Raw genomic sequence first — 57,671 nt, 5'->3', positions numbered from 1 at the left:
GAGGGATAGAACGGCAACAGCCAAATGGTGTTGACGCCCAGATCGGCAATGTAATCGAGTTTGGCGATAAGACCGGGAAAGTCGCCGATCCCGTCATTGTTGGAGTCGAAAAAAGACTTAACGTGAACCTGGTAGATAACCGCATCCTTGTACCAGAGCGGGTCCTTGATAAAGGTGGCTGCCTTGGGTTTCTTCGCCATTTGAAACTCCTGTTGAAAACTGGAAACGCCTCGGCCCAGATCGTTCCCACGCTCTGCGTGGGAATGCCTCCACGGACGCTCCGCGTTCGGCTCTGGATGGGACGCAGAGCGTCCCGGGCTGCATTCCCACGCAGAGCGTGGGAACGATCAGTGCTAATCAGTGCTAAACGGTAATTCGCCAGATCCCGAACGGTTGATGCGCCGGGTCGATCCGCATGAATTGGTACTTGCCGTGCCAGGTCCAGCGATGACCGCTCATCAAGTCCTCGCCCTGGGTGCTGGCGTCGTCGGGCAAGCCCATTTCCCACAGCGGCAATTCGAAATTCGCTTCCTGGACGTTATGCGGATCAAGGCTGACGGCCACCAGAATGAAATTGCTGCCATCCTCGCTGCGTTTGCCGAAATACAGAATGTTGTCGTTCCAGGCGTTGTAGACCTTCAGGCCCAGATGCGTCTGCAGTGCCGGGTTCTGCCGGCGGATGCGGTTGAGCTGGGCGATTTCGGCAATGATGTTGCCCGGCGCGTTGAAGTCCCGTGGGCGGATTTCATACTTCTCGGAATTGAGGTATTCCTCCTTGCCCGGCACCGGTGCCGCTTCACACAGTTCGAAGCCTGAATACATGCCCCACAGGCCGGAGCCCATGGTGGCCAGCGCCGCGCGGATCAGAAAACCGGCGCGCCCCGACTCATGCAAAAACGCCGGGTTGATGTCCGGTGTGTTGACGAAGAAGTTCGGCCGGAAGCATTCGCGCCACGGAGACTCATTGAGCTCGGTGAAATAGGTGGCCAGTTCGGACTTGTTGTTGCGCCAGGTGAAGTAGGTGTAGCTCTGGGAGTAACCGACTTTGCCCAACCGCGCCATCATCGCCGGGGTGGTAAAGGCTTCGGCGAGGAAGATCACCTCAGGGTACAGCGCCCGTACATCAGCGATCAGCCACTGCCAGAACGGCAGCGGTTTGGTGTGAGGATTGTCGACGCGAAACAGCTTCACGCCCTCCTCGACCCAACCCACCACGATGTCGCGCAACTCGACCCACAGACTCGGAATCGCATCGGTGGCATAGAAATCGACGTTGACGATGTCCTGGTATTTCTTCGGTGGGTTCTCGGCGTATTTGATGGTGCCGTCCGGCCGCCAGTTGAACCAGCCCGGATGCTGCTGCAGCCATGGGTGATCCTGGGAACACTGAATCGCGAAGTCGAGGGCGACTTCCAGCCCATGGTCCGCAGCCGCTGCGACAAGCCGACGGAAGTCCTCGCGGGTGCCCAGTTCGGCGTGAATGGCTTCATGCCCGCCCTCTTCGCTGCCGATGGCATACGGACTGCCCGGATCGTCCGGCCCGGCGGTCAGGGCGTTGTTCGGGCCCTTGCGGTAACTGCAGCCGATCGGGTGGATCGGCGGGAAGTACAGCACGTCGAAGCCCATGTCCTGGATCATCGGCAGCCGCGAATGCACATCGTTGAAGGTGCCATGACGGGCCGGATCGTCTGTGATCGAACGCGGAAACAATTCATACCAACTGGCGAACTGTGCCAGGTCCCGTTCGACGTCGAGCGGGTACTCAGGGCTGATGCTCAAATAGGCACGATGATCGGCCTGCGTCATCAGCTCGGCGCTACGCTGGTGCAGAAACAGCTCGACCTGTTCGATTTCGAGCAGACCCGACAATTCATGGTGCAGTGCCGCCAATTGTTCACTCAGCTGCCCTTCGGTGCGTTCGGCGGCTTGCTGGACCAGCGTTCGCCCCTCCTGCAACTCCAGGCTGATCGGCACCCTGGCGGCGTGTTTTTTCTCCAGCTCATAACAGAAGCTGGCGAACTGATCGATCCAGGCTTCGATGCAAAACACATAACGGCCCTGGCGCGCGACCCGGAACTGGCCTTGCCAACCGTTATTGCCCAGTTCAGTCATGACTTCGCTTTGCCAGGTTTCCTCACCCTCGGCGTGCCAGCGCACTCGCACGGCCAACTTGTCGTGACCGTCGGCAAACACTTTGCTGGTCACCACCACGTCCTGGCCCACCACGGCTTTGACGGCGAACTGCCCGCCGTCGAGGGTCGGCATGGTGTTCTCGATGGCGATGCGCGGTAGCAATAAGGCCTGCGACAGCGGCATATGAGGGTTGTAGTTCAGCTCTGTCGGTTTTTCAGCAGTCATCGAGCATCTCTCCTTTACGCCCCATGGACGCTCTTGTGCCTGTGGCTTGTAACTGGATAGCCATCCCGCAGGATCGTCCGCCCCGGAATGAACTCACTTAGGTTCCGAGCGACAGGCGCCGGTAAAAGTTCACGAGGAATTGCCTGGGCCTTCGCAGGAATCAATTCCTTTGCACGGTGGTCAACACACTTAAGCACGACTTACGCCATGTGCCACTGGAGGCTAAATTCATGAGCATTCCGATCCCTGCCGAAACACCTGATCCAAACATCGACAGCCCGACCATTCCGCCGACCGAGCCTGCACCTGTGCCTGAGCAAGACCCGCCCGGTACCACCCCGCCACCGCGTGAAGACCCGCCAGAGACGATGCCGCCGGTGATCGTTACACCGGAGTAACGATCGCGTAGTGATCGTTCCCACGCAGAGCGTGGGAACGATCATCAGTTCACGGATTTTGATCCTTGTCCTTGTCGATCAATCGCACAACGGCGGGCATCACACTGAAAATCGCCAACGCCAGCAACGTACTGAGCACCGCCGTCGCCTCTCGCCCCAACCCGGCCGAAACGCCGATGGCGGCGGTCATCCACAATCCGGCGGCGGTGGTAAGGCCTTTGACGTGCCCCTCGTCGCCCTCGTTGTTTTTCAGAATAGTCCCAGCGCCAAGAAAGCCGATCCCCGCGATCACACCCTGCACCACCCGACTCATGGCATCAGCCTGTGAGCCGGACATTTGCGGCACCAGCACAAACAGCGCGGCGCCGAGGGCCACCAGCATGTGGGTGCGAACCCCGGCGGCCTTGCCCTTGTGCTCACGTTCGAAACCGAGAATCCCGCCCAACACCGCAGCCATCAGCAAACGCACGGTAATGCGCGTCAGTTGTGAAGCGTCGCCAACGTCGGCGAACTCCGCTTGCAAGGTCACCCAAACCTCATGCCACCAGGCGTTCATGGTGTTGTCCTTGTTAAGGGTCGTTTCAGGGGGGACCGCGTCGACCATTAATCAGTTGCACAGAACGATGATCCTCGGCTGTGCCCTAACACTTTAGAACCCGCAGAAAAAAGGACACCTCCATGACTGTGCGCATCGAAAACCAGACCTGCTTCTTCATTACCGAGAACGGCGAAGAAATTCGTTTGTGTCCCGACGTCACAATCATTACCGACTCGGAAAAATCCATGTCGGCGGTGGAGCTCAATGACCAGCGCTTCTACATTACCGAAGCAGAAGCCGACGCATTGACCGTAGCAGGCGCAGTCGACGGGCGTAAGCATTTGAAGGCCACCGACAGTGATTCGGTGATTTGACTGACCCGGATCAATCACCCCCGCAGACGCTTGATATAGGTGTCTGCGACCCGCTGTAGCGGGTGCATCAACTTGTCGCAGGCAGCGGATCAAAGTCCATCTGATCCGCTTTTTATTGCAATAGGTGAGTCTGTTATGCAAACAGATCGCCGCTCATAGTGCTCAGGCCTGATGGAGGCTGATGAGCGAAAGACCATGAGCGATAGAATCCCCGTCCGAACCGTAGAAACCGCCCCTTTAGTACAGAACCCTTCCGTGCAGAGCTATGAGCCTTCGCGTCCAAAGATGAAGGCCAAATCCAGCGACAACCTGATCCACACCCGCAGCTTCACCGGTTTATTCCGCACCTTGCGCCTGAGCGGCGCAGGGTTTCTGTTTTTGCTGTTCTTCGGCACGGTGTGGTTGAACTGGGGCGGCCGCCAAGCCGTGCTCTGGGACCTTTCCGAAAGCAAATTCCACATCTTCGGCGCGACCTTCTGGCCGCAGGATTTCATCCTGCTGTCGGCGCTGCTGATCATTGCCGCGTTCGGCCTGTTTGCGATCACCGTGTTCGCTGGCAGGGTCTGGTGCGGCTACACCTGCCCACAGAGCTCCTGGACCTGGATCTTCATGTGGTGCGAGAAGATCACCGAAGGTGAACGCAACCAGCGGATCAAGCTGCAAGCCGCACCTTGGGGCCTGAACAAACTGTTCCGCCGCTCGGCCAAGCACACCTTGTGGCTGGCCATCAGCCTGTTGACCGGCCTGACCTTTGTCGGCTATTTCACCCCGATCCGGCCGCTGGCCGAAGAACTGCTGACGTTGCAGATGGGCGGCGTCAGCCTGTTCTGGGTGCTGTTCTTTACCGGCGCGACTTACATCAACGCCGGTTGGCTGCGTGAAGCGGTGTGCATGCACATGTGTCCGTATGCGCGGTTCCAGAGCGTGATGTTCGACAAAGACACCCTGACCATCTCATACGACGTTGCCCGTGGCGAAAACCGTGGCCCGCGCAAACGTGATGTGGCCCCGGCAGAAGTCGGCCTCGGTGATTGCATCGACTGCCAGGTGTGCGTGCAGGTCTGCCCGACCGGCATCGACATCCGCGACGGCTTGCAGATGGAATGCATCGGCTGCGCCGCGTGTATCGACGCCTGTGATTCGATCATGGACAAAATGGGCTACGCCCGCGGGCTGATCAGCTACACCTCCGAGCATCAATTGCAGGGTGGCAAGACTCATCTGCTGCGGCCTCGATTGATCGGCTACACCGCGGTCCTGCTGGTGATGATCGGTGCGCTTGCCCTGGCGCTGGTGGAGCGGCCGATGGTGTCGCTGGACGTGAGCAAGGACCGTGGCCTGTTCCGCGAGAACAGTCAGGGGCAGATCGAAAACATCTACAGCCTGAAAGTCATCAACAAGACCCAGCAACGCCAGGATTACCGTCTGACCCTGGTCGACGGCGAAGGCTTCCTGCTGCAAGGCAAGACCGAACTGAGCCTGGCACCGGGCGAGATTGTGGATGTGCCGGTGTCGGTGGCGATGACCACGGAACGGCCGAGCAGCAGTTCGCAGGCGATCAGTTTCAAAATTGTCGACAGTGATGAGCCTGAGATTTATAGCGTGGCGAAGAGCCGGTTTGTTGCGCCGATGAATCGTTGAGCCTTTAAGATGGCGAGCGGTCAGAGGCGGGATTGAGTTTTGTGCATGATCTGGAAGCCACCCCTCACCCTAACCCTCCCGAAACGTCGGACCGCCCCAGAGGGGCGAGGGGACTGATTGGGGGATATTCAAGGTACGGCGACCTGAAAAATCTGCTTTGAATCCATAGTCGACTTGGTGTTTCAGGTCGCCGTAATTCGCTGGACACCTCGGTCAGTCCCCTCGCCCCTCCGGGGAGAGGGTTAGGGTGAGGGGTCGATTTCCCTGACACACCACACAACAACCTGGCGACAAGGCCCCCCGATGAAACGCTACGAAAAATTCGCCGACGACATCGCTGAACTGATCCGCTCCGGCGTTCTCGGCCCCGGCCAGCGTGTGCCATCGGTGCGCTACGCCAGCCAGACTTATGGGGTCAGCCCGTCCACGGTGTTCCAGGCCTACTACCTGCTCGAACGCCGCGGCCTGATCCGCGCCCGCCCGCGTTCCGGCTACTTCGTCAACGCACACGCGCCGAGCCCGTTCTCGGAGCCGGTGATCAGCAGTCAGGTCAATGAGTCCACCGAAGTCGACGTCAGCGAACTGGTGTTCTCGGTCCTCGACTCGATCAAGGACCCGAACACCGTGCCCTTCGGCTCGGCCTTCCCCAGCCCGACCCTGTTCCCGCTGCAACGCCTGTCCCGTTCCCTGGCCAGCGCCGCCCGCGAAATGGACCCACGCATGGTCGTCACCGACATGTCGCCGGGCAACCCGCAACTGCGTCGACAAATCGCCCTGCGCTACATGGTCGGCGGGCTGATGCTGCCCATGGAAGAACTGCTGATCACCAACGGCGCGCTGGAAGCGCTGAACCTATGCCTGCAAGCGGTCACCGAGCCCGGGGACCTTGTGGCCATCGAAGCCCCGGCGTTCTACGCGTGCCTGCAAATCCTGGAGCGGCTGAAGCTCAAAGCCGTGGAAATCCCTGTGCATCCGCGCGATGGCATCGACCTTGGCGTACTCGCGCAAACCCTGGCACGGCACCCGATCAAGGCTGTCTGGTGCATGACCAGCTTCCAGAACCCGATGGGCGCGACAATGCCCGAGGCGAAGAAACAGGAACTGGTTGAGCTCTTGCGCAGCCATCAGGTGCCGCTGATCGAAGACGACGTCTACGCCGAACTGTATTACGGCCAACAGGCGCCGAAACCGGCCAAGGCTTTTGATACCGAAGGGCTGGTGATGCACTGCGGTTCGTTCGCCAAAAGCCTGGCCCCCGGCTACCGCATCGGCTGGGTCGCCGCCGGGCGCTACGCGCAGAAGATCGAACGGCTGAAACTCATGACATCGCTGTGCGCGTCGATGCCCGCCCAGGCGGCCATCGCCGATTACCTGCAACACGGCGGCTACGACCGGCACCTGCGAAAACTGCGCTACGCCCTTGAAGAACAGCAAAGCGCCATGCTCGCCGCGATCGCGCGCTACTTCCCGACGCAGACTCGCGTCAGCCAACCGGCCGGCGGCTACTTTTTGTGGCTGGAATTGCCACCGCAGATGGATTCACTGAAGTTGTTTCAAATGGCGTTGGCGCAAGGGATCAGCATTGCGCCCGGGCCGATTTTTTCACCGACCCAGCGCTTCAGGAATTGTATCCGCCTGAATTACGGCAGCCCCTGGGATGAGACAGCCGAGAAGGCGATGGAGACGTTGGGCCGGATTGTGCGGTCGTTCTGAGGGTTTGGTGGCGTCTGGTCTACCGCCTTCGCGAGCAGGCTCGCTCCCACAGGGGAATGCGATCAACTGTGGGAGCGAGCCTGCTCCGGGCGGCGTTCCGACGATGAAGCCAAATCCAGCGATACAAATCCTAAGGGTTAACGCCCGCCGCCGAGGTCGACAAACGTCCCGGTCGCATAGGAAGCCTTGTCCGACAGCAACCACACAATCGCCTCAGCCACTTCTTCCGGACGCCCGCCCCGAGCCATCGGAATCCCCGACTCCAGCTTGCTGACCCGATCCGGGTCACCGCTCAACGCATGGAAATCGGTGTAGATGTAACCAGGGCGCACGGCGTTGACGCGGATGCCTTCGCCGGCCACTTCTTTGGACAGGCCGATGGTGAAGGTATCGAGCGCACCTTTGGAGGCGGCGTAGTCGACGTACTCACTTGGCGCCCCCAGGCGTGAGGCCACCGAGGACACGTTAACGATGCTGCCACCCTGCCCGCCATGCTTGGGCGACATGCGCAGGATCGCGTGTTTGGCGCAGAGAATCGGCGCCAGGACGTTGGTTCTGAGGATTTTGAGAATACGGAATTCGGACATTTCATCGACTCGGGACTTATGCCCGACGGTGCCGGCGTTGTTCACCAGTGCCGTGACCCGGCCCAACTCAGTGTCCACGCGGTGGAACAGGGCGATGACTTCGTCTTCGATGCTGACGTCAGCGCGCACCGCGATGGCTTGCGCGCCCAGCGCCCGGACTTGCTCCAGCACCGTTTGCGCAGCCGATTCATCGGCCAGGTAGTTGATGCAGATCCGATAGCCTTGTTTGGCGGCCAACAGGGCTGTGGCGGCGCCGATACCGCGGCTGCCGCCAGTGATGACGATGACTTTGTCCATGCGAAACTTCCCCCATTCCAAGCGTTAGCAGTCGGGGCCAAGAATAACCGTCATCGCTGGCTTTTGCATGGGCTCAGATCAATCACATTGTTCTCAATTCACCGCCAATTGCTCTGCGCGGAGAATATCTACCATGAAGCGTTCGGCGGGCAGCGGGTGCCCGAGCAGATAACCCTGAAGCGAATCACAACCGAGTTGCGTCAGGAAGTCTTGCTGCGAGTCGGTTTCCACCCCTTCGGCGACGATCCGCAACCCCAGTGCCTGGCCGAGGGCGACGATGGCGGAAACGATGGCGGCATCATCGCTGTCACGCTCCAGATCGCGGACAAACCCCCGGTCGATCTTCAGTTCGTTGGCGGGCAAGCGCTTGAGGTACATCAAGCTCGAATAGCCGGTGCCAAAGTCGTCGATGGACAGGTCGACCCCCATTGTCGACAGCTCCTGAAGCACCGTCATGCTCGCATCGGCATCGCTCATGGCGGTGGTTTCTGTGATCTCGAGGGTCAGGCTGTTGGCCGGCAAATGGTGAGTGGCCAAGGCTTTGGCGACGCTCTGGACCAGGCCTGCGTGGCAGAACTGCAGGGCTGAAAGATTCACTGCGATGCGCCAGTCGGTGTACCCGAGCACGTACCACTCGCGCATCTGACGGCAGGCTTCGTTGAGCACCCACTCGCCAATCGGAATGATCAGCCCGGTCTTTTCCGCCAGTTCGATGAACTTGTCCGGCAACAGCATGCCCTGGGTCGGATGCACCCAGCGCAGCAACGCCTCGGCACCGACCGGTCGGCCATTGTTGGCATCGAACTTGGGTTGGTAATAGAGACTGAATTGCTGCTGATCAATGGCGATACGCAAGTCCTGCAACAACTGCAGCTGTTTGCGCGCGTTGCTGTTCATCGAGGCATCGAAGAAGCTATAGCCGTTTTTCCCGGCGCCCTTGGCGTGGTACATCGCCGCGTCAGCGTTCATCAGCAATTCCTCGGCGGTTTCACCGTTGCCCGGATATATAGCGATGCCGACGCTGGCGGAAATCTGCAAGTCATGTTCGCTGACTCGGAACGAACGCCCGATCAGCCCGACCTGACGGGCCGCCAGGTTCAATGCGTCATTCTGCTCGCCGAGTTGCACCAGCAATACGAACTCATCACCGCCGATCCGCGCCAGGGTGTCCTGGCTGCGTAAATCCTCGCGCAAGCGCAGACCGACTTCACGCAACAACAGATCGCCCATGTGGTGACCGAAGGCATCGTTGACGGGTTTGAAACCGTCCAGATCGATGAACATCAACGCGAAACAACCGCCCTGCTCCTGCACCATCGACATCGCCTGATCGATGCGGTCAGCCAGCAACACGCGATTCGGCAGGCCGGTCAGGGTGTCATGCAGGGCCAGTTGGGTCAGTTCGCGGTTGGCCTCGGTCAATGAGTGGGCAAGTCCTGCGGTGCGAGCCTCAAGGCGCGCATCGAGGATCGAGGTCAACAAGGCAAGGCTCAACACGGCCAGGGTGGTGATCAGCACCAGATTGTCCAGGCCCTTGCCGTTCAGGCCGCTGACGGCCGCACCACAGAAGCTGCCATCCGGGAAACGCGCCGCCGCCATGCCGGTGTAATGCATACCGACGATCGCGAACCCCATGATCACCGCCGCACCGCCACGGATCAGGCCGACATAAGGCGTGTGCTGGCGCAGGCGGAAAGCGATCCACAACGCGGCGCCCGAGGCGACTACGGCGATCAGCAGCGAGGCGCCGAATAGCGTCGGATCGTAATCGATACCCGGCTGCATACGCATGGCGGCCATGCCGGTGTAGTGCATCGCGCTGATCCCGACGCCCATGACCAGCGCGCCGATTGCCAATTGCCAGGCTGGCAATTGTGGCTGGCTGACCAGCCACAGGGCAAAGCCGCAGGACAGGATGCCAATCAGCAGTGACAGCAATGTGATACCGACGTCGTAACCGAGGTCGATGGGCAATTTGAACGCGAGCATGCCGATGAAATGCATCGACCACACGCCAACCCCCATGGCAAAGGCCCCGCCAGCCGTCCATAGATGCACGGCCCGGCCCTTGGCCGTGGCGATGCGTTCGGTCAGGTCGAGCGCGGTATAGGAGGCGAGAATCGCCACAAAAAGCGAGATGATAACCAGCGTGGGGGAATAGCTACCGATAAGCATGAGACTTCTCGCGACCGCCCTCCGTACTGCTTCCATTCTCGGGGGGCAAATCGGGCGATTGTACTGATTGCGCAAAAGAACGCACTGACAAAATAAGCAAATGGCCATCAAGCCGATGAAACGCTTGTTTGACACCTCGCGACGGCCGCGTCCAACCGTAGCAGCTGCCGAGCCTGCGAGGCTGCGTTCGGCGGCGAAGCCGTCGTGAAATCAGACGGTGCGGTGTTTCAGTAGGATCCGGTACTCAGGGTTTACGACGGCTTCGCCGCCGAACGCAGCCTCGCAGGCTCGGCAGCTGCTACAGGGGCCTTACTCTTTTTCGCTCACTTGCAACGCGCCATCCCAGCCACCGCCCAGTGCCGCGATCAACTGCACGCTGGCAATCAACCGGCTCTGCAACAGGCTCAGCACGCTGCGTTCATTGTTCAACGCTGTGGCCTGAACGACCACCACGCCCAGATAAGCGATCACACCGGCCTTGTACTGGTTCTGGGTCAGACGCAAGGATTCACGCGCCGCGTCCAGTGCTTCCTGGCGCACGCCCGCTTCGTCTTCCAGGACCTTGAGCTGCACAAGATAGTTTTCCACTTCACGGAAGCCATCGAGCACGGTCTGGCGGTACTTGGCCACTGTTTCGTCGTAGGCCGCTTCGCTGCGGTCAACTTCCGCGGAGCGCTGACCGCCGTCGAACAAGGTCATGGCCAATTGCGGTCCGACCGACCAGAAGCGGTTCGGCACGCTGATCCAGTTGGCATAGGTGCTGCTGCTATAGCCACCGTTCAGACTCAGGGTGAAGTCCGGGTAATAGGCCGCCTTGGCCACACCGATGTTGGCATTAGCCGCCATCACCGAGCGTTCGGCGGAGGCGATGTCCGGGCGGCGCTCGAGCAATTGCGAAGGCACGCTCAGCGGTATCTCGGGCAACGCAGGAATGTCTTTGGTTTCAGCCAGGCTGAACTCGGCCGGCGGTAGCCCGATCAGTACGGCAATGGCATTCTCGAATTGAGCACGCTGCCAGATCAAATCAACCATGTCAGCCTGGGTGCTTTTGAGCTGAGTCTGGGCCTGGGCCACCGCATCCTTGCCGGAGACACCGGCGCGGTACTGGTTTTCAGTCATTGTCAGCGAGCGCTGATAGGCCTCGACCGTCGCTTCCAGCAGGCGCTTCTGCTCGTCGATCACGCGCAGTTGCAGATAGTTCTGCACCAGTTCCGACTGCTGGCTCAAGCGCATCGCCGCCAGATCAGCAAAGCTCGCCTCGGCGTTAGCCGTGTCGGCTTCCAGTCCTCGGCGCAGTTTTCCCCAAACGTCGGCCTCCCAACTGACTCCGGCCTGTGCGGTGTAAGTGTCGCGAATCCCGCTGGAAGAACTGGTCAAACTCGAACTGCTGCTGCCGGTGCCCTGGCTGGAACGGTTTTTCCCTACGGTCAGGTCCACGGTCGGAAAAAACGCGCCACGAGCACTGCGCACCAAGGCCTGGGCCTGACGGTACTGGGCCTCGGACTGCGCAACGGTCTGGTTGGCACTGTTAAGCTTTTCGATCAGGCCATTCAACTGCTGATCGCCATACAACTCCCACCAGGCGCCACGTGCTAAAGAATCGCTGGGTTTGGCCTGACGCCAGCCTGCCGCTTCCTTGTACTGCGCCGGCGCAGCCGCTTGCGGGCGCTGGTAATCCGGGCCGATGGCGCAGGCGCTGAGCATCGCCACGCACAACGCCAGGCTCAACAAACGCGAGCCTCGGGCCGTTACCAGCGGTGCAGCCAGAGTGATAAGCGAACGGTCAGTCATAGCGGAGTTTCCAGAGCAGCATCGGTACGCACCCCACGCCAGTGGTTGAAGCGATGGCGCAGTTTGTCGAGATAGAGGTAAACCACCGGAGTGGTGTAAAGGGTCAGCACCTGGCTGAAGATCAGCCCGCCAATGATGGTCAGGCCCAGCGGCTGACGCATTTCCGCACCTTCGGCGCGGCTCAGCAGCAACGGCAACGCGCCGAGGATCGCTGCCAGGGTGGTCATCAGAATCGGCCGCAGACGTTGCAAGCAAGCGCTGCGAATCGATTCCAGCGGCGCCATGCCCTGATGCCGTTCCAGCTGCAAGGCCAGGTCGATCATCAGAATGGCGTTTTTCTTCACCACGCCGATCAGCAGGAACAGCCCGAGCAACGAGATCAGGCTGAACTCACCGCCCAGCGCGTAAATCGACAGCAACGCGCCGACACCGGCCGACGGCAAGGTCGAAAGAATGGTCAGCGGATGGATGTAGCTTTCGTACAGCACACCGAGCACCAGATACACCGCCACCAGCGCCCCGAGAATCATCCACGGCTGGCTCTTCTGGGTCGCAGCAAAGGCGTCGGCAGTGCCGGCCATTTTCACGATCACGTCTTCCGGCATACCCAGTCTGGCGATAGCCCGCTCGATGGCCGCGGTGCCCTGCTCCACCGTCACGCCTTCGGCCATGTCGAAGGAAATGCTCTCGGAGGCGAACTGGCCTTCGTGGCTGACGCGGTCGTCTTCCAGGCTGTTTTCGTAATGAGCGATGGTCGAGAGTGGAATGCGCGCACCGTCGGCGGTGATCACCTGGACCTGTTTGAGGGTGATCGGGTCCTGGGCATATTTCGGATTGACCTCCATGACCACCTGATACTGGTTAAGGCTGTCGTAAATCGTCGAAATCTGCCGCTGGCTGTAGGCGTTGTTCAGCACCGCGGTGACCATGTCCATGTCGACGCCCAGGCGTTTGGCCTGATCACGGTCGACGATCAGGGTCACCTGTTGGGCGCCGCGCCCTTCACGGGCGTCAATCGCGGTCAGCTCCGGCAAAGCCTTGAGTGCAGTAACGACTTTCGGATACCACTCGCGCAATTCACCAAGGTCGGCGCTTTGCAGGATGTAGGAATACTGCGACGTAGTCTGTTCACGACCGCCACCAAACTGCAGGTCCTGATCGGCCATCAGCATCAGCTGCGCACCGGCGACCTTGGGCATTTCCTTGCGCAGGCGTTCAATGACTTTTTGCGCAGAAATGTTGCGCTCCTTGATCGGTTTCAGCCGCACCAGCATGAAAGCATTGTTGGTGCCGTTGGTGCCGCCGATGAAGCCGGCGACGCTTTGCACCGCGTCATCCTTGAGCACCGCGCGGCGGAAAGTTTCCATTTTTGGCTGCATCACACTGAATGACAGTCCGTCGTCGCCGCGCACGTAACCGATCAGCTGGCCGGTATCCTGTTGAGGCATAAATGTTTTAGGAACAACGACATACAGCACAATGTTAACGCCGACTGTCACGACAAGACTAAGCAAGGTCAATCGGCGATGACGCAGCACCCAGTCGAGGCTTGTGGCGTATTTGCCGACCATCCACTCGTTGGCGCGCTGACTCCAGCGCTGCAAACGGTTTTCCTCACCGGGTGTATGCGGCTTGAGCCAGCGGGCGCAGAGCATCGGGGTCAGCGTCAAGGAGACCACCAGCGACACCACGATGGACGCCGCCAGCGTGATGGAAAACTCGCGAAACAGGCTTTCGACAATCCCGCCCATAAACAGGATCGACAGGAACACCGCCACCAGCGAGACATTCATCGACAGCAAGGTAAAGCCGACTTCCTGCGCCCCTAGGTACGCGGCCTTCATCGGCGGTACGCCTTTGTCGATGTGCCGCGAAATGTTCTCCAGCACCACAATGGCATCGTCCACCACCAGCCCGGTGGCCAGAATCAGCGCCATCAGCGACAGGTTGTTCAGGGAGAATCCATAGAGGTACATCACCGCAAAGGTGCCGACCAGAGACACGGGCACCGCAAGGGTCGGAATCAACGAAGCGCGGAAGTTACCGAGGAACAGGAACACCACCAGAATCACCAGCGCCACGGCAATCAGCAGGGTCATTTCCGCTTCGTGCAAGGTCGCCTTGATCACCGGCGACCGGTCCATCGCCACGTTCAGCTTCACGCTGGCCGGCAACACGGCCTGCAGCGCAGGCAGTTGAGCCTTGATGTCGTTGACCGTCTCGATGATGTTGGCGCCGGCCTGGCGGTTGATTACCAGCAGAACCGCCGCGTCGTTGTTGAAGAAACCGCTGTTGTAGCGGTCTTCGACGCCGTCGCTGACCTTGGCCACGTCCTTCAGGCGCAGGGCCGCGCCGTCCGCGTAGTGGATGATCAGCGACTCGTAATCCTTGGCTTTCTCCAGCTGGTCGTTGGCCTGAACCTGCCACAACCGCTGACTGTCTTCGACCGAGCCCTTGGGCCGGCGCACGTTGGCATTGGCGATGGTGTTGCGCACATCGTCCAGCGCTAAGCCGTACTGGTTGAGCGCCTGCGGTTCGAGTTCGATGCGCACCGCCGGCAAGGAACTGCCGCCGATCTGCACTTCGCCGACGCCCTGCACCTGAGACACGCTCTGGGACAGGATCGTCGAGGCCAAATCGTAGAGCTGGCCCTTTTCCAGTACGTCGGAGGTCAGTGACAGCACCATGACCGGCGCCTGGGACGGATTGACCTTCTTGTAGGTCGGCATGCTGCGCATCCCGCTCGGCAGCAGGTTGCGCGAAGCGTTGATCGCCGCCTGCACTTCCCGCGCCGCACCGTTGATGTCGCGATCCAGGTCGAACTGCAAAATCACCCGGGTCGAGCCCTGGCTGGAGCGGCTGCTCATGGTGTTGACCCCGGCGATGGCGCCGAAGGAGCGTTCCAGCGGCGTGGCCACCGTCGAAGCCATGACTTCCGGGCTCGCACCGGGCAGACTCGCCTGGACCACGATCACCGGGAAGTCCATCTGCGGCAGCGGTGCCACCGGCAACAGGCCGAAGCTCACGCCGCCCAGCAGCAGGATCGCCAGGCTCAGCAACATTGTCGCGACCGGGCGCTTGATGAAAGGTCCGGACAGGTTCATGGCTGTTCTGCCGCTTCCACGGCTTCAGGCTTGCGACCCCAGCGCCGACCGAGGCGGTCGAAGTACAGGTAGATGACCGGAGTGGTAAACAGCGTCAGCACCTGACTCACCAACAAGCCACCCACCATCACCAGACCCAACGGTTGACGCAGCTCCGCACCTGAACCGGTCGCCAGCATCAGTGGCACCGCGCCGAACAACGCGGCCAGCGTGGTCATCAGAATCGGCCGGAAACGCAGCAGCGCCGCCTGATAGATCGCCGTTTCCGGGTCCATGCCCTGATTGCGTTCAGCATCGAGGGCGAAGTCGATCATCATGATCGCGTTCTTTTTCACGATACCGATCAACAAAATGATGCCGATGATCGCGATCATGCCCAGGTCATTGCCGCTTAACAGCAACGCCAGCAAGGCACCGACCGCCGCCGAGGGCAAGGTCGAGAGAATGGTGATCGGGTGGATGTAGCTCTCGTACAGCACGCCGAGCACGATGTACATGGTGACCACCGCTGCCAGAATCAGCAGCAAGGTGCTCGACAGCGACGCCTGGAATGCCTCGGCCGCGCCCTGGAACTGGGTCTGCACGCCGATCGGCATACCGATGTCCTTCTGCACCTGGTCGATGATCTCCACCGCATGCCCCAGCGCCACGCCGGGCGCGAGGTTGAAGGACATCATCACCGCCGGAAACTGCCCGATATGAGTGATCGCCAGTTGTGCCTGACGCTCCTCCATGTGCGCCAGACTGGACAGGCGCACTTGCCCGCCGTCGGTGGTTTTCACGTGAATCTGATTCAGCGCCTCCGGGCCGATCTTCTCGCCGGCCTGCGATTGCAGCACCACGCGGTACTGGCTGGCCTGGGTGTAGATGGTGGAAATCTGTCGCTGACCGAAGGCGTCGTACAGCGCATCGGTGATGTTCGACACCGACACACCGACCCGCGACGCCGCATCGCGGTCGATCACCAGATACACCTGCAGGCCTTTGTCCTGCAAATCGCTGGCGACGTCGGTCAGCTCAGGCCGTTGGGCCAGTGCTTCCACCAGTCGACCACTCCACAGACTGAGCAGCTCGGAATCCGGCGACGACATGCTGAACTGATATTGAGTCCGGCTGACGCGGTCTTCGATGGTCAGGTCCTGCACCGGTTGCATGAACAGGCGAATGCCGGTGAGTTTGTCCAGTTCCGGTTGCAGACGTGCAATCACCTCGGTGGCGCTCAGGTCGCGATTGCTGTGGGATTTGAGGTTGATCAGCAGACGACCGCTGTTCAGCGTCGAGTTGTCACCGTCGACGCCGATGTAGGACGACAAGCTCTCCACCGCCGGATCCGCCAGGATCACTTTGGCCAGTTCCTGCTGGCGTTCGCTCATGGCCGTAAAGGAAATCGACTGCGGCGCCTCGGAAATGCCCTGGATCACCCCGGTGTCCTGCACCGGGAAAAAGCCCTTGGGCACGACCATGTAAAGGAACACGGTCAACGCCAGCGTGCCGATGGCCACCATCAGGGTCAGCGGTTGATGCTTGAGAACCCACTTTAACTTGCGCCCGTAAGCCGCGATCATCCAATCAATTGTGGCGCCGCTGGCCCGGTAGAAACGGCCCTGTTCTTCTTCCTTCGGTTCACGCTTGAGCAGCCGCGCGCACATCATTGGCGTCAGGGTCAGGGAGACGACAAGGGAAATCAGGATCGCCACCGCCAGAGTGATAGCAAATTCACGGAACAGCCGCCCCACCACGTCGGCCATGAACAGCAGCGGAATCAGTACGGCAATCAGCGACAGGGTCAGGGAGATCAGGGTGAATCCGATCTGTTTGGCGCCCTTGAGCGCCGCATTCAGGGGGCTGTCGCCCTCTTCGATAAATCGGGAAATGTTCTCCAGCATGACGATCGCATCGTCCACCACGAAACCGGTGGCGATGGTCAGTGCCATCAGGGTCAGGTTGTTGACCGAGAAACCCGCGAGGTACATCACGCCGAAGGTGCCGATCAGCGACAACGGGACCGCGACCGACGGAATGATCGTGGCGCTGGCCCGACGCAGGAACAGGAAGGTCACCATCACGACCAGCGCAATGGCGATCAACAATTCGTGCTGCACGTCGGTGACCGAGGCGCGGATAGTCTGGGTGCGGTCGGTGAGTACGGTGACGTCGAGACCGGCCGGCAGGTTGTCGGTGATGCTCGGCAGCAGGGCTTTGATCCGGTCAACCACTTCGATGACATTGGCTCCAGGCTGACGCTGGATGTTCAACAACACCGCCTGGTTTTCATTGGCCCACGCCGCCAGACGTTCGTTTTCCGCGCCATCGACGATCTCTGCCACGTCCTTCAACCGCAACGGCGCGCCGTTGGCGTAGGCGAGGATCAGGTTGGCGTAGTCCTTGGGCGAGGTCAGTTGATCGTTTGCATCGAGCATCGACACCCGGGTCGGGCCGTCGAAGTTGCCCTTGGGCTGGTTGACGTTGGATGCGCCAATCAAGGTGCGTACGTCCGACAGGTTCAAGCCATTGGCCGCCAGCGCCTCGGGGTTGACCTTGATCCGCACGGCCTGACGCTGGCCGCCGGCAATGCTGACCATGCCGACACCGCTGATCTGGGCAATTTTCTGCGCCATGCGCGTGTCGACCAAATCATTGAGCTTGGGCAGCAGCATGGTCTTGGAGGTGATGGCCAGGGTCAGCACCGGGGTGTCCGCCGGGTTGACCTTGTTGTAAACCGGCGGCGCCGGCAGGTCCTTGGGCAGCAAATTGGTCGCAGCGTTGATCGCCGCCTGCACCTGCTGCTCGGCGACGTCCATGTTGATGTCGAGGCTGAAACGCAGGGTCAGCACCGAAGCGCCGCCGGAACTGGTCGAAGCCATCTGGGTCAGGCCGGGCATCTGCCCGAATTGACGCTCAAGGGGCGCGGTCACGGCGCTGGTCATGACATCCGGGCTGGCACCGGGATACAGCGTCATGACACGGATGGTCGGGTAATCGACCTGAGGCAATGCCGACACCGGCAACAGCCGATAGGCGATCACGCCGGCCAGGATAATGGCCAGCATGCTCAGGGTCGTGGCGACCGGACGAAGGATGAACAGCCGCGAGATGTTCATGCGCCGCCCTTTTTCGCCTTGTCGGTGGTTGTCGCGTCAGGCACCGTGGCGGCCGATTTGCCTTGCAGATGCTCGGTCGGGGTGGTCGGTACATCCTTGGTGTCGTTGACCACTTCCACTTCGCTACCTTCCTTCAAGCGATCGGTGCCTTCAAGGACCACGCGATCCCCGGGGGCGAGGCCTTCGGTAATCACGGTGTTTTCACCGTCACTGGCGCCGACTTTCAACTGACGAATCGCGACTTTCTTTTCGCCGTCCAGGGCGTAGACAAACGTGCCGTTGGTGCCGAACTGAATCGCTGCCGAAGGTGCGAGCACCACGTCTTTGAGGGTGTCGGCCAGCAGGTGGACGTTGACGAACTGATTCGGGAACAGCGCCTGATCGCGGTTCTCATAACGAGCCTTGAATTTCAGGGTGCCGGTGGTGACGTCGATCTGGTTGTCCAGGCTCTGCAAGACGCCGGTGGCCTGCAACTTGGTGTCGCCACGGTCCCAGGCTTCGGCGGGCAGTTTGGCGCCGGCGCGATAACGGGCCAGCACGGTCTCCAGGACGTTTTCCGGCAAGGTGAAGGCAACGCTGATCGGTTGGGTCTGGGTGATGATCGCCAGCGCTGTGGTGTCGTTGGCTGCCACCAGGTTGCCGACATCCAGCTGACGCAAGCCCACACGCCCGGCAATCGGGGCGCGGATTTTGGTGAATTCCAGATTGAGCTTGGCGTCGTTGACCGCCGCCTGATTGGTTTTGACCGTGCCCTGATACTGGCCCACCAGCGCTTCGGCGGTGTCCAGGGTCTGCTTGGCGATACTGTCTTCGCGATACAGCCCGCGATAGCGTTCCACATCGACCTGGGCGTTTTTCAGTTGTGCCTGATTCTGCAGCAACGTGCCTTCGGCCTGAAGCAAGGCGTTCTGGTAAGGACGCGGGTCGATTTCAGCCAGCAAATCACCAGCCTTGACCATCTGCCCTTCCTCGAATGAAATCTTCATCAGCTCACCACCGACGCGGCTGCGCACATTAATGGTGTTCAGCGCCGTCACGGTGCCCAGCGCCTTGTAGTACAGCGGGAAGTCACCCTTGACCGCTGACGCGACACGCACTGGAACAGGCCCGGTCGCCCCGCCGAAACCGGGACGCATCCCCCCCGACCTGCCGGTGTGCCCGGCAACGGCTTTTTGCCCTGCGCCCTCTTTTTGGGCACTGCCGGCGGGCCAGAATTTCCAGCACAGGCCAGCGATGACCAACAGGACTAGCAGGCCAAACAGCCAGCGACGGGGACTACGGGAAACGGAGGATTGCATGGAATGATCAACCATTGGGCGCGTGGGCTTCTTCTACAGGAGGCTGAACGATAAGCACTGGCGGGTATTAAGCAAAGCGGCTTTACCGGCAATTTACCTTTGGCTTACGTAACAGGATGTTTGGCCAAGACACTGAATCACAAATGAAAACGGCCTGGACAGAGGGGGCGTTCTCACTGAATTTCCCCGCCGCGCCGGGTCTGCTGTTGTGCAGGGCAAGGCGCGAGAAGCGTGGTTTGGTCATTCCAAACAAGCTTCGAGCAACGCAGCCCTGCACAACAGCAGGCCCGGCCCTTCGGGTTGTGCCTTAAAGCGGGCCAGCCTGCGTTGCAGGCCTTGGGAAGGGAACAACCATTACCAGCGGCCTGCGCCTTGCCTGGCCCGCTTTAAGGCGACAACGCGGCGGGGAAATTCAGTGAGAACGCCCCCTAGGCCGTTAACAATTGTAATGCTTTACTTATTTAAGAACGGCAAGTGCCGCTTCGTAGTTCGGTTCTTCAGCGATTTCCTTGACCAGTTCGCTGTGCAGAACGTTGTCGTTTTCGTCCAGAACCACGACGGCACGGGCCGTCAGGCCTTTGAGCGGGCCGTCAGCGATGGCAACGCCGTAGTTCTCGATGAACTCGGCACCGCGCAGGGTCGACAGGTTCTGTACGTTTTCCAGGCCTTCGGCGCCGCAGAAGCGAGCTTGAGCGAACGGCAGGTCAGCGGAGATGCACAGCACGACAGTGTTGGCGACATCACTGGCCTGGGCGTTGAACTTGCGAACCGAAGTCGCGCAGGTCGGGGTATCGACGCTTGGGAAGATGTTCAGCACTTTGCGCTTGCCGGCGAAGCTCGCCAGGGTCACGTCGGACAGATTGCCGGCAACCAGGGAAAAGGCTGGCGCCTTGGAACCGGCTTGTGGCAGTTGGCCGTTGACTTGAACCGGGGAGCCTTTAAGAGTGACTTGAGCCATGAACGGAGTCCTTCTGAACGTTGTTGTAGAGAATTTTGAAGAGGCCGAAGTTAACCACGAAATGGCCCGACGACCTATGCCCAGATACAAATTGTGAAGTCTCGTCGCACACATTGGATACAACCTGCCCCATCACCGCATAGCGAGTTTAGTGTCGAGAAACAAATCCGCTTTTCGGCGATCTTCCGTAAGAAGCGCTGTCGATTCAGGCGACGGCCATTCGACTAGTCAGTGAGTCACTCACATCCAGCGGAGATAAAACCATGCGATTCATGATCATTGTCAAAGCCAGCCAGGATTCCGAGGCCGGTGTGATGCCCAGCGAGGAACTGATGACGGCGATGGGCAACTACAACGAGGAGCTGGTCAAAGCCGGCATCCTCATCGAGTGCGATGGCCTGCAGCCCAGCAGTAAAGGCGCCCGCGTGCGTTTCTCGGGTGACAAACGCACGGTGATCGACGGCCCGTTCGCCGAAACCAAGGAGCTGATTGCCGGTTACTGGCTGTGGCAGGTGAAGTCGAAGCAAGAGGCGATCGAGTGGGTCAAGCGCTGCCCCAACCCGATGCCAGGCACCGACGCCGAAATCGAGATTCGCCAGGTGTTCGAGGCTGAAGATTTCGGGGACGAGTTCACACCGGAACTGCGGGAGCAGGAAGAACGGGTGCGTGCGCAGATGAACAAGCCCTGAATTGCCCAGTCATTGTGGCGAGGGGCATGCCCACTCGCCACATCAGCAGTCCGCCAATCCCCCCCCGGTTCGTAATAACTTTTTAGTAAACAGAACTCACGCAAACGTGGAGGAAAAACCAAAGGTTCCCCCTTCGACTGGCGAACCCGGCGTCAGCTGCTAGCTTCAACAGAAGTGTCCGACAGGCCCGGCCCCACCTTCTGATTACACGCCCAAGCTTTACGACACCAATGCCCACACCAATGACGTTCTGATGCGTGGCACCTTACCCCTCTGCTCCCGGCGATTTTATTGGCGTGCCGCAGTTACTACGCGCCACCGTGCCGATCAGCGCCGACCATGATCCAAACGGCGGCTACAGCACCGGCGATGGCCTACCGCAGTTCGCACTGTTCACCGGGATCAACGTCATCTTCGGCAAATAAGGACTTTGATATGCACATTGCAATTCGCGCAGCCGGTTTCAGCCTGATGATGATGTTCGTCAGTTGCGGCGTCGGTGCTCAAGAGCTTGATACGCGGATCGGCAAGATCGCGGTGGAAGACGAACTGCCGGCCCATGAATCGATCGCCAGGCTATGCCGAACCGGACTTCCAACAGGCGATTCGACGATGGGCCTCTCAGCTTCAACACATCATTTAGACTTGAGCTTCAAATACGACTGATGCAGATCCGAGGCCCAGCCATCGATGACACCCTTCACGTCATCGGCCTTCATGACCTGAGACTCGTTTTCCAAGGGTTTGCCCGTGCCTTTGCGCACGACCTGCGCCAACACATGATTGTTGGCGCCGTCGAGAAACACCGCTTCAGTGGCCAGGTTGGTTTCCTGATCGCGAATGCCACTGGCCGTACTCACAGCCGCCGCGACCAGGGCGATCGGGATCACTTCATACGGCTTCAGACCTTCGGTCTTGCTGCTCACGGCGGTGATGGCAGCGCGCACAACGATCACACCCGGGCCGGGGCCTGCGGCCAACGGCAGGGATTTACCCACTTCGCGCTTGAGCGCCTGATCGTAATAACCGGTGATTCCGTTGAGAGTGGCCTGGGGGATTTTCACCGTCGGTTGAGGTTTTGGATAAAGCTGGGTCGGCTCAATGTAAATGCTGGTGTACTTGTTGATGTCGAGCTTGGGATCTACCCAGCGCATCACCGTGGCACCCGACGGTGACTTGGCTTCCTTGAGCTGGCTGTAGTCTTTGAGAAACCCCGAATACTGGTCCGGTTCAACCACTTTACTGGCGCAGCCCACCACTCCGATCGAGGCGATGCACAGAGTGCTCATCATTAACGCTAGCTTCATGCTGTAACTCCTGTAAGTCGGTCGACAACGGTACAAGTCAGGGAGTTACAGGTATAGCCAATACAGCGCATTCAGTTTTCAAAAATCACAATATTCATCTAACGCTGCACAGTGGATCACAACCGTCGTTTGACAGACGCCGGCCATCCGGCAAAGCTGCGTCAAGCTTGAACGCGCGCCTGACGGCAAACGCACCCGGACTATGGAAGTCGCAATGCCGAAACATAAAAATAAAGCGGTGCAGACAAATCCTGATTCGCCACCGACCTTGATTAACCGTTACCTGTTTCCCGTCACCCTCGGCGTTTTGCTATTGGCCGTCGCGGGCATCGGCTGGTTTCTGTTCAGCAGCAAACCGGCCCCCGTGACTTATGCACCGGTCAGCACGCCGGCCGCTCAGCCGGCCAAACCGCAACCGGTCGCCGTGGCGCCGGCAACCATGGTCGATGAGCAACAATGCCAGGGCTGCCACAGCGAGCAGGTCAAGGACTGGCAAGGCTCCCATCACCAATTGGCGATGCAGGAGGCCAATTCCGAAACGATGCTCGGCGACTTCAATAACGTCACCTTCAACGCGGAAAAAGAAACCACCCGCTTCTCGCGCAAGGGCAACGAATTCTGGGTCAACACCCCCGGCATTGATGGCAAGAATGCCGACTTCAAGGTCGCCTACACCTTCGGCATCGCGCCGCTGCAGCAATACCTGATTGAGGTCGGCGAAGGTCGGTTGCAAGCCCTCGGCGTGGCCTGGGATACCGAGAAGCACCGCTGGTTTCACCTCTATCCGGGCCAGGGTGTGAACTTCAAAGACCCGTTGCACTGGAGCAAGCCGAGCCAGAATGCCAACTTCATGTGCGTCGAATGCCACACCACCGGTTACAAGCGCAATTTCGATGCCGCGAAAAACACCTTCGACAGTCACTGGAACAGCCTCGGTGTCGGCTGTCAGGCTTGCCACGGCCCGGCTTCCAATCACCTGGAATGGACAGCAAAAAAAGGTGACTTGGTCCATGCCGGTTTTGCCGTCGACCTGAAGGACAAGAACGCCACTGTCGAAATCGAAACCTGTGCCCGCTGCCACTCGCGCCGCGCGCCACTGGGCGACGGCTTCACCGCCGGCAAGCGCCTGATGGATGACTACCTGCCGAGCCCCCTGACCCGCGAGTTGTACGCATTGGACGGCAAGATCAAGGACGAAGTGTTCGAACACGGCTCCTTCGCCCAGAGCAAAATGTTCGACAAGGGCGTGCGCTGCAGCAACTGCCACAACCCGCACAGCACCGAGCTCAAGGCACCGGGCAACGGTGTCTGCCTGCAGTGTCACAACAACGCCGGCAAAACTTCAGTCGCAGGTGTTGACGGCACAGGCCTGCAAGCGAAGAACTACGATTCCATCGAACACACCCGCCACACCATGGGCCAACCGGGTTCGCAGTGCGTGGATTGCCACATGCCCGGCAAGTTCTACATGGGCAATGACTTCAGGCATGACCACAGTTTCAGCATTCCCAACCCTGAGCGGGCGAAAAAACTTGGCACGCCGGACGCTTGCCTGACCTGTCACCAGGGCAAGGCTGGCGACAAGGTCACGGAGCAATTCAAGCTCTGGAACACCACCACCGCGCAAGCACCGCGTTACGACGAAAGCCTGTGGCTGATTCGCAATGGTCAGCCCGGCGCGGCACAAGCCTTGTACGAACAGCTTCAACGCAGCAATTTGCCAGCAATTCAGCGCGCAACCCTGCTGGCCGAGTTGCCGCTGTATCCAAGCGAACAGGCGTTGAAACTGGCTACCAAAGACTTGAGCCACCCAGCCCCGCAAGTGCGTGAAAGTGCTGTTAGGGCGATCAGCGCGTTCCTGCCGCCACCGGAACGCGCGCCGCTGTTGACGCCGTTGCTGCATGATCCGGTGAAGGCTGTGCGGATTGTCGCGGCTCGGGACTTGCTGAGCGTGGCCCGTAATGGATTGGGCAGCGCCCAGGACCACTGGAACGCGGCCATCGCCGAGTACGAGGCGGTCCAGAAGAGCCTGGCCGAACGCGCTGAAGCCAACCTCAACCTGGCCATGCTCTATCAGGCCAGCGGTCGTAGCGGTGAAGTCGAAGCGCTGCTGCGCACAGCCCTCAAGCGCGATCCGGATTTCTATCCGGCGCTGGTGACGTTGGTGCAATGGCTGGAGGCGAATGGGCGCACTCAGGAAGCTCAGACGCTGCTGGAGCAGAGCCTGAAAGAACATCCGGATGCCGCCCTGCTGCAACACACTCAAGGCCTGTCGCTGGTGCGTGCGGGCAAATCCGCCCAGGCCATGCCGGCCCTGCGCAAGGCCGCGCAACTGGAACCTCAGAATGCTCAGTACGGTTACGTGTTGGCGGTGGCGTTGCACGACAGCGGCAAGGTCGATGAGGCCTGCCAAGAGCTGGAGCGGCAGCTGAAAGTGCAACCGGCCAATCGCAATGCTCGGTTGACGTTGATCCAGTACTACCTGAACAACGGGCAGGAACCGAAGGCACAGGTGCTGTTGCAGGGCTGGAAGAAAATGAACATGGGGGATCCGGCGTTGAAGTGAGCCTTACGCCAGGTCTGTAGCAGCTGCCGAGCAACGCGAGGCTGCGTTCGGCGACGAAGTCGTCGTAAACCCTGCAAACGCGGTTTTCCTGTAAACCAGATAGCCTGACTTCACGACAGCTGCCTCCGAACGCGGCCCGCACCGAACGCAGCCTCGCGCTGCTCGACAGCTGCTACATAGACGGTGGAATCACCAGGACGAACCGCTTTTGAGTGCCAACTCGCGCCGACTATTCGCCCGCATCGCCTTGATCAACGATACCGTCCCCACCAGTAAAATCGCCGCGCCAAACAGGAAGTCAATGTTGTACAGCTGAAAGTCCTGCAACGGTCCCACCAGAAACACGCGGATCGCCCCGATACTCACCAGCGTGGCGAGAAAATCAATGCCCGGCTCGTCGCGATAAAACACGTGCATCAACGGCAGACAAATGACCAGAAGCAACAGCAATACAATCACCTTGAACGAGCCCTTGCGCTCGACGTTGAACGCGCATTCGTTGGCGGCGTAAGGCTTGTAATCCTCGTCGCGAACCAGCGAGTTTTTCTCGTTGATGTACTCGACCCGGTTGAACTTCTGAATGGGCGTAAAGGTGTTCGACATCTCCATCACCGTGGTGATGTGGCGAAAGCGCAAGTCGATGCGCTCATTGCCCTTGAGGTAATACAGCACCGGTTTGTAGCCATAGCGGTAGGTGTCGAAGGGAAACTCGGTGGCGCGCCCCTGCACGCCAATCGGTCGCGGCTCGAGCTCCGCGTAGGCGCTTTTGTTGTCGGAGGCGAGGTTACGGCTCAGGGGTTTGATCCTGACCTGTTCGAGGAAAATCGGCGTGGCGCCGTAGGACCATTGCAGCGGTTCCAGGCGCAGGCGCAGCTCGTTACGGCCCAGGTCATAGCGATTGAAGGTACGTTCGGAAACAATCACCGCGCCGCTAAGCAGGAACTCGCCACGCAGATTGTTGGTAATGCGCAGGGTCAGCTGATCCTTGCCCAGCGACAGCGCATCCGCGGCCGGTGGCGTGCCGCACCAGGCATAACTGTCGAACGCGCCCCCCAACTGACCGCCGCGGTTCTCCTGGAACACATAAAAGTAAGCGCCCCACAGGGTCAACATCAGCAGAAACGCGGTTAACCCTAGAATTTTCTTGCCCACACTCAAACCAGACTCCTTTTGGTACGACTTCCTTATGAGGTGCGGACTCTACCAAAGTGCCATCATCGACCCAAGTACAAATGCCTTGCGCCACCACACAGCATTTCCCTCGGCGTGCGGCAAAGCCGGATTTATTTAAATTCCGGATGATGGCGCACTGCCATTAGTGCTAGAGTCCGCGCCGGGCAGTCAGCCCCCAATATTCACAACGAGGCGACATGAAGCGTACCTCGGCCAATGACGGCAAATCCCGGTCTCAAGGATCATCAATGAAAGCTCTCCGCACGCTGTTCACCGTTTCAGCCCTGACCGCCACCCTGCTGACTTCGGGCTGTGCAAGCATTGTTGGCGACAGCAAATACCCGGTGAACGTATCGAGCACTCCAAGCGGTGCCGACTTCACCATCAAGAACAAGGACGGAGTCGTCGTTCATAACGGTTCCACGCCCAATACCGTTACCCTGCCTTCAGGTCGTGGCTACTTCAAAGGTGAGGCCTACACCATCACCTTTAAGAAAGAAGGTTATGCCGATACCAGCGCTACGCTGGAAACCAGCATGAGTGGCTGGTACTGGGGCAATCTGTTGCTCGGTGGGTTGATTGGCATGCTCGTTGTCGATCCACTCACTGGCGCGATGTACAAACTTCCCGCCGACGCTGCGGGCAATCTCGGCAACCCACTGCCTGGTGAACCGCCAAAAAGCCTGACACTGCTCGAAATTGATCAGCTTTCTCCAAGCGATCGAGCGGCTCTGGTCCGCATCAACTGACAGCACTCGGCGCATCCTTGCTCTACAGGATGCGCCCTCCTCACCGGCGTTCTACTGACGCCGTCGAAACAACGGCCGCGGCTCAATCACCGAACGCCCATACAACACGCTCATCCCCGCCAGCCCCTTGAGCGCATCTTCGGCGGACTTGTCCTCGCGCACCGCGAAGCTGTCGAATCCGCATTGACGCATGTGGCTGAGTTGATCGCGCAGTACATCGCCGACGGCGCGCAACTCGCCCGTCCAGCCCAATCGGGTGCGCAACAAGTACGCCTGACTGTAACCGCGACCATCACGGAAACTCGGAAAATCCAGGGCAATCAGCGGCAGGTGTGAAAACCACGGCTTTAGGCTTTCCACCTCATCGTCCGGCCCCAACCACACGCCCTTTTGCGGTGGACCTTCAAGCCAACGGGCCAACGGCAGAATCACTGCACCCGCCGGCCATTCATCGTTGACATCCCTGACCAGGGTCCAGGGATCATCAGCGACAATCCGCGCCACACCCTCCTCCAGCCGCAGCAAATTGTTCATGCCGACACCTCCAGCAGCTTCGGATAGACCTGCTCTTTGAACGGTTCCAGACCGATGCGCTGCAAGGTGTCGACGAACACTTCCTCGCTCTCGCGATAATTGACGAACGTGGCGATGATCTGCTCGATCACCCCGGGCACTTCGGCGGCGCTGAAGGACGGGCCGATGACTTTGCCCAACGCACTGTTCTTGCCCTGAGCACCGCCGAGGGTGATCTGGTACCACTCGCTGCCGTTCTTATCGACCCCCAGAATGCCAATGTTGCCGATGTGGTGGTGGCCGCAGGCGTTCATGCAGCCGGAAATGTTCAGGCTGATGTCGCCCAGATCATGCAGATAGTCGAGGTCTTCGAAGCGTGCCTGAATGGCTTGCGCGATGGGGATCGACTTGGCATTGGCCAGCGCGCAGAAGTCACCGCCAGGGCAGGCGATGATGTCGGTCAGCAAACCGATGTTGGCGCAGCCCAGGCCCTGTCCGCAGGCCAGGCACCAGAGCTCGTAGAGATCAGCCTTCGGCACGTCGGGCAACACAATGTTCTGTTCATGGGCGATGCGAATTTCGCCAAAACCGAACTGCTCGGACCAGTCGGCCACCGCCTCCATCTGCTCGGCCGTGACATCACCCGGCGGCGAGGCAATGCCCGGTTTGGTCGACAGCACCACACTGGCGTAGCCCGGCACTTTGTGCGGCTGAACGTTGCGCGAAACCCAACGGGCGAAGGCCGGGTTTTCGGAAAGACGTGTGCCGAAATCGAGGTCGGCATCAGCCAGAACTTGGTAGTCCGGTGGCACAAAGGCACTGGCCACGCGCTCATACTCGACGTCGGTCAACTGCGCCGGGCCGTCCTTGAGGTACTGCCACTCCTCCTCCACTTCCCGGGCAAAGGCTTCGATGCCCAGCGCCTTGACCAGAATCTTGATCCGAGCCTTGTACTTGTTGTCCCGCCGGCCATGTCGGTTATAGACGCGCAGCACCGCTTCGACGTAGGACAGCAGGTGCTGCCACGGCAACTCCTCGCGGATCTGCAAACCGAGGATCGGCGTGCGCCCCAACCCGCCGCCGACGATGACCCGCAGCAACATCTGTCCGTCGGCTCCCGGGTAAAGATAGAGGCCGATGTCATGCATCATGATCGCCGCCCGGTCCTGTTCCGCCGAGCAGATCGCGATCTTGAATTTACGCGGCAGGAACAGAAATTCCGGGTTGATGGTCGACCACTGCCGCAGAATTTCCGCCAGCGGCCGCGGGTCGATCATTTCGTCCGCCGCCACCCCGGCAAAGGCTTCGGTGGTGATGTTGCGTACGCAGTTGCCGGAGGTCTGGATCGCGTGCATTTCCACGTGTGCCAGACGTTCGAGGATGTCCGGCACCTGGGCCAGTTCGATCCAGTTGAACTGCATGTTCTGTCGGGTGGTGAAGTGGCCGTAGCCACGGTCGTAATCCCGGGCGATGCTCGCCAGCGTACGCATTTGCGGCGCGCTTAACGTGCCATAAGGAATCGCCACGCGCAGCATGTAGGCGTGTTTTTGCATGTACAGGCCGTTTTGCAAACGCAGCGGCAGGAATTCTTCTTCGCTCAACTCATCCGCCATGAAGCGTTCGACCTGATCGCGAAACTGCGCGACCCGCTCAAAGACCAGGGCCCGGTCATAGTCATCGTACTGATACATGTGGCTACCTCATCAGGATTGATCGGGCTCTGCACAACCCCTGTGGGAGCGAGCCTGCTCGCGAAGACGGCGGCACATTCAACATTGATGCTGACTGATCCGACGCCTTCGCGAGCAGGCTCGCTCCCACAGGGACTTCAGTGAGCTTGGAGCTCTATGACCCGTTTTCTTGAGGCGACTATGGACCTGCGGCGCAGCACGTTACAGATTCAGCTAAACACTAAAAAACCGTATCAGACTGCGGCTGATCACCGCAGACATTCGCTTTATCTGATCCGCATAAACTCGGTTTTTCTGAGCCTGTTTTGTTTCCGGCAGGGTTTCTACAGTGCATGACATGCCAGTCCGGGTGGCCTGGCAAGACTTTGCAACCGTGGAAGCATTGACCATGAGCACAGCAACAATCGGACAGGCCTATAACTACAAGGTCGTCCGCCAATTCGTCGTGGCAACCGTGGTTTGGGGTGTCGTGGGGATGGCGATGGGGGTGTGGATCGCCTCGCAACTGGTGTGGCCACAGATGAACCTCGACCTGCCATGGACCACCTTCGGCCGCTTGCGCCCGCTGCACACCAGCCTGGTGATTTTCGGCTTTGCCGGCAGCGCGCAATTCGCCGCCAGTTACTACGCGGTGCAGCGCACCTGCCAGGTGCGGTTGTTTTCGGACAAGCTCGCGGCATTCACTTTTTGGGGCTGGCAGTCGGTGATCGTGGTGATGCTGATCACCCTGCCGCTGGGCTACACCACCACCAAGGAATACGCCGAGATCGAATTCTCCGGCGCGGTGTGGATGACGGTGGTCTGGGTCGCTTATGCGATTGTGTTTTTCACCACCGTGGTGCGACGCAAGACTAAACACATCTACGTCGGCAACTGGTTCTTCGGCGCGTTCATCGTGGTCATCGCCATGCTGCACGTGGTCAATCACCTGGCGATTCCGGTGGACTGGTTCAAGTCCTATCCGGTGTATTCCGGGGCGACCGACGCCATGGTGCAGTGGTGGTACGGGCACAACGCGGTGGGTTTCTTCCTGACCACCGGGTTCCTCGGGATGATGTATTACTTCGTGCCGAAACAGGTCGGGCGGCCGGTGTATTCCTATCGACTGTCGATCGTGCATTTCTGGGCGCTGATTACCCTGTACATCTGGGCCGGCCCGCACCACTTGCATTACACCGCGCTACCGGACTGGGCGCAGTCGCTCGGCATGGCGATGTCGCTGATCCTGCTGGCACCGAGCTGGGGCGGGATGATCAACGGCATGATGACGCTCTCGGGCGCCTGGCATAAATTGCGCACCGACCCGATCCTGCGTTTTTTGGTGTTGTCCCTGGCCTTCTACGGGATGTCGACCTTCGAAGGACCGATGATGGCGATCAAGACGGTCAATGCCCTCTCCCACTACACCGACTGGACCATCGGCCACGTTCACGCCGGCGCCCTCGGTTGGGTGGCGATGATCACCTTCGGCTCGCTGTACCACATGATCCCGAAAGTCTTCGGACGTTTACAGATGTACAGCACACCGCTGATCAACCTGCACTTCTGGCTGGCGACCATCGGCACGGTGCTGTACATCGCCTCGATGTGGGTCAACGGCATCACCCAGGGCTTGATGTGGCGTGCGATCAACGACGACGGCACGCTGACCTACTCCTTCGTCGAAGCCTTGCAGGCCAGTCATCCAGGGTTCGTGGTGCGCTTCGCCGGCGGTGTGTTCTTCCTCAGCGGCATGTTGCTGATGGCTTACAACGTCTGGCGCACGGTGCGGGTTTCGGACGTCGAAATGGCCCACCGCGAAGCACAGATTGCCTGAGGCAGGGGGCTTGAGATGATTGAGGTCGTGCTGAATGTGTTGGGCGTTGTGGGGCTTTGGCTGGCAGTTGAATACTGCCTGAAACACCAGACGGCGGAGAGTCTGGATGAAGCCAGTCTGATTCCGTTTGCCGATGACCCGGAGGTGGCGCGACGGGTGGAGTTGGCGACGGGCAAGACCGTGAAGGCGGTAGCGCCGGAAGAGGTGAAACCTGGCTGGGGCAACCTGGAAATCTGACGCCACGCCAATCAATGTGGGAGCGAGCTTGCTCGCGATGGCGGTGTAACAGTCAACATGGATGTTGGATGTTATGGCCTCATCGCGAGCAGGCTCGCTCCCACAGGGTATGTGTCAGGTCAGAGGGTTCAGCTACGCTCGCGGGGGATCAAGCTCTGCAACTGCTGCGCCAAAAAGTTCGCATCAAAGGCAAAGGTATCCGGGTCTTTCAAGCCATTGGTCTTGCGCCATTGCCAGCTACTGGACGGCGGCAGGCACACCAGCGAAATGCTGCCGTACCGCGCGGCTGTCAGGCCCATCACGGCCAGTGAAATCTGACCACCGGCACCCATCACATCCGGCACAAATTCCACCGGTTTACCGGCGATCACAATGGACAGCTTCTCAGTCTTGAAGGTCGACGTTTCGACCGGCGCGCTCGGCCCCGAGGCCACATAAGCCTCGCGGCTCACCTCCAGCAGATTCGGCACCTGGACCGGTTCCAGCCATTGCTGGATCTGATCGAACAGTTCACCAATGCGCGTCGCCCACACGGCCGATTGCGATTCGAACAGTTGCTTCTTGTGCGCTTCGCTTTCTGCGTAATGGCGAAGCATCTCACCCAGTTGCTGTACGTCGTCCATTGCGGTGTTCCTTTGTTGAAGCGGTGCTGCGGACTTTGAGCATGGCAGATGCGCGCTGCCGGCGTACGACTAAAAGCGTGAACGGTATTGGCTGGGGGTCATGGCCAGGTATTTGCGAAAGGCACTGCCCATGTGGGACTGATGGGCGAAGCCGGCGTCCAGGGCGATGTCGGCCAGGGACAGGTCGGTGTGTTCGATCATCCGGCGTGCTGCCTGAAGCCGCACTTCAACGAGGAAAGCGTGGGGTGTCAGGCCGATGGCCCGGGTGAAGTCGCGCAGAAAGCGCAGCTCGTTTTGCCCGTAGGTGGCGGCCAATTGTTCAAGGGTCAGGGGTTCGTGGAACTGCTCGGCGATCTGGTCCAGCACTCGGGTGAAAACCCTGGGCGTGACACGTTGCGCAGTACTGGCCTTCGGGTTCATCAAACCAACGAATTCCACCGCCCTTTGCTCAAGCGCCAACCTGTCCGGTTGCGGAGCGAGCAACAGACGCCGCAGTTCCCGGCCCAGCATCAGAGCACGTCGATTGCCTGAAGACTGCACACGGTGGTCAACCGCAGGTAAATGCTGATCGGCCAACGGCTCCTCCAGACGCATCAGCAGGTATTCGCCACCACTGGCCGATTCGGAAAACACGTCCACGCCGACCGGGGTGTAAGCCAGCACGCCAGGCAAGGTATCGAAATCCACCCGGTGATCCGAATCGATGGCGTGCACACCTTGTTGACGTTCCAGTGTTACCCCAAGGGTTTGCCACTGCACAGGGTCACGCGCGCTGTAAGCCGCACGGGGCAAAAGCTGCAGGAAAAGTCTGCCACCCAGCAGATCCTGGCTTAGCGCCGCTGGCATGTGAAATTTCCTGATAGATCGCGATGAAGAGCCACGGGTACTCTCAAATAAGGGCATGCTCGAACAAAGGGTTGCCATCAACAGGAGCACGACATGCGCACCATCGGCCTTATCGGCGGCATGAGCTGGGAGTCCAGCGCCGAGTATTACCGTCTCATCAACCAGCAAGTGCGCGACCGGCTCGGGCCGTTGCGTTCCGCGAAATTGCTAATGTACAGCGTCGACTTTGGCCCTGTCGAACAGGCCCAGCACGCCGGGCGCTGGGACGATGCGGCGGCGATTCTGGTGGACGCAGCCCAACGGCTGCAGGCGGGTGGCGCCGATTGCGTGGTGTTGTGCACCAACACCATGCACAAGGTGGCGGGGCAGATTCAGGCAGCGATCAGTATTCCGTTTCTGCACATCGCCGACCCGGCGGGTCAGGCTGCCGTTGAGGCTGGCGCGCTGAGGATTGGATTGCTCGGCACAGCGTTCACCATGGAGCAGGACTTCCTCAAGGAACGCCTGACGTCGATGGGGCTGACCGTTTTGGTACCGGATGCCGATGAACGTCAGGCCGTCCACCGGATCATCTATGACGAGTTGTGCGTCGGGGTGATCAGCGAGGCGTCGCGCAAGGTGTATCAGCAGGTCATCGAATCACTGACCCGACGCGGTGCCCAGGCGATCATCCTCGGCTGCACGGAAATCGGCCTGCTGATCAAACCCGAGCACAGCGCCCTGCCCTTGCTCGACACCACCGAACTGCATGCGCAGGCGGCGGTGGCGTTCGCCTTGGGCGAGTGACTCAACCGGCCTTGGGCGTGCGACGCAGGCGCGCCATGCTCAAGGCATCGACCCATCCACCATCACGCACGGCATAGTCGCGAAACAGCCCTTCGGTGTCGAAGCCGAACTTGCGATAAAGCCCGATGGCAGCTTCGTTGTCGGCGTACACCGAAAGCTCGAGCCGTTGCAGGTTCATCCAGTTGTCGGCGATGTCCAGCGCCGCCGCCAACAGCTTCGAGCCGACGCCCTTGCCCTGCCACGCCGTCGCGACGCCCATGCCCAGATTGCCGGCATGGCTGCGACGGATCCGCGAAAACTGCTCCAGGCCAATATTGCCGATGACCGTCCCTTGATGCAGCGCCACCAGCTGCACCACACGCTCGTTGTCCGGCGCCAGGCGCTTGCGCCAGACTTCCGCGGACTGAAATGGCATTTGCAGCACCTGCCGGGTAATGGCCGGGTCGTTGTAGAGCGCGGTAATGCCGTCGATGTGGGATTCGTTGAAACGTTCGAGAGAAATGACAGCGTCGGTGGCGGGCATGGGTGATTCATCCTTGAGACAGACATGGCCGCCCACTCTATACCGCTGAAGGTTGTTCGAACCACTCCCGCCGTTCATTGAAGGTGTTCTGAATCAGCTCGACGATCATCTGCACCTGCGCTGAACCCTCGGACTGCGCATTGACCGCCATCCATACCTCGCGCTGCATCGGTTGACTGAACAGCCCCGGCAATTCAATCAGGCCGCGATCGAAGCGGCTGATGTATCCGGGCAGCAGGCCAATGCAGGCGCTGCAACGGATCATCTCCAGCATCAGCTCATAGGAATGCAACTGCACCACTCCGGCCAGGCGCTGGTCCACGAGGGTATTCCACGGCCGGAAACAGTCGACCTGACGGTCATGCTGCCATTGCACCAGCAGGAAATCCGCCAGGTCATCGAGGCTGTCAGGGCGGGACGCGACCCGTGAATAACGTTTGGCGATGTGGGGCAGATAGTCGAGCCGCGCCAGACGCCGGGGCTCGCTGACAGCAAAACTCGGGCCGGGCAGCGGTGAATCGGTGCCGGCCAGCCACAGCACCACATCGGCACTGACCGCTTGCAGGGAGAGCTCGCTGTCCAGGGTGATGATGTCCAGGCGCACGCTGGCGTTGCGCCGCAACAAGGCAACCAGATCGCGACCGAGAATGTCATGCAGGATCGATTCGGCGACGGCCAGGCGAATCAACGGCTGTTCGATCACCGGCAAATCGCGCTCATGGGCCAGAGCAATCAACTGCGATTGCAGCTGCAATCCGTCACGACTGAGGGCAACGCCATTCTCTGAATGGCTGAATAGCGAACACTGCAGTTGCGCTTCAAGTTGCGCCAATTGTTTGCGCAGCTGGGTGGCCTTGATGTTGAGACTGCGGGCTGCCTGCATGAAACAGCCGCAACGGGCACTGACTCGAAAAAACTGCGCCAGTACCGGATCGATCCCTGCCGCCAGAGTGCGCCAGGATGAGGTTTTTTCTACGGGCGCGCGGTACTCGGCAACTCGCTGACGACCTGTGGTTTCCATGAATCGCATCGCTGACTCCCTGTCGAACTGTCCTTGAAGGTCTCATCCTGCGCAGTGTTTATGAACCTGATGTGACGCTCGGGGCGGATAATCGATTCAGCCTCCGGGGGTTTGCCGGAAACTCACTGCCAGGCGATTCCAGCTGTTGATGGTGGTGACGGCGATGGTCAGGTCGACCATCTCGCCTTCGTTGAACTGCTCCCGGGCCTGCGCGTAGACCTCGTCCGGCACATGGTTTTCAGAAAGCAAGGTGACGGCTTCGGTCCAGGCCAGCGCCGCGCGTTCTCGCGCATTGAAGAAGCCGCTGTCGCGCCAGACCACGATCGAATACAACCGACGGTCAGTCTCGCCCAGGCGCCGGGCATCCACCGAGTGCATGTCGGTGCAGAAGGCGCAGCCATTGAGTTGCGACGCACGGATCTTGATCAAGTGCAGCAAGGCCGGCTCGATGCTGAGGTTGCTGGTCAAGGCCTCCATGGCAATCATCGCTTTCATCGCCTTGGGCGATGCGCTGTAGTAATCCAGGCGGGCGTTCATGGAGTGACCTCGTGGATCGAATGTGTGCCCCCCAAGGTAGGCGTTGATACGCAGGCGTTACAGATCCAATTCTGCGAAATACCCGTGGACCACTCAGGCACCAGACCAATCGGAGGTTTTTCGCCCACGCAACTTTTGCGCAGGCGCTCATGCGGGTAATCTGGCCCGACGCACACGCGCCTCAATCGCCCCAGGAGCCTCGCCGGTATGGAACTTCACGTTGTCATCAACGGCCGCAAGGACCTGGCAGGCCAGTTGTACAACCAACTGCGCAGCGCCATTGAATCCGGCCGTCTGGCAGCCGGGACGCAACTACCGCCCAGTCGTTTGCTGGCAGAACAATTGGGCATTTCGCGCAAGACCATTTCCGACACCTACACGCAACTGACCTACGAAAACTTCCTCACCGGGGTCATTGGCAAAGGCACCTATGTCAACGCCCGACCGGCGAAAATCACCCGTAAACAGAGCCATTCGGAATTGGCCAGTGCCGAGGTCATCGAGTCCTGGCGCAACCTCCCGGTGTTCCTGCGCCATCCGACGCTGGAAGGCTCGTTACGCTATGACTTCATCGGCGGCGCCACCAGCAAGGGCCAGTTTCCCCAGGATGACTGGCGGCGCTGCACCGCTCATGCCTTACGCCAAATCGCTGCGTCCAAGGGCTTCTACAGCCTGCCCGAAGGCTTGCCGGCACTGCGCAACGCCATCGCCCGACACATCGCGTTTTCTCGCGGGGTCAATTGCCAGGACGAAGACGTGGTGGTGTGCAACGGCGCGCAACAGGCGCTGGACCTGATCTCCCGGGTGCTCACACGTCCTGGCAGCATTGTCGCCATGGAAGACCCCGGCTATCCGCCCGCACGCCTGTTGTTCAGTACCCACGGCGCCACAGTGATCGGCGTCCCGGTGGATGCAGAAGGCATTCAGGTGGACAAGATCCCCCTTGGTACCCGCCTGATCTACGTCACGCCGTCCCACCAGTTCCCGCTCGGCATGCCGATGAGCCAGGCGCGCCGGGTGGCGCTGCTGGAGCGAGCCCATGAGTTGGGCGCGATCATCATCGAGGACGATTACGACAGCGAATTCCGCTACGAGGGCCGGCCCACCGATTCACTGCAAAGCATGGATGAACGCGGCATCGTCGCCTACGTCGGGACCTTTTCGAAAACCCTGCTGCCGGAACTGCGCCTGGGTTATGCGATCCTGCCGCCGGCAATACTCGAAGCGGTCATTCGCGCGAAGCAGCTCACCGACCTGCACACGTCCACCCTGCCCCAATGGGCGCTGGCCAAGTTCATCGCCGAAGGCTGTCTGCTCAAGCACATTCGGCGCTGCCATACGATCTATGCCGGGCGTCGTGAGCGGATCCTCGAGCGCATGGCCGGCGATCTTTCACCGTGGCTCGAGGCTGTCCCGACCACCGCCGGGTTCCACATGGTGGTTATGTGCAAAGTGTCTATCGATATTCCATTGGTGATCACACTTGCAAAAAAGGTCGAAGTCGGGGTGTATCCCATCGACAGCTTTTTTTATCAGCAAGCGCCGCAGGCCGGGCTTTTCCTGGGTTTTGGCGCCATTGAAACCCTGGACATCGACATTGCCCTGGACCGCCTGCGGGACATTTTGCAGCAGGTTGCCTGACGGATTGGTCTGCGTTTTTATTCCGCGATTGGCTATTGGTGGTCCGGGGATGCAGGCCTATCCTGCATAAGCGTTATCTCTCAATGAGCAGGATTCGTCCGGCCTGATTCAGGAGTGTGAGCAATGTCCAACGAAGTGATCAATACCGTTAAGGTGCAGGCCGCCGCCGGCCGCTCGGACGAACTGGGCAAGCAACTGCAAAAGATTGTCGACACCCTGCGCGAACTACCGGGCTGTGACTCCTATATGGTCGACCGCTGCCCCGAGGACGACAACCGCTGGACGGTCAGCGCCCGCTGGCAATCGGAAGCGGCCATGCAAATGCATTTCAACTGCCCTGAAGTCCAAGGCTTTATCGGCCTGATCGACAGCCGCCTGGCCAACAGCGTCGACTTCAACAGCTTTCCTATCGTTTAAAAATTAGGTCGCCGCCTTCGGCCACTCCTACAGGGCAATGGGTACCCCTGCAGGAGTGGCTGGAGGCGGCGATCTTGTTTTTTCAACGCGCATGATTGGTCCCCTCGCCTTCACGAAAATTGGCTGTTTGTTTGGCATTGGCCGAGACTTACTGTGGTCCCTGACGACTAACCAAGCAGGTGATACCCATGAAAGTCTTCCGCTACTGTGCTGCGCCCTTCGCCGCCCTCGCCCTGACCGTTTCCGCCGCGGCATTCGCCCACGAAGCCGCGCCTTCGGAAAAGGTCACCGTGTTGCAGGACCAGATGTTGAAAAACGCACCGGGTAAAAAAGCGCTGATGATCGAAGTCGATTACAAACCCGGCCAATCGTCCATCGCCCACAAGCACGAGGGCACGGCCATGGCTTACGTCATTTCGGGAGAAATCATCTCCCAGGTCAAAGGGGAAAAGGCGATCACTTACAAGGCCGGTGAATACTGGTACGAACCGGCCGGCTCGGAGCATTTGGTCTCGAAAAATGCCAGTACCACCAAACCCGCCAAACTGTTGGTGTTTATGGTGTTAGCGCCAGAAGAAAAAATATTGATCCCTTTGGAAAACTGATAGCTGTTGCGCCAGCCATAAATAAACAGGCTCGAATTAAGCATTCGGGCCTTTTTATTTCCCGGCGCAATTAACCGGGACCTTTTAAACCAAACAAAACTATTGGCTGCCTGATAAGTGCAGAGATTGGCTGTTTCATTCAGCAACGACAGGTTTAGTCTGGAATCACCGCCGACCACGTCCGGCATATAAACTTTCCGACTCAAGTTGTTTCACTGGAGAAACACCATGAAACTTGCACTTGTCAGTACCTTGTCGATGACGGTTCTTTTAACGGGTTGTTCAATACCCACTGCACCGAAGGCTGTTTCTTCGCTCGACGGCCTCTTCACCGAGCCGGTAGGTCGCAACAGTGCCACACATGTCGCCAATGGCAGCAACGTTTCCCTGGGCATCGTCTACAGCCGCAACACTCAGACCAACCGCGCCTACCTTCAGGATTACCAGAGCAACGCCGGCACCGGTTTCGGCCAGAGCCTGCTGGTGCAGTCGATTCACGATGCCTACGTCGCCACCTCCAAACCGGACCTGGCAGTGGACTGGGTCAAAGCATCCTTGCAACGGCAGTTTGGCTCGGTGACGGTGTATCCGGACATGCAAAGTCTCAGGGACGCTAAACCGGACGTGGTCGCCGTTGTCGATACGCGCAGTCAACTGATGACGTCGCGCAGTTCGGATATCAGCGCGAATGTCAGCGCCGCTTTCTACGATACCCATTTCAACTACATCGGCACTGCGCAAGGGCATGACGCTAAAGAACTGAGTCCGTTATGGGCAGACTATAAACGCAGCGAAGAGATAGTTGCCGATATAAACGAACAACAGAACGTGCAGGTCAGGGCCTTGCAAAAGTTTGACCAGTCGCTCAGTAATTTATTGACCAGACCGACAGATAAAGTGTCGATGATCGATAATAATATAGGCAAAAAGTTGCATTGAAGTTGATGCCCCTTTCGCGAGCAGGCTCGCTCCCACATTGATTATGTGTACGACGCAAAACCAATGTGGGAGCGAGCCTGCTCGCGAAAGGGCTCGACCAGACGGTACAAAACCTTCAGGCAAAAAAAGCCCCGCCTCTCTCAAGACGGGGCTTCTTCATTCAGCGCCTGATCAGGCAGCCGGTTCCAACTCAGCGCTGACAGCGGCAGCGGCAGCGGCAGCAGTAGGCACTACCGCTTGACCGCTCAACGCCAGATCCAGCAACTCACGGTTGGCCACCGCATACATGGCGTAATCAGTGCCGCTGGCGGCACGGATTTCTACCAGCATGGCGCGCCAGCGTTCGATCATCCCTTCGTGCTCTTCCATCCACAGCTCCAGACGGGTTTCCACGTCCTGGGTGCCGTCGCCCTGTTGCAGGACGGAGATGGTGATCGCACGTTGTTGCCAGTCGACGTCATCGCGGAACGCTTCACGGGCCAGGGCCTGCCAGTTGTTTTCAACCGGCAGAGCGCTGATCTGTTGCAGGTACCAGGTGATGTCCAGCGCGCTGCCCACGGCGAAGTAAGCCTTCGCCACGTCGGCTGCGTTCTGACCGGTCACGTCGGACGCTTCGATGATCGGCAGCAAGGTGTACAGGTGAGTGGTGCCTGCAACCATGCGTGCCAGCAACTCAGGAACGCCAGCCGCAACGTACGCCTGATAACGGGTCTGCCAGCCTTCGCGGGTCGGGCCTTCCAGCAATTCGTCGAGCTTGAGGCCCAGCGCTGCCAGATGTGGACCGAAGTGCGCGACGTCACGGGCAGCATTCTGCTCGTTGCGACGGCTGCGCAGGAACCAGCGCGTAGCGCGACGGCCCAGACGCATCAGCTCGTCCATCAGCTCCAGTTGTACGTCGGCGGAAACCTGGTAGTCCAGGGCTTCGATCTGACGGAACCAGTGCGGGAGGTGGAAGATGTCACGCACGATCACGTAAGCACCGGCCACGTTCGCCGGGCTCATGCCGGTCGACTCTTTGAGTCGTTGAACGAAGGTGATGCCCATGTGGTTGACCAGATCGTTAGCGATCTGGGTGCTGACGATCTCACGCTTCAGACGGTGACGGCGCATGGCGTCGGAGAACTTGCTCACCAGGGTCGGCGGGAAAGCGGTTTCCATGTCGCGCGTCAGGTAATCGTCGTCCGGCACCTGAGAATTGAGCAGCGCTTCCTTGAGGTCGATCTTGCTGTAGGAGATCAGCACCGACAGTTCTGCACGGGTCAGGCCATGGCCTTCCGCGAGGCGCTCGTTGATCGCTTCTTCAGACGGCAGGAACTCGATGGCGCGATCCAGCTTGCCACGGCCTTCCAGATCGTTCATCAGACGCTTGTATTCGGCAATCCGCACGAAGGCACGGCGTGCCGCCAGGGACAGTGCCTGAGTCTGCTTGTAGTTGTTGCCAAGCACCAGGTTGCCGACTTCGTCGGTCATGCTCGCCAGCAACTGGTTACGTTGCTTGTCGGTCATGTCACCGGCATGAACCACTTCGTTCAGCAGGATCTTGATGTTCACTTCGTGGTCGGAGCAGTCCACACCACCGGCGTTGTCGATGAAGTCGGTGTTGGAACCGCCGCCATTGAGGCCGAATTCGACACGACCCAGCTGGGTCATACCGAGGTTACCGCCCTCGCCCACGACTTTGCAGCGCAGTTCGTTGCCGTTCACGCGCAGTGCATCGTTGGCCTTGTCGCCGACATCGGCGTGGCTTTCGCTGCTGGCTTTGACGTAAGTACCGATACCGCCGTTCCACAACAGGTCCACCGGTGCCTTGAGCAAGGCATTCAGCAGTTCGGTCGGGGTCAGCTTGTCAGCCTGAATGTCGAAGCGCTCTTTCATCTGCGGGGAAATCGCGATGCTTTTCGCGCTACGGGAGAAGATCCCGCCGCCTTCGGACATGATGCTGGTGTCGTAGTCCGACCAGGCCGAACGCGGCAGGTCGAACAGGCGCTGACGCTCTGCGAAGCTGTTGGCCGGCTCCGGGTTCGGGTCAATGAAGATGTGCAAGTGGTTGAACGCTGCGACCAGTTGCAGCTTGTCGGACATCAACAAGCCGTTACCGAACACGTCACCGGCCATGTCGCCGACGCCGACCACAGTGATGTTGTCTTCCTGGACATTGATGCCGCGTTCGCGGAAGTGACGTTGAACGCCAACCCACGCGCCCTTGGCGGTGATGCCCATTTTCTTGTGGTCGTAACCGGCCGAGCCGCCCGATGCGAACGCATCGCCGAGCCAGAAGCCGTAGTCGATGGCGATACCGTTGGCGATGTCGGAGAAGGTTGCAGTGCCCTTGTCCGCAGCAACCACCAGGTACGGGTCATCGTCGTCATGACGCACGACGTTGACCGGCGGTACCAGCGCGCCGTCTTTCAGGTTGTCGGTGATGTCCAACAGGCCCGAGATGAAGATGCGGTAGCAGGCGATGCCCTCGGCCGCGATCTCGTCTCGACCGCCACCCAGTGGCAGGCGACGCGGCAGGAAGCCGCCCTTCGCGCCAACCGGCACGATGACCGAGTTCTTCACTTGCTGGGCTTTTACCAGGCCCAGGACTTCAGTGCGGTAGTCTTCTTCACGATCAGACCAGCGCAGACCACCGCGAGCAACGTTGCCGAAGCGCAGGTGCACACCTTCGACGCGTGGCGAGTAAACGAAGATTTCGAACTTCGGTACTGGCTTCGGCAGCTCTGGAATCTGGTGCGGGTTGAACTTGAAGCTGAAGTAGGACTTGTTCTGACCGTGGGAATCGGTCTGGTAGAAGTTGGTCCGCAGGGTGGCCTTGATCAGGTCCAGGTAGCGACGCAGGATCCGGTCTTCGTTCAACACCTGGACGTCGTCCAGTGCGCTCAGAATCGCGTGTTCCAGGCGTTGCTGCTTGTCTTCCAGATCGTCAGTACCGAGCTTGCGGGCCAGGTAGAAACGGGTTTTGAACAACCGGGTCAACTCGCGAGCGATGTCGGTGTGGTTGTTCAGGGTGCTGGCGATGTAACCCAGGTCGAAGCCCAGGCGAATCTGCTTCATGTAACGGGCGTAGGCACGCAGCAGCGCGACATCGCGCCATGGCAGGCCGGCGGTCAGCACCAGCCGGTTGAACGCATCGTTCTCGGCATCGCCGCGCACGATGTGGACGAAAGCGTCCTGCAAGGTGTCGTTAAGTTGCTGGATGTCGAGTTCCAGGCCTTCAGCGGCGGTGAACGCGAAATCGTGAATCCAGAACTCGCGGCCACTGTTGTGACGCAGGCGATACGGAAATTCACCCAGCACGCGCAGCCCAAGGTTTTCCAGGATCGGCAACACGTCGGACAACGCCAGCGGGGTATCAGCGTGATACAGCTTGCAGTGCAGCTCGCGCTGACCGGAGACCTGACCCAGTGGCTGATAGAAGCTCATCACCAGCGGATTGGATTCTTTCAGGCTCAGCAGGTGCTGCATGTCGACCACAGCCGAATGCGCGGCGAAACGCTCGCGGTAACCGGCCGGGAAGCCTTTCGGGAAATCGGCCAACACGTTGGTGCCGTGGGCTTCGCCGAAGCTTTCGACAACCAGGCTCGCGTAGTCGTCCTGCCAGCTGCGGCAGGCCTGTACCACTTCTTTTTCCAGCAGAACCGGGTCGATGTCCAGACGGTTCTTCGGATCGACGCGCAGAATAAGTTGCACGCGGGCCAGCACGGACTCGGAGAAGAAGGTCCAGAACTCGCAGTCCGAGGCTTTCAGGCGATCCATCAGCACTTGCTGGATCTTCTGGCGCACTTCGGTGGAGTAGATGTCGCGCGGCACGTAGGCCAGGCAGTAGCAGAAACGACCATACGGGTCTTTGCGCAGGAACACGCGAATCTTGTTGCGTTCCTGGATCTGCACGATCGACATCACGGTGGTGAACAGCTCGTCCACCGGGGTCTGGAACAGGTCGTCGCGCGGCAGCACTTCAACCACCTGAGCCAGTTCCTTGCCCAAGTGAGCCTTGGCCTGGAAGCCGGAACGGCGTTCGATTTCTTCGACCTTGCGGCGGATGTACGGGATGACCCGCACGCTCTCGCCATACACCGAGGAGGTGTACAGGCCCATGAAACGGCATTCCTTGATGACGTTGCCGTCAGCGTCGATTTCACGGATCGACACGTAATCCGGGTAAGCCGGACGGTGTACACGGCTTGGGTGCGCAGCCTTGGCGAACGACAGCAGGGTCGGTTCGCGCAGGTAGTTCACGGCGTAGTCTTCAATGCGCAGGTCATCGTAGGTCAGGCCGGTGCGCAGCAATTTTGTCAGGCCGAGGAAGGAGCCCTGATCGTAGACGATGTGGCCGCCGTCGGCTTCATCGCGGACCACGAATTCTTCATAGCCCAGGAAGGTGAAGTGGTTGCCCACCAGCCATTCCAGGAAGCTTTTGATTTCGGCTTTTTCTTCCGGATCGACAGCGAACTGGCTGTTGTCCAGGCCGGTGAGGATTTCCTGGACCTTGGCTTTCATCGGTTCGAAATCGGCGACCGCAACGCGGACTTCACCGAGAACCTGTTCCAGTTCCTTGCTCAGGACATTCAGTTCGGCCGAGTTGGCGCAACGGTCGATTTCCAGGTACATCAACGACTCTTGCAGTACGTCGTCGCCCTGGGTGCCTTTCGGCAGGATTTCCAGCAGCTCGCCCTTGCTGCCGCGACGCACGCTCAGCACAGTGGTTTGCAGGGTGTGAATGCTGTAACCGCGACGGTTCAGCTCGGTGCGTACCGAGTCCACCAGAAATGGCAAGTCGTGGTGCAGCACTTCGACCGCGGTGTGAGTCGACTGCCAGCCGTGGCGTTCGTAATCGGGGTTGTAGACGCGCACTTGCGGTTGCGCGTGATCGAAGCGCTCAAGCAGGCGCCACGCAGAAAGGGTACAGCCGGCGAGGTCGGACAACCGACGCTGGGTCAGCTCGTCCAGGGAAATGATGCCGAAAAATTGTTCCGCGAACAGCGCCACTTGTGGCAGTGCCTGTTCACTGATGTGCTGGGCCAGTGCCGCTTGCAGTTGGTGCTGGAAGTCGGCTTTGCTGGCTGCGGTGAAGAACGCCATCTGTGGTACTCCGCTTGGGCTTGTTATTGATGGAAGCGTCGCGTGCAAACCCCTTTCGGGGCGATCCGTCACCCTGTTCCTGATTCTCGGGCAGAGGAAACAGGATGACAGGTGGGTGAAGCTGGACGAGACACTCAGGTCACATTCACCTTCCATGAATGGGCATCTGCAAAAACGACTGGGCAAGGTGCAGCGCAATGTCTTTACAGGTGCTCATCCGTTGCGCAGCTTAACGAGTGCGGCAAGCCCCGTGCTTGCAGCGCTGCGACATATTCGGTCATCGGTACGCAGCTTGCGCCTTGTGCATCGAACAACACTAGCAGCCGCACGGCAAAACGGGGGGTTTAAGCCCGGTTTTGCGGCACATCCGTACCAGAAATGACCAGCAACACCCCAGATGTTCACGACACATCCTCTGACACTCAGGCGAGCAGAAATTCCCGAGGGCTGGCAGAATCGCCCTTTGTTCGTCTTCACAACGCTCGTCGAGCCAGGAATTCCCCATGCAAATGACCACCGCCCTCTTGATCGTCAACCCGTGCGACGACGAAGAAGACAACATGGCCATGCTCTGCTGCCACAGCGATCAGGGCGATATGTTCCTGATGACCCGCTACCCGGACGAGGACGCGCTGGACATCACCCTCGACGGCGAGCCTTCGACGCTGGACGGCGTAAAAGTCACCCTCAGCCCTACCCGCCTGCTGATCGAAATCGCCGCCGCTGACGCTGATGCGCTCAATGGTGATGATTCGCTGGAAATCATTCACAGCACTGATGCGAGCGATCTGCTGGAAGTGGAAGAGACATTGCAGAACATTCTCAAGGGCACCGGTACCTATATCAGCGAGATTTGAGGGTGCCTTGACCGGCCCCTTCGCGAGCAGGCTCGCTCCCACAGGGGATCTCCAGCGGACACAAGATTTGCATCCAGTGCAATTCCAATGTGGGAGCGAGCCTGCTCGCGAAGAGGCCCTATAGTTCACCACCCCGCCCTACCCATACAAATTTCAAACACTTTCGCCAATCATTTCCCGCAGATTGCACAAAATGCCGTTAGTCGCCGCCCCCCGCGATAGATTAAAGTAACGCCCCCAGCCCTGGCGTTATTCGAACGTCTTCGGTCACCCTTTCCAGGAACAGTCATCGATGGAACATCGTGAAGCGCTGCTAGCGCTGCGAACCTTTCTTTCAACGCAGATTCTCGGCCAGGAAAAACTCATCGAGCGCTTGCTCATCGCCTTGCTCGCCGACGGCCACATGCTGGTCGAGGGCGCTCCAGGCCTGGCCAAGACCAAGGCCATCAAAGAACTTGCCGAAGGCATCGAAGCACAGTTCCATCGCATCCAGTTCACCCCCGACCTGTTGCCGGCCGACATCACCGGTACGGAAATCTATCGCCCGGAAACCGGCAGTTTCGTGTTCCAGCAAGGTCCGATCTTCCACAACCTGGTGCTGGCGGACGAAATCAACCGCGCCCCGGCCAAGGTTCAGTCGGCCCTGCTCGAAGCCATGGGCGAGCGCCAGGTCAGCGTCGGGCGCAGCACGTATGAGCTGTCGCCGCTGTTTTTGGTGATGGCCACGCAAAACCCGATCGAGCAGGAAGGCACCTATCCACTGCCCGAAGCGCAGCTCGACCGCTTCCTGATGCACGTAAAAATCGGCTTTCCGGACGCCGCTGTCGAACGACGGATCCTGCAACAGGCCCGTGGCGAAGCGCTGAACGGCGAAACCAAGCCCGAGCGCCGGGTCAGCCAGCAGGCGATTTTTGCCGCGCGCAAGGAAATCCTCGGCTTGTACATGGCCGACGCCGTGGAGGAATACCTGGTGCAACTGGTCATGGCCACGCGCACCCCGGCCAAGTTCGACCCGGAGATGGCCGAGTGGATCGCCTATGGCGCCAGCCCGCGCGGTTCGATTGCCCTCGACCGTTGCGCCCGGGCCCACGCCTGGCTGGCCGGTCGCGACTTCGTCAGCCCGGAAGACATTCAAGCCGTGCTGTTCGACGTACTGCGCCATCGCATCATACTTTCCTTTGAAGCCGAAGCCGCGGGCATCGACCAGGACCGGGTGGTCCAGCGGATTCTCGACGTCGTAGCCGTCGCTTGACCCCGATGAACGCCCTCCTGCCGCCCGAGCCGGGCATCCGTGTCAGCCTCGCCGAGCTGATCGAGATGCGCCATCGCGTGCGTGAAGTGCAACTGTTTTCCACACCGAGCCAGCGCAGCCCGCTGATCGGCCTGCACCACTCCAAACTGCGCGGGCGCGGGGTGGACTTCGATCAGGTGCGGGTCTATCAGGCCGGCGATGACGTGCGGAGCATCGACTGGCGCGTCACCGCCCGCACCCAGGAACCCCACACCAAGCTGTTCCATGAAGAGCGCGAGCGGCCGATTTTCATCATGGTCGAGCAAAGTCGTCGGCTGTTTTTCGGCTCGGGGCTGATGTTCAAATCGGTGCTCGCCGCCCAGGCCGCGAGCCTGATCGGCTGGGCCGCACTGGGTCATAACGATCGGGTCGGCGGACTGGTGTTCGGCAACAACGAGCACTATGAAATCAAGCCACGACGCAGCAAACAGAGCCTGCTGCAATTGCTCAACCGTCTGGTGCGGGTCAATCAGTCGCTGCATACGGAAAACGAGCCCGACCGGGACGCCTTCAACATTGCCCTGCGCCGCGCCCGGGAAGTACTGCGTCCCGGCAGCCTGGTGATCATCATCTGCGACGAACGCGCCCTGACCGAGGGCGCCGAACAACAGCTGAGCCTGTTGTCGCGGCATTGCGATCTATTGCTGCTGCCGGTGTCCGATCCACTGGATCACGCCTTGCCCGCCGCCGGCCTTTTACGCTTCGCCGAACGCGGTGCGCAACTGGAACTCGACACCCTGAACTTCGAGCTGCGCCAGACCTATCGCGCCCAGGCCGAAGCGCGCATCGCTCGCTGGGAATTGCTGGCGCAGAAGCTGCGGGTATTGCTGATGCCCCTGAGTACCCAGAGTGAGATGGTCGAGCAACTGCGCGAGTACCTGAACCCCCAGAAACCGGGGAAAGGCCGATGAGCAGCCTCGATCAACTGCAACCACTGATCTCCCCGCCACCGATCGAATTCTGGCCACCGGCACCGGGCTGGTGGCTATTGCTGGTGTTACTGCCGCTGATCGGTTTCGGTCTGTGGAAGGCAAGGCGCTTCCTTCCGAACAAACGTCCGATCGTGCGCGCCGAACAACCGCTGGACCCGGTGCGCCTTGCCGCCCTGGCAGAACTCGCGCGGATGCCCAAACCCTACGACGGCGCTCCGGCCGGTGCCTGGTTGCAGCAACTCAACGGTTTGCTCAAACGCCTGTGCCGCAACCACTACCCCTACAGCCAGAGCCATACCCTCAATGGGCGCAAATGGCTGGCATTCCTCGACAATCGTTGCCCGGCTGCCGGTCTGACCCGCTGGATGGTGCTGGTCGAAGGCGCCTACAAACCCGAATGCAAACTCGACGACAAGGCCATCGCCGGCCTGACTCAAGCGGTCGATACCTGGATTCGTAAACATGTTTGAGTTCGCCTGGCCGTGGATCTTTTCCCTGTTGCCGCTGCCCTGGCTGATGCGCATCGTGCTGCCTGTCGCCGACAGTGGCGAGCCGGCGCTCAAAGTCAGCTTCCTCAGCGACCTCGAAGGCCTGGCTCGCCGCCGCGCCCGGGCCAACCTGCCGGCCTGGCGCCAACAGGCACCGTTCATTCTGCTGTGGCTGTTGCTACTGATCGCGGCGGCGCGCCCGCAATGGCTTGGCGAACCGCTGCCCATCGCCGCCAGCGGTCGCGATCTGCTGGTAGCGGTCGACGTGTCTGGCTCGATGGATTTCCCCGACATGCAGTGGCAGGACGAAGACGTCAGTCGACTCACACTGGTTCAGCACTTGCTCGGTGACTTCCTTGAAAGTCGCGACGGCGATCGCGTCGGCCTGATCCTGTTCGGCAGCCAGGCCTATCTGCAAGCACCGCTGACGTTCGACCGGCACACGGTGCGCGTGTGGCTCGACGAAGCGCGGATCGGCATCGCCGGCAAGAACACCGCCATCGGCGATGCCATTGGCCTGGCCCTCAAGCGCCTGCGCCAACGCCCGGCACAAAGTCGCGTACTGATTCTGGTCACTGACGGCGCCAACAACGGTGGCCAAATCGACCCGCTCACGGCTGCGCGGCTGGCTGCCAGCGAAGGCGTGAAAATCTACCCGATCGGTATCGGCGCCGATCCGGAGCAAAGCGGCACTTTGGGTTTCCTGGGGGTCAACCCGAGCCTTGACCTCGATGAACCCTCCTTGATGGCGATCGCCGAAGCCACGGGCGGCCAGTATTTTCGCGCCCATGATGACAAGGAGTTGCAAGCGATCAAGGACACCCTCGACAAACTGGAACCGGTGACCCAGCAACCGACTCAGGCTCGCCCGGCACAGGCGTTGTACCACTGGCCTTTGGCGCTGGCGTTGCTGTTGAGCATGCTGTTGGTGGTTCGCGAGCGCTGGCCGGACAACCCGTTGCGGCGACTGTTCACCAAAGATCTTCTGCAAACTCAACTGCCCGACTGGCGCCAGCGGCTTAAACGCCTGCGTCTGCGGAGGCGCCGATGAGTGCACTCTGGCCGTACTTGTTCCGCCCCTGGTGGCTGCTGTTGTTGCCATTGCTTGGCTGGTTGCTCTGGCAACTCTGGCATCGGCAGAAACGCGCCGGGCGCTGGCAGATGATTCTGCCACCGGCCTTCCATGCGGCGTTGCTCAGTGGTGGTAATGGTCGCGACAGCAAATTGCCCTGGGTCATCCTGGGATGTGCCTGGGTGCTGACCGTTCTGGCGTTGCTCGGGCCGAGCTGGGAACGTGTCGAGCAAGCCAGCCAGAAACCCGCCGACCCGCTGGTCGTGGTCCTTGAGCTGACCCCGGAAATGCTCGCCACCGACGTACCACCCAACCGGCTGGAACAGGCCCGGCGCAAGCTGTTCGACCTGCTGGAGCACCGCAGCGATGCCCAGACGGCGATCGTCGTCTACGCCGGCAGCGCTCACACGCTGGTGCCGTTGTCGGATGACCTGTCGACCAGCCGCAATCTATTGGATGCCCTCAAGCCTTCGCTGATGCCCCAAATGGGACATCGCGCCGATCTGGCAGTGACCAAGGCCCTTGCCCTGCTGGAACAGGGCGCCCTCGGTGATGGGCGGATCCTGCTGATCGGTTCGACCTTGACCGAAGAGGAACGCCAAGGAATTCGGCAGGCGCTGGACGGCAAGTCGACACAATTTCTGATGCTCGGTATTGGCACTGCCGAAGGCGCGCCGATCACCCAGGAGGACGGCAGTTTCCTGAAGGACGACCAGGGTGCGATTCTGGTGCCACATCTGGACGAACCCAGCCTGAAAGCCTTTGCCAACGACCTGGACGGACATTATCGCCACGCGCGCCTGGACGATACCGACTTGCGCGCACTCGGCTTGCTCGAGGGACCACGCATGCTGCGCAACGACGGTCAGACCCTGCGCCTCGATACGTGGGCCGATCAGGGTTACTGGCTGTTGTTGCCATTGCTGCTGCTGGCGGCGTGCGCCGGTCGTCGCGGCTGGCTGTTCTGCTTGCCACTGCTGTTTTTGCTGCCACAACCGAGTTATGCCTTCGACTTCAACGATTTGTGGCTGCGACCCGACCAACAGGGTCTGATCTTGCTGAAGCAGAAGCGCCCGGCCGAGGCTGCGCAGCATTTCGAAGATCGACAATGGCAAGGTGTCGCGCTCTACGAGGCAGGCGACTACAGCGGCGCCGCCCAGCGGTTCGCCGAAGGCAGCGACGCCCACGCCCACTACAATCGTGGCAACGCCCTGGCCAAAAGCGGTGAGCTGGAAGCCGCGCTGGATGCCTACGAACAGGCGCTGGAGCGTCAACCGGATTTGCGTCCGGCCCTGACCAACAAGGCGCTGGTGGAAAGTTTGCTCAAGCAGAAAAACACTCCACCGCCCGTTGATTCGGACAAAAACGCCGGCAATGAGACCGAGCCCCCCACGCAAGAACCGCCGCCGGGTGCGGCCACTCAACCGTCGGATAATGGCGAACCGAAAACCGACGACCAACAAGCCACGACGGACGCCGACCAACAGAGCAAAACCCCGTCGAAACCCGGCACCAATGACGTCCCGGGCAGCGAGCTGGGGGATGAAGACAACACCCGACCACCGATGCGCCCGGCCAGCGACAGCATCGATGGTGAACAGCGCCAGGCGCTGGAGCAATGGCTGCGCAAGATCCCGGATGATCCGGGTGAATTGCTCAGACGCAAATTCTGGTACGAACAGCAACAACATCAGGATCAGGGAAAAACTCGATGACCCGCTTCACCACTTTCTTGCTCGCACTGCTGATCTGGACTGTTCAGGCCCAGGCAGCCGGGCTGGTCGCCAGTGTGGATCGCAGTCGCCTGAACAGCGGCGAAACGATTGAACTGACCCTGGAATCCAACGACGTGACCCAGTTCGGCAAGCCTGATCTGACACCACTGGAGCCGTTGTTCGACGTGCGTGGCACCCGTCAGGTCAACCAGTTGACCACCCTGAACGGCGACAACCGTGCGACCACCCGCTGGATCATCACCCTACTGCCTCGGCAGAACGGCAGCGTGGTGATTCCGTCACTGAAACTGGGTGACGTGCAGAGCCAGCCGATCACCGTGCAAGTGGTCGAGACTGAAACCCAGGACAGCCCGAACAAACGGGCCGCGGTATTCATCGACGCCAGCCTCGATCAAAACAGCGTGTACGTACAAGCCCAGGCGATCCTGACCTTGCGCATCTACCATTCGGTGTCGCTGTACGACGACAGCAGCCTGCCCCCTTTGCAAATCCCCGATGTGCGCATCGAGCAACTGGGCGTGGCGCGCACCTACGAGAAAGACATCAATGGCCTGCGCCACGGTGTGATCGAGATGCGCTACGCGATCTACCCGCAACACAGCGGTGAGTTGATCATTCCGCCGCAGATATTCAATGCCGCACTGGTGGACGCACAGCCCGCCCAGGACGCCGCCGCCCAGGCACCGAAATCCGGCAAATTGATGCGGGTCAGCTCCGCCGAGATTCTGCTGACGGTCAAGGCCAAACCCGTCACCTACCCGGCCGACGTGCCATGGCTGCCGGCCCGCAGCCTCAGCCTGAGCGAAAGCTGGAACCCGGAACCGGATCATGCACAGGTGGGTGATTCGTTGACCCGCAGCCTGACGGTAAAGGCTGAGGGTCTGGACAGTTCGCAATTGCCACCGCTGCCCGCCACCGACGTCAACGGCTTGCGGCGCTACCCGGATCAACCGGTGCTGGGCAACCAGAACAGCGAGCGAGGCCTGATCGGCAGTCGCGAAGACCGTGAAGCCCTCGTGCCAACGCGTGCCGGCGCAATCGAGTTGCCAGCGGTTGAAGTGATCTGGTGGAACACCTTCGAGGATCACCTCGACCACAGCAGCCTGCCGGCCCAAACCCTGCCAGTGGCGAATAATCCGAGCCTGATGGTCGACACCCCGGCCGGCACGCCTCAAGTCTTTTCCGCGGCCGACAACGAAGCCCTCTGGTGGTGGAAACTCAGCACCCTGACCCTGGCCTGCACTACCCTGCTGGGCTTCGGTCTCTGGTGGCGCGCCCGCTGGCAACCGGCGATCCTGCGCGCGGCGCAGACCGGCCCGAGCCCGCGCACCGTGCTCGACGATCTCAAGCGCGCCTGTCAGGCCAACGACTCCCACGCCACCCGTCAGGCCCTCGACGCCTGGGCCCGACAACAACCGGAAACCCTGGCCGATATGGCGGCGCGCTTTGTGCCGTTGTCCGACGCCCTCGACGGCTTGAACGGCGCGCTCTACAGCGAAACCGGCCAGCATTGGCAAGGTGAAGATCTGTGGCGGGCGATCAAGGCGATTCCGATTGCCGAGCGGGTTCAGGACCCGGTGGGCGACAGTGGACTGCCGCCGCTTTATCCGAAGTAACTGTCCCTAGCTGTCGAGATGGTACTCGGCGTCCAGATGAATGGCCTGTAAAAAAGCGCTGTCGTGTGAGACGACGATCAATGCCCCTTGGTACTGATTGAGCATCTGCTCCAGCGCGAATCGACTGGGCAGGTCCAAATGGTTGTCCGGTTCGTCCAGCAACAGCAATTGCGGTGGTCGCTGTGCATATAGCTGCGCAGCCAGTGCTATTTTCAGGCGTTCACCACCGCTTAGCTGGCAGGTCTTGAGCATCGCACGATTCGCATCAATTCCCATCTGGGCCAGGCGGGTTCGCGCCTCGGCTTCGGGCAACTCCGGATTACTCTCGTAGAGCCATTGCACCGCCGTGCGTTCGGGGTACTGTAATCCGGCGTGTTGATCCAGCCAGCCAACATGGCAACTGCGGATGAGTTCGCCTTCGCGCACCGGCAGTTGGCCGGCGATAACTCGCAACAGGGTCGACTTGCCGCTGCCATTGGCGCCCAGGATTGCCATGCGCATAGGCCCCGTCAGCGTCAGATTGACCGGGGCCGCGTAACCGAACGGCAGCACTACGTCATTGAGCTGCAATATCAGCTTGCCATTGGGCACTACGCTTTCCGGAGACAACATCATGCGTTGAATGTCCGGCGCACACCGCGCACGGGCCTCGGCGATCCGTTGTTGCTGCTGCTCCCGGGCCACCTGTTGATTGAGGCGCAATTTTCCCTGACTGTTTTCACTGCGCTCTTTCTGGGCGTTTGTGATCAGCTTGGTCTGATTGCCGTCACGGGCCTGACGGTCGCCGCGCGCATTACGCCGTTGCTGACGCTCCATCTGCACGGCCATCTCACGTTGCTCACGCTTGGCCTGCGCCCGCTCCCCTTGCAATGCCGACTGGAACGACTGCTGTTCTTGCTCGCGCGCCGCCGCATACTGACTGTAGTTGCCGCCATAAACCGCCAGGCCCAAGGGCGAAAGCTCGACAATTTCGTTCACGTGCTCCAGAAGGCCCCGGTCGTGGCTGATCAACACCAGGCCGTTGGGCCAGCGATCGATCTGCTGCGCAAGCTTGTGTTGCTGATCAATATCCAGGTGGTTGCTGGGCTCATCCAAAATGAGCCAGTCGGCTCTGGATAACCACGCCCCCAGCAGCGCCACCCGTTGCCGTTCGCCACCACTGAGTGCGTCGGTGCGCGCGTCGGCATTCAAATGACCCAGGCCGATCTGCTGCAGTTCCGCCTCAAGGCGTGTGGCGCAATCCCATTGGTCGACAGCCAGCGAATGGTCGTCATCGTCGACGCTGCCTTGGGCAATGCGATCCAGCGCCGCCAGAATAGGGGCGACCCCGGCCAGCGCGGCAACGCTGGGATAGCGCTCGGGTTCCAGTAACTGCGCCACGGCGTAAACCCGCCCTTCGCGACGGACGATGCCACTGGTGGGCAGTTGCTCCCCCGTCAGGAGCCGGTCAAGCAAGGACTTGCCACAGCCATTGGCGCCCACGATTCCCGTGGCCTTGGTACTGAAGGTGTGGTTCAAGTGATCGAACAGAACGCGCCCGTCGGGCAGGTTGAACGACACTTGATCAAGTTGAAGTAACCGTTGGGTCATGACGCCTCCTTAAACATTAAAACTCCCTGATGCTTCGCAACAGCGTTCGACTGCCCTCTACCATACTGAAGCTGTACCACCCAATCGACAGGCAATCTTTCAAGGCTTTCAGCATCCCCGGTCTTTTGCCAGTAAACTCCCTCCCCTTTAGCCGCCATCATTTTCCTCGCGGCCATCACTTATTTCCTACGGAGTTCACCTTGCGTCTGTTTCACACCTCCGACTGGCACCTCGGGCAGAACCTGCACGGCCAGGAGCGCGATTTCGAACACGCCTGCTTTCTCGAATGGCTGTTGCGCCAGCTGAAGCTGGACCAGCCTGATGTGCTGCTGATCGCCGGCGATATCTTCGACACGGTCAATCCGCCGGTCAAAGCCCAGGAACGGCTCTACGATTTCATCGTCAGCGCCCATGAACAACAGCCGAAGCTGACCATCGTGATGATCGCCGGCAACCACGATTCCGGCTCGCGCATTGAACTGCCCGCGCCGTTGATGCGGCGTTTGCGCACGCATGCGCTGGGCCGTGTGCTGTGGCTGGATGACGGTCAACTCGACGCCGAGCGCCTGCTGCTGCCATTGCCGGATGCCAAAGGCAAAACCGTCGCCTGGTGCCTGGCGCTGCCGTTCCTGCGCCCCGCCGAAGTGACCGGCGCGCATTTGGGTGACAACTACCTGCGCGGCATCGGTCAGGTTCACGAATGGCTGATCGAAGCCGCCAATGCCAAGCGCAAATCGGGCCAGGCCCTGATCGCCATCAGCCACGCGCACATGGCCGGCGGATCGGTCTCGGAAGACTCCGAACGCAGCCTGATCATCGGTAACGCCGAAGCGCTGCCCGCCAGCCTGTTCGGGCCGAGCATCAGTTACGTCGCCCTCGGTCATTTGCACAAGCCGCAGAAGGTCAATGGCGAAGAGCGCATCCGCTACAGCGGCTCGCCGATTCCTTTGTCGTTCTCCGAGATCGGCTATCAGCACCAGATTCTCGACATCAAACTCGAGGGCGAAACCCTGGTCAGCGTCGAACCCAAACTGATCCCCCGGGCGGTGAATCTGCAACGCATCGGTCCCGCGCCATTGGCCGAAATCCTGCTGCAATTGGCCGACTTACCGAACATCGACCTGCTGGCCGATATCCAGCGCCAGCCGTGGCTGGAAGTTCGGGTGCGCCTCGATGAGCCGCAACCCGACTTGCGTTATCAAGTGGAAACCGCCCTGCAAGGCAAAGCCGTGCGTCTGGTGCGGATCGCCGCTGAATACGCCGGCAATGGCAGTCGCGATGGCGTCGATGACGGCACGACCTTGATTGAACTCGACCAGCTCTCACCCCAGGAACTGTTCAGCCGCGCCTGGCAGGACAACTACGGCAGCGAGGTCGACGAGCAAACCCTCAAGGACTTCGCCGAGCTGTTGCAAGACGTGCAGATGGAGAGCGAACAACCATGAAGATCCTCGCGATCCGCCTGAAAAACCTCGCCTCACTGGCCGGGCCTTTTGAAATCGACTTTACCGCTGAGCCGTTGGCCAGCGCCGGTCTGTTCGCGATCACCGGGCCGACCGGCGCCGGTAAAAGCACCTTGCTCGACGCCTTGTGTCTGGCGCTGTTCGGTGCTGTGCCTCGGCTTAGCAATGCTCAGGTGTCTGCCAAAGCGCCAGACGCCGACGGCGAGATCAGCACCGGCGACCCCCGCACGCTGCTGCGTCGCGGCACGGGTGAAGGTTATGCCGAAGTCGATTTCGTTGGCATCGATGGCCGACGCTACCGCGCTCGCTGGGAAGCTAACCGCGCCCGCGAGAAGGCCGGCGGCAAGCTGCAAGCCAGCCGTCAGAGTTTGCGCGACATCGATCTGGATCAACTGCTGGCCAGTCAGAAAGTTGAATTCAAAATCCAGCTCGAATCCGTACTGGGCCTGAACTTCGAGCAATTCACCCGCGCGGTGCTGCTGGCCCAGAGTGAATTCAGTGCTTTTCTCAAGGCTAACGACAACGAACGTAGCGAACTGCTGGAAAAACTCACCGACACCGCGCTCTATACGCGCCTCGGTCGCCGGGCTTTCGACAAAACCAAAGAAGCTCGCGATACCCACAAGCTGCTGCAGGACCAGGCCACCGGCGTGACGCCGTTGTCGCCAGAAGCTCGGGCAGAGCTCGATGAACGCTTCAGCGAGGCGCAGCAACAACTCAAGACCCAGCAAGCGCAACTCAAGCAATTGGAGCTGCAACACACCTGGCTCAAGGACCTGCGTCAATTGCAGGACGAGCAGCAGAGCGCCACCGAGCAGTTGCAATCAGCCCAGCAGCGTTGGGAAGTTCTGGCCGGCGAACGTTTGAAGCTGACTCGCCTGGAGCAACTGGCCCCGCAACGCCACCAGTTCGCCCGCAAAACAGAACTCACTGCCCAGCTCACACCGCTGGCCGCGCAGATTCAGCAGCACACCCAACAGCAAACCGACCTGAATGAGCGCCAGGCGCAACTCGAACACAGCCTGAGCGCTGCGCAGACTGCACGGGACGACGCCCAAGGCCAACACGCCTCCAGCGCTCCGTTGCTGCGTCAGGCCTTCGAAGAGCAAAGCACCCTCGCTCGCCTGGTCAAGGACGCCAGTCTCAGTGCCGATCTCAAGCAGCAGGCGGAATTGGCCTGCACTCAGGGCCAAAACACGATCCAAGGCTTGCTGGACCAACAGAAACAGGTCGCCGAACGTTTGCAGCGGATTGCCGGGGAGCTTGAGCAAAGCACTCCTCTGGCGCCGTTGAGCAACGCCTGGAACGCCTACCGTGATCGCCTGCAACAGCTGATGCTGATCGGCAATCGCCTGAACAAGGGCCAGGCTGAACTGGCCGCCCTGGAACAAAGCGCCGCTCGCGCTGCCGAGGATCTGTCCACTCAGCGCCAGAGCCTTGAAGTGCTGTACAAGGAGGTCGGCGCCGAACCGGAAGCGGTGGCCGAGCAGATCCAGATTCTAGGGAGTCTGTTGCAGGATAACCGCAAGCAGCAGCGGGCCTTTGAAGAGCTGACACGCCTGTGGGCCAGTCAGCAGGAACTGGACAAGCGCGCGTCCGAACTCCAGCAGCGCCAGCTGACCGCTCAGCAAGAACGAGAACGTCTGACTCAGGACGGTGTAAAAACCAAGAACGAATTGGTCGTTGCCGAACAGACCCTGACCGTCACCCGCGAACTGCTGGAACGCCAGCGCCTGGCCCGCAGCGCCAGCGTCGAAGAACTGCGCGAGCAGTTGCAGGACGATCAGCCGTGCCCGGTCTGTGGCAGCCCCGACCATCCTTATCATCAGCCCGAAGCACTGCTGCAGAGCCTTGGTCGACATGATGAAAGCGAACAGGCCAACGCCCAGAAAGCCGTCGACCTGTTGAAAGAAAAACTCACTGAACTGCGTGGTGAAGTGGGCGGTGTGATTGCTCAGCAAAAGGAGTTGCTGCAACAGCAAGAACACCTCGCGACTCAGCAACAGAGCCTGGCACCGAGCCTTGAAGCACATCCGTTATCTGCGCAGCTGCTCACGCAGGATGCGCTCAAACGCGATGCCTGGCTGACGCAGCAAAGCAGTCAGCTAAACCAGAGCATCACTCAGGACGAACAACGGCAAACCGCCCTGCTCACCCTGCAACAGGACGCCGCGCGCCTTCAACAGCAATTGCGTAGCGCCGAAGCGGCGAGCCAGCAAGCTGCCCAGCACCTGGCCAACCAGCAACGTGAATTGAGCAGTGATCGCCAGCGCCTGGACGAGGAGTTGACGGCGTTCAGCACCCTGCTCCCGGCCGATACGCTGCAAGCGCTGCGCAACGAACCGGCCGCGACCTTCATGCAACTGGACCGGCAGATCACCCAACGTCTGGAACAACTCGATCAGCAACGCGATGAGCTCAGCGAACAGCAACAACGGCAACAGACGCTGGAGAAAGAACAGGACCGCCAACTCACTCGCCTCCAGCAGTTGGAAACGGCCCGCCAGCAGTTCACCGCCCTCGCCGACC

The 57,671-nt window shown here is 60.2% G+C and carries 46 protein-coding genes (2 of these 46 running past the window's edge); 25 read left to right on the top strand and 21 right to left on the bottom strand.

Annotation, left to right across the window (positions count from 1 at the left end):
• Together treS and JFU47_RS03470 are read right to left on the bottom strand one after the other, a co-directional pair.
• Nucleotides 1–200 carry the 5' end (the start) of a maltose alpha-D-glucosyltransferase gene (treS, locus tag JFU47_RS03475; protein ID WP_201180892.1) on the bottom strand. The gene continues 3,142 nt to the left of window position 1, outside the view, so 200 of the gene's 3,342 nt are visible here — the first part of the coding sequence; its start codon is at nucleotides 198–200; its stop codon lies off the left edge, out of view.
• A gap of 163 nt (nucleotides 201–363) precedes the next feature.
• Entirely contained in the window at nucleotides 364–2,358 is a 1,995-nt protein-coding gene (locus JFU47_RS03470; RefSeq protein ID WP_201180884.1) for an alpha-1,4-glucan--maltose-1-phosphate maltosyltransferase, read from the bottom strand.
• Nucleotides 2,359–2,588: 230 nt separating this feature from the next.
• Here JFU47_RS03470 and JFU47_RS03465 point away from each other — a divergent pair, with 230 nt between their 5' ends.
• Nucleotides 2,589–2,756 (top strand): hypothetical protein, encoded by a 168-nt coding sequence (locus JFU47_RS03465; RefSeq protein ID WP_185049137.1) that lies wholly within the window; start codon nucleotides 2,589–2,591, stop codon nucleotides 2,754–2,756.
• Nucleotides 2,757–2,805: 49 nt separating this feature from the next.
• Here the strand turns inward: JFU47_RS03465 and JFU47_RS03460 are convergent, their stop codons facing one another.
• A complete protein-coding gene (locus tag JFU47_RS03460; protein ID WP_201180882.1) occupies nucleotides 2,806–3,312 on the bottom strand; it encodes an MgtC/SapB family protein in 507 nt (168 codons plus the stop codon).
• 122 nt (nucleotides 3,313–3,434) lie between these two features.
• On the opposite strand from JFU47_RS03460, the gene JFU47_RS03455 reads away from it, so the two are divergent.
• From JFU47_RS03455 to mapR, 3 genes are all read left to right on the top strand, one after another.
• On the top strand, nucleotides 3,435–3,668 hold the full coding sequence (locus tag JFU47_RS03455) for a DUF3203 family protein (RefSeq protein WP_201180880.1): 234 nt from the start codon (nucleotides 3,435–3,437) through the stop codon (nucleotides 3,666–3,668).
• 195 nt (nucleotides 3,669–3,863) lie between these two features.
• Entirely contained in the window at nucleotides 3,864–5,309 is a 1,446-nt protein-coding gene (gene ccoG / locus JFU47_RS03450; protein ID WP_201180878.1) for a cytochrome c oxidase accessory protein CcoG, read from the top strand.
• 303 nt (nucleotides 5,310–5,612) lie between these two features.
• Nucleotides 5,613–7,022 carry a GntR family transcriptional regulator MpaR gene (gene mapR / locus JFU47_RS03445; protein WP_140678969.1) on the top strand — a complete coding sequence of 470 codons (1,410 nt, stop codon included), beginning with the start codon at nucleotides 5,613–5,615 and terminating at the stop codon, nucleotides 7,020–7,022.
• Between the two features lie 137 nt (nucleotides 7,023–7,159).
• On the opposite strand, the gene JFU47_RS03440 is transcribed toward mapR, so the two are convergent.
• The 7 genes from JFU47_RS03440 to tpx all read right to left on the bottom strand — a co-directional run bounded on the left by JFU47_RS03440 (nucleotide 7,160) and on the right by tpx (nucleotide 20,333).
• Nucleotides 7,160–7,906, bottom strand: coding sequence for an SDR family oxidoreductase (locus JFU47_RS03440; RefSeq protein ID WP_140678970.1), 747 nt, complete (start codon nucleotides 7,904–7,906; stop codon nucleotides 7,160–7,162).
• A 93-nt stretch (nucleotides 7,907–7,999) separates the two neighbouring features.
• Complete coding sequence (locus tag JFU47_RS03435) at nucleotides 8,000–10,081, bottom strand: putative bifunctional diguanylate cyclase/phosphodiesterase (protein ID WP_201180869.1); 2,082 nt, start codon at nucleotides 10,079–10,081, stop codon at nucleotides 8,000–8,002.
• Nucleotides 10,082–10,390: 309 nt separating this feature from the next.
• Nucleotides 10,391–11,872, bottom strand: a complete 1,482-nt coding sequence (locus tag JFU47_RS03430; protein ID WP_140678972.1) for an efflux transporter outer membrane subunit — start codon at nucleotides 11,870–11,872, stop codon at nucleotides 10,391–10,393.
• Entirely contained in the window at nucleotides 11,869–14,976 is a 3,108-nt protein-coding gene (locus tag JFU47_RS03425; RefSeq protein WP_201180867.1) for an efflux RND transporter permease subunit, read from the bottom strand. Before JFU47_RS03425 ends, JFU47_RS03430 begins: the two co-directional genes overlap by 4 nt.
• Nucleotides 14,973–18,077, bottom strand: a complete 3,105-nt coding sequence (locus JFU47_RS03420) for an MdtB/MuxB family multidrug efflux RND transporter permease subunit (protein ID WP_201180859.1) — start codon at nucleotides 18,075–18,077, stop codon at nucleotides 14,973–14,975. Before JFU47_RS03420 ends, JFU47_RS03425 begins: the two co-directional genes overlap by 4 nt.
• Nucleotides 18,074–19,390, bottom strand: a complete 1,317-nt coding sequence (locus JFU47_RS03415; RefSeq protein WP_201180857.1) for an MdtA/MuxA family multidrug efflux RND transporter periplasmic adaptor subunit — start codon at nucleotides 19,388–19,390, stop codon at nucleotides 18,074–18,076. Before JFU47_RS03415 ends, JFU47_RS03420 begins: the two co-directional genes overlap by 4 nt.
• A 442-nt stretch (nucleotides 19,391–19,832) precedes the next feature.
• Nucleotides 19,833–20,333 carry a thiol peroxidase gene (gene tpx, locus JFU47_RS03410; RefSeq protein ID WP_008150862.1) on the bottom strand — a complete coding sequence of 167 codons (501 nt, stop codon included), beginning with the start codon at nucleotides 20,331–20,333 and terminating at the stop codon, nucleotides 19,833–19,835.
• A gap of 263 nt (nucleotides 20,334–20,596) precedes the next feature.
• Here tpx and JFU47_RS03405 point away from each other — a divergent pair, with 263 nt between their 5' ends.
• The 3 genes from JFU47_RS03405 (at nucleotide 20,597) to JFU47_RS03395 (ending at nucleotide 21,688) form a co-directional block, all read left to right on the top strand.
• Nucleotides 20,597–21,022, top strand: coding sequence for a YciI family protein (locus JFU47_RS03405; protein ID WP_201180855.1), 426 nt, complete (start codon nucleotides 20,597–20,599; stop codon nucleotides 21,020–21,022).
• Between the two features lie 257 nt (nucleotides 21,023–21,279).
• Nucleotides 21,280–21,447, top strand: a complete 168-nt coding sequence (locus JFU47_RS03400; protein ID WP_446739628.1) for a hypothetical protein — start codon at nucleotides 21,280–21,282, stop codon at nucleotides 21,445–21,447.
• A 10-nt stretch (nucleotides 21,448–21,457) separates the two neighbouring features.
• A complete protein-coding gene (locus JFU47_RS03395; RefSeq protein WP_242485046.1) occupies nucleotides 21,458–21,688 on the top strand; it encodes a hypothetical protein in 231 nt (76 codons plus the stop codon).
• Here JFU47_RS03395 and JFU47_RS03390 read toward each other — a convergent pair.
• Entirely contained in the window at nucleotides 21,658–22,329 is a 672-nt protein-coding gene (locus tag JFU47_RS03390) for a DUF3313 domain-containing protein (protein WP_123364129.1), read from the bottom strand. The genes JFU47_RS03395 and JFU47_RS03390 overlap by 31 nt on opposite strands.
• A 214-nt stretch (nucleotides 22,330–22,543) precedes the next feature.
• On the opposite strand from JFU47_RS03390, the gene JFU47_RS03385 reads away from it, so the two are divergent.
• On the top strand, nucleotides 22,544–24,895 hold the full coding sequence (locus JFU47_RS03385; protein ID WP_201180854.1) for a tetratricopeptide repeat protein: 2,352 nt from the start codon (nucleotides 22,544–22,546) through the stop codon (nucleotides 24,893–24,895).
• A gap of 189 nt (nucleotides 24,896–25,084) precedes the next feature.
• Here the strand turns inward: JFU47_RS03385 and JFU47_RS03380 are convergent, their stop codons facing one another.
• Nucleotides 25,085–26,053, bottom strand: coding sequence for a hypothetical protein (locus JFU47_RS03380; protein WP_201180852.1), 969 nt, complete (start codon nucleotides 26,051–26,053; stop codon nucleotides 25,085–25,087).
• A 263-nt stretch (nucleotides 26,054–26,316) separates the two neighbouring features.
• On the opposite strand from JFU47_RS03380, the gene JFU47_RS03375 reads away from it, so the two are divergent.
• Complete coding sequence (locus JFU47_RS03375) at nucleotides 26,317–26,817, top strand: hypothetical protein (protein ID WP_140679433.1); 501 nt, start codon at nucleotides 26,317–26,319, stop codon at nucleotides 26,815–26,817.
• A 51-nt stretch (nucleotides 26,818–26,868) separates the two neighbouring features.
• Here the strand turns inward: JFU47_RS03375 and JFU47_RS03370 are convergent, their stop codons facing one another.
• Both JFU47_RS03370 and JFU47_RS03365 read right to left on the bottom strand, forming a co-directional pair.
• Nucleotides 26,869–27,351, bottom strand: a complete 483-nt coding sequence (locus tag JFU47_RS03370) for a DUF934 domain-containing protein (protein ID WP_140678980.1) — start codon at nucleotides 27,349–27,351, stop codon at nucleotides 26,869–26,871.
• Complete coding sequence (locus tag JFU47_RS03365; RefSeq protein ID WP_201180851.1) at nucleotides 27,348–29,021, bottom strand: nitrite/sulfite reductase; 1,674 nt, start codon at nucleotides 29,019–29,021, stop codon at nucleotides 27,348–27,350. The genes JFU47_RS03370 and JFU47_RS03365 overlap by 4 nt, the downstream gene beginning before the upstream one ends.
• 388 nt (nucleotides 29,022–29,409) lie before the next feature.
• Between JFU47_RS03365 and ccoN the strand changes: the two genes are divergently transcribed.
• The gene (gene ccoN / locus JFU47_RS03360; RefSeq protein ID WP_201180849.1) at nucleotides 29,410–30,837 is read left to right on the top strand and encodes a cytochrome-c oxidase, cbb3-type subunit I; all 1,428 of its coding nucleotides are present in this window, start codon (nucleotides 29,410–29,412) and stop codon (nucleotides 30,835–30,837) included.
• 15 nt (nucleotides 30,838–30,852) lie between these two features.
• The gene (locus JFU47_RS03355) at nucleotides 30,853–31,074 is read left to right on the top strand and encodes a cbb3-type cytochrome c oxidase subunit 3 (RefSeq protein ID WP_140678985.1); all 222 of its coding nucleotides are present in this window, start codon (nucleotides 30,853–30,855) and stop codon (nucleotides 31,072–31,074) included.
• A gap of 128 nt (nucleotides 31,075–31,202) precedes the next feature.
• On the opposite strand, the gene JFU47_RS03350 is transcribed toward JFU47_RS03355, so the two are convergent.
• Complete coding sequence (locus JFU47_RS03350) at nucleotides 31,203–31,697, bottom strand: hypothetical protein (RefSeq protein WP_201180845.1); 495 nt, start codon at nucleotides 31,695–31,697, stop codon at nucleotides 31,203–31,205.
• A gap of 69 nt (nucleotides 31,698–31,766) precedes the next feature.
• Nucleotides 31,767–32,543: a helix-turn-helix domain-containing protein gene (locus JFU47_RS03345; RefSeq protein ID WP_201180844.1), complete on the bottom strand. Its 777-nt coding sequence runs from the start codon at nucleotides 32,541–32,543 to the stop codon at nucleotides 31,767–31,769.
• 93 nt (nucleotides 32,544–32,636) lie between these two features.
• On the opposite strand from JFU47_RS03345, the gene JFU47_RS03340 reads away from it, so the two are divergent.
• Nucleotides 32,637–33,329 (top strand): aspartate/glutamate racemase family protein, encoded by a 693-nt coding sequence (locus JFU47_RS03340; protein ID WP_201180842.1) that lies wholly within the window; start codon nucleotides 32,637–32,639, stop codon nucleotides 33,327–33,329.
• Nucleotide 33,330: 1 nt separating this feature from the next.
• On the opposite strand, the gene JFU47_RS03335 is transcribed toward JFU47_RS03340, so the two are convergent.
• From JFU47_RS03335 to JFU47_RS03325, 3 genes are all read right to left on the bottom strand, one after another.
• Nucleotides 33,331–33,852 (bottom strand): GNAT family N-acetyltransferase, encoded by a 522-nt coding sequence (locus tag JFU47_RS03335; protein ID WP_201180840.1) that lies wholly within the window; start codon nucleotides 33,850–33,852, stop codon nucleotides 33,331–33,333.
• 37 nt (nucleotides 33,853–33,889) lie between these two features.
• Nucleotides 33,890–34,882: a LysR family transcriptional regulator gene (locus tag JFU47_RS03330; RefSeq protein WP_201180833.1), complete on the bottom strand. Its 993-nt coding sequence runs from the start codon at nucleotides 34,880–34,882 to the stop codon at nucleotides 33,890–33,892.
• A gap of 87 nt (nucleotides 34,883–34,969) precedes the next feature.
• Complete coding sequence (locus tag JFU47_RS03325) at nucleotides 34,970–35,410, bottom strand: carboxymuconolactone decarboxylase family protein (protein WP_123364141.1); 441 nt, start codon at nucleotides 35,408–35,410, stop codon at nucleotides 34,970–34,972.
• A gap of 207 nt (nucleotides 35,411–35,617) precedes the next feature.
• On the opposite strand from JFU47_RS03325, the gene pdxR reads away from it, so the two are divergent.
• The 4 genes from pdxR (at nucleotide 35,618) to JFU47_RS03305 (ending at nucleotide 39,012) form a co-directional block, all read left to right on the top strand.
• Nucleotides 35,618–37,051, top strand: coding sequence for a MocR-like pyridoxine biosynthesis transcription factor PdxR (pdxR, locus tag JFU47_RS03320; RefSeq protein WP_201180831.1), 1,434 nt, complete (start codon nucleotides 35,618–35,620; stop codon nucleotides 37,049–37,051).
• A 123-nt stretch (nucleotides 37,052–37,174) separates the two neighbouring features.
• A complete protein-coding gene (locus tag JFU47_RS03315; RefSeq protein WP_008150809.1) occupies nucleotides 37,175–37,468 on the top strand; it encodes a putative quinol monooxygenase in 294 nt (97 codons plus the stop codon).
• A gap of 188 nt (nucleotides 37,469–37,656) precedes the next feature.
• On the top strand, nucleotides 37,657–38,073 hold the full coding sequence (locus tag JFU47_RS03310) for a cupin domain-containing protein (RefSeq protein ID WP_201180830.1): 417 nt from the start codon (nucleotides 37,657–37,659) through the stop codon (nucleotides 38,071–38,073).
• A 228-nt stretch (nucleotides 38,074–38,301) separates the two neighbouring features.
• Complete coding sequence (locus JFU47_RS03305) at nucleotides 38,302–39,012, top strand: ATPase (RefSeq protein ID WP_201180828.1); 711 nt, start codon at nucleotides 38,302–38,304, stop codon at nucleotides 39,010–39,012.
• A gap of 171 nt (nucleotides 39,013–39,183) precedes the next feature.
• Here the strand turns inward: JFU47_RS03305 and JFU47_RS03300 are convergent, their stop codons facing one another.
• Nucleotides 39,184–44,097 (bottom strand): NAD-glutamate dehydrogenase, encoded by a 4,914-nt coding sequence (locus JFU47_RS03300; RefSeq protein ID WP_201180826.1) that lies wholly within the window; start codon nucleotides 44,095–44,097, stop codon nucleotides 39,184–39,186.
• Between the two features lie 503 nt (nucleotides 44,098–44,600).
• Between JFU47_RS03300 and JFU47_RS03295 the strand changes: the two genes are divergently transcribed.
• The 7 genes from JFU47_RS03295 (at nucleotide 44,601) to JFU47_RS03265 (ending at nucleotide 52,089) form a co-directional block, all read left to right on the top strand.
• Nucleotides 44,601–44,954 (top strand): hypothetical protein, encoded by a 354-nt coding sequence (locus JFU47_RS03295; protein ID WP_140679004.1) that lies wholly within the window; start codon nucleotides 44,601–44,603, stop codon nucleotides 44,952–44,954.
• Between the two features lie 292 nt (nucleotides 44,955–45,246).
• On the top strand, nucleotides 45,247–46,206 hold the full coding sequence (locus tag JFU47_RS03290; RefSeq protein WP_008150800.1) for an AAA family ATPase: 960 nt from the start codon (nucleotides 45,247–45,249) through the stop codon (nucleotides 46,204–46,206).
• Between the two features lie 5 nt (nucleotides 46,207–46,211).
• Complete coding sequence (locus JFU47_RS03285) at nucleotides 46,212–47,156, top strand: DUF58 domain-containing protein (protein ID WP_140679006.1); 945 nt, start codon at nucleotides 46,212–46,214, stop codon at nucleotides 47,154–47,156.
• On the top strand, nucleotides 47,153–47,647 hold the full coding sequence (locus JFU47_RS03280) for a DUF4381 domain-containing protein (RefSeq protein WP_140894489.1): 495 nt from the start codon (nucleotides 47,153–47,155) through the stop codon (nucleotides 47,645–47,647). The genes JFU47_RS03285 and JFU47_RS03280 overlap by 4 nt, the downstream gene beginning before the upstream one ends.
• Entirely contained in the window at nucleotides 47,640–48,716 is a 1,077-nt protein-coding gene (locus JFU47_RS03275; RefSeq protein WP_123364149.1) for a vWA domain-containing protein, read from the top strand. Before JFU47_RS03280 ends, JFU47_RS03275 begins: the two co-directional genes overlap by 8 nt.
• On the top strand, nucleotides 48,713–50,452 hold the full coding sequence (locus JFU47_RS03270) for a tetratricopeptide repeat protein (RefSeq protein ID WP_201180818.1): 1,740 nt from the start codon (nucleotides 48,713–48,715) through the stop codon (nucleotides 50,450–50,452). Before JFU47_RS03275 ends, JFU47_RS03270 begins: the two co-directional genes overlap by 4 nt.
• Nucleotides 50,449–52,089, top strand: coding sequence for a BatD family protein (locus tag JFU47_RS03265; RefSeq protein WP_201180808.1), 1,641 nt, complete (start codon nucleotides 50,449–50,451; stop codon nucleotides 52,087–52,089). The genes JFU47_RS03270 and JFU47_RS03265 overlap by 4 nt, the downstream gene beginning before the upstream one ends.
• Before the next feature lie 6 nt (nucleotides 52,090–52,095).
• Here the strand turns inward: JFU47_RS03265 and JFU47_RS03260 are convergent, their stop codons facing one another.
• Nucleotides 52,096–53,679 (bottom strand): ABC-F family ATP-binding cassette domain-containing protein, encoded by a 1,584-nt coding sequence (locus JFU47_RS03260; RefSeq protein WP_201180799.1) that lies wholly within the window; start codon nucleotides 53,677–53,679, stop codon nucleotides 52,096–52,098.
• Between the two features lie 200 nt (nucleotides 53,680–53,879).
• Here JFU47_RS03260 and JFU47_RS03255 point away from each other — a divergent pair, with 200 nt between their 5' ends.
• A complete protein-coding gene (locus JFU47_RS03255; protein WP_201180796.1) occupies nucleotides 53,880–55,124 on the top strand; it encodes an exonuclease SbcCD subunit D C-terminal domain-containing protein in 1,245 nt (414 codons plus the stop codon).
• A protein-coding gene (locus JFU47_RS03250; RefSeq protein ID WP_201180793.1) for an AAA family ATPase crosses the window boundary here: on the top strand, nucleotides 55,121–57,671 show its 5' portion. The gene runs 1,091 nt beyond the window's last position; the window shows 2,551 of its 3,642 coding nt (coding positions 1–2,551); its start codon is at nucleotides 55,121–55,123; its stop codon lies off the right edge, out of view. The genes JFU47_RS03255 and JFU47_RS03250 overlap by 4 nt, the downstream gene beginning before the upstream one ends.

It is taken from the genome of Pseudomonas sp. TH39(2020) (assembly GCF_016650715.1).
Lineage (GTDB): Bacteria > Pseudomonadota > Gammaproteobacteria > Pseudomonadales > Pseudomonadaceae > Aquipseudomonas > Aquipseudomonas mandelii_C.
Note: the sequence above shows the minus strand (reverse complement) of the source record. Positions and strands in the feature narration are given on the sequence as shown.

Excerpts from the sequence above, each read along its gene's own strand:
- JFU47_RS03470 (WP_201180884.1), bottom strand. The coding sequence starts at position 2,358 with ATGACTGCTGAAAAACCGACAGAGCTGAACTACAACCCTCATATGCCG.
- JFU47_RS03345 (WP_201180844.1), bottom strand. The coding sequence starts at position 32,543 with ATGCCAGCGGCGCTAAGCCAGGATCTGCTGGGTGGCAGACTTTTCCTG.
- JFU47_RS03280 (WP_140894489.1), top strand. The coding sequence starts at position 47,153 with ATGAGCAGCCTCGATCAACTGCAACCACTGATCTCCCCGCCACCGATC.
- JFU47_RS03295 (WP_140679004.1), top strand. The coding sequence starts at position 44,601 with ATGCAAATGACCACCGCCCTCTTGATCGTCAACCCGTGCGACGACGAA.
- JFU47_RS03440 (WP_140678970.1), bottom strand. The coding sequence starts at position 7,906 with ATGGACAAAGTCATCGTCATCACTGGCGGCAGCCGCGGTATCGGCGCC.
- JFU47_RS03350 (WP_201180845.1), bottom strand. The coding sequence starts at position 31,697 with ATGGACGACGTACAGCAACTGGGTGAGATGCTTCGCCATTACGCAGAA.
- JFU47_RS03270 (WP_201180818.1), top strand. The coding sequence starts at position 48,713 with ATGAGTGCACTCTGGCCGTACTTGTTCCGCCCCTGGTGGCTGCTGTTG.
- JFU47_RS03395 (WP_242485046.1), top strand. The coding sequence starts at position 21,458 with ATGCACATTGCAATTCGCGCAGCCGGTTTCAGCCTGATGATGATGTTC.
- JFU47_RS03365 (WP_201180851.1), bottom strand. The coding sequence starts at position 29,021 with ATGTATCAGTACGATGACTATGACCGGGCCCTGGTCTTTGAGCGGGTC.
- mapR (WP_140678969.1), top strand. The coding sequence starts at position 5,613 with ATGAAACGCTACGAAAAATTCGCCGACGACATCGCTGAACTGATCCGC.
- JFU47_RS03285 (WP_140679006.1), top strand. The coding sequence starts at position 46,212 with ATGAACGCCCTCCTGCCGCCCGAGCCGGGCATCCGTGTCAGCCTCGCC.
- JFU47_RS03420 (WP_201180859.1), bottom strand. The coding sequence starts at position 18,077 with ATGAACATCTCGCGGCTGTTCATCCTTCGTCCGGTCGCCACGACCCTG.
- JFU47_RS03330 (WP_201180833.1), bottom strand. The coding sequence starts at position 34,882 with ATGCGATTCATGGAAACCACAGGTCGTCAGCGAGTTGCCGAGTACCGC.
- JFU47_RS03335 (WP_201180840.1), bottom strand. The coding sequence starts at position 33,852 with ATGCCCGCCACCGACGCTGTCATTTCTCTCGAACGTTTCAACGAATCC.
- JFU47_RS03375 (WP_140679433.1), top strand. The coding sequence starts at position 26,317 with ATGAAAGCTCTCCGCACGCTGTTCACCGTTTCAGCCCTGACCGCCACC.
- JFU47_RS03265 (WP_201180808.1), top strand. The coding sequence starts at position 50,449 with ATGACCCGCTTCACCACTTTCTTGCTCGCACTGCTGATCTGGACTGTT.
- JFU47_RS03300 (WP_201180826.1), bottom strand. The coding sequence starts at position 44,097 with ATGGCGTTCTTCACCGCAGCCAGCAAAGCCGACTTCCAGCACCAACTG.
- JFU47_RS03370 (WP_140678980.1), bottom strand. The coding sequence starts at position 27,351 with ATGAACAATTTGCTGCGGCTGGAGGAGGGTGTGGCGCGGATTGTCGCT.
- pdxR (WP_201180831.1), top strand. The coding sequence starts at position 35,618 with ATGGAACTTCACGTTGTCATCAACGGCCGCAAGGACCTGGCAGGCCAG.
- JFU47_RS03325 (WP_123364141.1), bottom strand. The coding sequence starts at position 35,410 with ATGAACGCCCGCCTGGATTACTACAGCGCATCGCCCAAGGCGATGAAA.
- JFU47_RS03430 (WP_140678972.1), bottom strand. The coding sequence starts at position 11,872 with ATGACTGACCGTTCGCTTATCACTCTGGCTGCACCGCTGGTAACGGCC.
- JFU47_RS03455 (WP_201180880.1), top strand. The coding sequence starts at position 3,435 with ATGACTGTGCGCATCGAAAACCAGACCTGCTTCTTCATTACCGAGAAC.
- tpx (WP_008150862.1), bottom strand. The coding sequence starts at position 20,333 with ATGGCTCAAGTCACTCTTAAAGGCTCCCCGGTTCAAGTCAACGGCCAA.
- JFU47_RS03460 (WP_201180882.1), bottom strand. The coding sequence starts at position 3,312 with ATGAACGCCTGGTGGCATGAGGTTTGGGTGACCTTGCAAGCGGAGTTC.
- ccoN (WP_201180849.1), top strand. The coding sequence starts at position 29,410 with ATGAGCACAGCAACAATCGGACAGGCCTATAACTACAAGGTCGTCCGC.
- JFU47_RS03340 (WP_201180842.1), top strand. The coding sequence starts at position 32,637 with ATGCGCACCATCGGCCTTATCGGCGGCATGAGCTGGGAGTCCAGCGCC.
- JFU47_RS03465 (WP_185049137.1), top strand. The coding sequence starts at position 2,589 with ATGAGCATTCCGATCCCTGCCGAAACACCTGATCCAAACATCGACAGC.
- JFU47_RS03425 (WP_201180867.1), bottom strand. The coding sequence starts at position 14,976 with ATGAACCTGTCCGGACCTTTCATCAAGCGCCCGGTCGCGACAATGTTG.
- JFU47_RS03260 (WP_201180799.1), bottom strand. The coding sequence starts at position 53,679 with ATGACCCAACGGTTACTTCAACTTGATCAAGTGTCGTTCAACCTGCCC.
- JFU47_RS03355 (WP_140678985.1), top strand. The coding sequence starts at position 30,853 with ATGATTGAGGTCGTGCTGAATGTGTTGGGCGTTGTGGGGCTTTGGCTG.
- JFU47_RS03435 (WP_201180869.1), bottom strand. The coding sequence starts at position 10,081 with ATGCTTATCGGTAGCTATTCCCCCACGCTGGTTATCATCTCGCTTTTT.
- JFU47_RS03275 (WP_123364149.1), top strand. The coding sequence starts at position 47,640 with ATGTTTGAGTTCGCCTGGCCGTGGATCTTTTCCCTGTTGCCGCTGCCC.
- JFU47_RS03315 (WP_008150809.1), top strand. The coding sequence starts at position 37,175 with ATGTCCAACGAAGTGATCAATACCGTTAAGGTGCAGGCCGCCGCCGGC.
- JFU47_RS03390 (WP_123364129.1), bottom strand. The coding sequence starts at position 22,329 with ATGAAGCTAGCGTTAATGATGAGCACTCTGTGCATCGCCTCGATCGGA.
- JFU47_RS03310 (WP_201180830.1), top strand. The coding sequence starts at position 37,657 with ATGAAAGTCTTCCGCTACTGTGCTGCGCCCTTCGCCGCCCTCGCCCTG.
- ccoG (WP_201180878.1), top strand. The coding sequence starts at position 3,864 with ATGAGCGATAGAATCCCCGTCCGAACCGTAGAAACCGCCCCTTTAGTA.
- JFU47_RS03305 (WP_201180828.1), top strand. The coding sequence starts at position 38,302 with ATGAAACTTGCACTTGTCAGTACCTTGTCGATGACGGTTCTTTTAACG.
- JFU47_RS03405 (WP_201180855.1), top strand. The coding sequence starts at position 20,597 with ATGCGATTCATGATCATTGTCAAAGCCAGCCAGGATTCCGAGGCCGGT.
- JFU47_RS03415 (WP_201180857.1), bottom strand. The coding sequence starts at position 19,390 with ATGGTTGATCATTCCATGCAATCCTCCGTTTCCCGTAGTCCCCGTCGC.
- JFU47_RS03385 (WP_201180854.1), top strand. The coding sequence starts at position 22,544 with ATGCCGAAACATAAAAATAAAGCGGTGCAGACAAATCCTGATTCGCCA.
- JFU47_RS03290 (WP_008150800.1), top strand. The coding sequence starts at position 45,247 with ATGGAACATCGTGAAGCGCTGCTAGCGCTGCGAACCTTTCTTTCAACG.